At 70.1% G+C, this 54,172-nt stretch carries 62 protein-coding genes (2 of these 62 running past the window's edge); 7 read left to right on the top strand and 55 right to left on the bottom strand.

Going from position 1 to position 54,172, the window contains the following annotated elements; genetic code table 11:
* The 47 genes from RB608_RS11995 to RB608_RS11765 form a co-directional block, all read right to left on the bottom strand.
* Positions 1–2,407 carry the 5' portion of a tail fiber protein gene (locus RB608_RS11995; protein ID WP_308088148.1) on the bottom strand. It extends 758 nt beyond the left edge of the window, so only the first 2,407 of its 3,165 coding nucleotides appear in the window; its start codon is at positions 2,405–2,407; its stop codon lies off the left edge, out of view.
* The gene (locus RB608_RS11990) at positions 2,407–6,192 is read right to left on the bottom strand and encodes a phage tail tape measure protein (RefSeq protein ID WP_308088147.1); all 3,786 of its coding nucleotides are present in this window, start codon (positions 6,190–6,192) and stop codon (positions 2,407–2,409) included. The genes RB608_RS11995 and RB608_RS11990 overlap by 1 nt, the downstream gene beginning before the upstream one ends.
* Positions 6,193–6,314: 122 nt before the next feature.
* A complete protein-coding gene (locus tag RB608_RS11985; protein ID WP_308088146.1) occupies positions 6,315–6,662 on the bottom strand; it encodes a hypothetical protein in 348 nt (115 codons plus the stop codon).
* Positions 6,659–7,051 (bottom strand): hypothetical protein, encoded by a 393-nt coding sequence (locus tag RB608_RS11980; RefSeq protein WP_308088145.1) that lies wholly within the window; start codon positions 7,049–7,051, stop codon positions 6,659–6,661. The genes RB608_RS11985 and RB608_RS11980 overlap by 4 nt, the downstream gene beginning before the upstream one ends.
* Positions 7,044–7,424 carry a hypothetical protein gene (locus RB608_RS11975; RefSeq protein WP_308088144.1) on the bottom strand — a complete coding sequence of 127 codons (381 nt, stop codon included), beginning with the start codon at positions 7,422–7,424 and terminating at the stop codon, positions 7,044–7,046. Before RB608_RS11975 ends, RB608_RS11980 begins: the two co-directional genes overlap by 8 nt.
* Positions 7,421–8,200, bottom strand: a complete 780-nt coding sequence (locus RB608_RS11970; protein WP_308088143.1) for a hypothetical protein — start codon at positions 8,198–8,200, stop codon at positions 7,421–7,423. The genes RB608_RS11975 and RB608_RS11970 overlap by 4 nt, the downstream gene beginning before the upstream one ends.
* On the bottom strand, positions 8,197–8,562 hold the full coding sequence (locus tag RB608_RS11965; RefSeq protein WP_308088142.1) for a hypothetical protein: 366 nt from the start codon (positions 8,560–8,562) through the stop codon (positions 8,197–8,199). Before RB608_RS11965 ends, RB608_RS11970 begins: the two co-directional genes overlap by 4 nt.
* Entirely contained in the window at positions 8,562–8,771 is a 210-nt protein-coding gene (locus tag RB608_RS11960; protein ID WP_308088141.1) for a hypothetical protein, read from the bottom strand. The genes RB608_RS11965 and RB608_RS11960 overlap by 1 nt, the downstream gene beginning before the upstream one ends.
* Positions 8,771–9,409: a class I SAM-dependent methyltransferase gene (locus tag RB608_RS11955; RefSeq protein ID WP_308088140.1), complete on the bottom strand. Its 639-nt coding sequence runs from the start codon at positions 9,407–9,409 to the stop codon at positions 8,771–8,773. Before RB608_RS11955 ends, RB608_RS11960 begins: the two co-directional genes overlap by 1 nt.
* Positions 9,390–10,145 (bottom strand): hypothetical protein, encoded by a 756-nt coding sequence (locus tag RB608_RS11950; protein ID WP_308088139.1) that lies wholly within the window; start codon positions 10,143–10,145, stop codon positions 9,390–9,392. Before RB608_RS11950 ends, RB608_RS11955 begins: the two co-directional genes overlap by 20 nt.
* Positions 10,146–10,147: 2 nt before the next feature.
* Entirely contained in the window at positions 10,148–10,588 is a 441-nt protein-coding gene (locus RB608_RS11945) for a hypothetical protein (protein WP_308088138.1), read from the bottom strand.
* 7 nt (positions 10,589–10,595) lie between these two features.
* Complete coding sequence (locus tag RB608_RS11940) at positions 10,596–12,956, bottom strand: head maturation protease, ClpP-related (RefSeq protein WP_308088137.1); 2,361 nt, start codon at positions 12,954–12,956, stop codon at positions 10,596–10,598.
* Positions 12,949–14,307 carry a phage portal protein gene (locus RB608_RS11935; RefSeq protein WP_308088136.1) on the bottom strand — a complete coding sequence of 453 codons (1,359 nt, stop codon included), beginning with the start codon at positions 14,305–14,307 and terminating at the stop codon, positions 12,949–12,951. The genes RB608_RS11940 and RB608_RS11935 overlap by 8 nt, the downstream gene beginning before the upstream one ends.
* A gap of 2 nt (positions 14,308–14,309) precedes the next feature.
* Positions 14,310–14,507, bottom strand: a complete 198-nt coding sequence (locus RB608_RS11930) for a hypothetical protein (protein WP_308088135.1) — start codon at positions 14,505–14,507, stop codon at positions 14,310–14,312.
* 4 nt (positions 14,508–14,511) lie between these two features.
* Positions 14,512–16,113, bottom strand: coding sequence for a hypothetical protein (locus tag RB608_RS11925; RefSeq protein ID WP_308088134.1), 1,602 nt, complete (start codon positions 16,111–16,113; stop codon positions 14,512–14,514).
* The gene (locus tag RB608_RS11920) at positions 16,110–16,601 is read right to left on the bottom strand and encodes a hypothetical protein (protein ID WP_308088133.1); all 492 of its coding nucleotides are present in this window, start codon (positions 16,599–16,601) and stop codon (positions 16,110–16,112) included. Before RB608_RS11920 ends, RB608_RS11925 begins: the two co-directional genes overlap by 4 nt.
* 124 nt (positions 16,602–16,725) lie before the next feature.
* Positions 16,726–16,995, bottom strand: a complete 270-nt coding sequence (locus RB608_RS11915; RefSeq protein WP_308088132.1) for a hypothetical protein — start codon at positions 16,993–16,995, stop codon at positions 16,726–16,728.
* Positions 16,996–17,184: 189 nt separating this feature from the next.
* Positions 17,185–18,189: a hypothetical protein gene (locus RB608_RS11910; protein WP_308088131.1), complete on the bottom strand. Its 1,005-nt coding sequence runs from the start codon at positions 18,187–18,189 to the stop codon at positions 17,185–17,187.
* Positions 18,186–22,763 (bottom strand): DNA polymerase, encoded by a 4,578-nt coding sequence (locus RB608_RS11905; RefSeq protein ID WP_308088130.1) that lies wholly within the window; start codon positions 22,761–22,763, stop codon positions 18,186–18,188. The genes RB608_RS11910 and RB608_RS11905 overlap by 4 nt, the downstream gene beginning before the upstream one ends.
* Positions 22,760–23,014, bottom strand: a complete 255-nt coding sequence (locus RB608_RS11900) for a hypothetical protein (protein WP_308088129.1) — start codon at positions 23,012–23,014, stop codon at positions 22,760–22,762. The genes RB608_RS11905 and RB608_RS11900 overlap by 4 nt, the downstream gene beginning before the upstream one ends.
* A gap of 199 nt (positions 23,015–23,213) precedes the next feature.
* The gene (locus RB608_RS11895) at positions 23,214–23,414 is read right to left on the bottom strand and encodes a hypothetical protein (protein ID WP_308088128.1); all 201 of its coding nucleotides are present in this window, start codon (positions 23,412–23,414) and stop codon (positions 23,214–23,216) included.
* On the bottom strand, positions 23,411–23,731 hold the full coding sequence (locus RB608_RS11890; protein WP_308088127.1) for a hypothetical protein: 321 nt from the start codon (positions 23,729–23,731) through the stop codon (positions 23,411–23,413). Before RB608_RS11890 ends, RB608_RS11895 begins: the two co-directional genes overlap by 4 nt.
* Positions 23,724–24,845, bottom strand: a complete 1,122-nt coding sequence (locus RB608_RS11885; RefSeq protein ID WP_308088126.1) for a hypothetical protein — start codon at positions 24,843–24,845, stop codon at positions 23,724–23,726. The genes RB608_RS11890 and RB608_RS11885 overlap by 8 nt, the downstream gene beginning before the upstream one ends.
* Positions 24,842–25,120, bottom strand: coding sequence for a hypothetical protein (locus RB608_RS11880; RefSeq protein ID WP_308088125.1), 279 nt, complete (start codon positions 25,118–25,120; stop codon positions 24,842–24,844). The genes RB608_RS11885 and RB608_RS11880 overlap by 4 nt, the downstream gene beginning before the upstream one ends.
* Before the next feature lie 3 nt (positions 25,121–25,123).
* Positions 25,124–25,339 carry a hypothetical protein gene (locus RB608_RS11875; protein WP_308088124.1) on the bottom strand — a complete coding sequence of 72 codons (216 nt, stop codon included), beginning with the start codon at positions 25,337–25,339 and terminating at the stop codon, positions 25,124–25,126.
* Between the two features lie 166 nt (positions 25,340–25,505).
* Entirely contained in the window at positions 25,506–25,916 is a 411-nt protein-coding gene (locus RB608_RS11870; protein ID WP_308088123.1) for a hypothetical protein, read from the bottom strand.
* Positions 25,913–26,491, bottom strand: a complete 579-nt coding sequence (locus tag RB608_RS11865) for a hypothetical protein (protein WP_308088122.1) — start codon at positions 26,489–26,491, stop codon at positions 25,913–25,915. Before RB608_RS11865 ends, RB608_RS11870 begins: the two co-directional genes overlap by 4 nt.
* Entirely contained in the window at positions 26,488–26,874 is a 387-nt protein-coding gene (locus RB608_RS11860) for a hypothetical protein (RefSeq protein WP_308088121.1), read from the bottom strand. Before RB608_RS11860 ends, RB608_RS11865 begins: the two co-directional genes overlap by 4 nt.
* Positions 26,874–27,320, bottom strand: a complete 447-nt coding sequence (locus tag RB608_RS11855) for a hypothetical protein (RefSeq protein ID WP_308088119.1) — start codon at positions 27,318–27,320, stop codon at positions 26,874–26,876. The genes RB608_RS11860 and RB608_RS11855 overlap by 1 nt, the downstream gene beginning before the upstream one ends.
* Complete coding sequence (locus tag RB608_RS11850; RefSeq protein ID WP_308088118.1) at positions 27,317–27,970, bottom strand: hypothetical protein; 654 nt, start codon at positions 27,968–27,970, stop codon at positions 27,317–27,319. The genes RB608_RS11855 and RB608_RS11850 overlap by 4 nt, the downstream gene beginning before the upstream one ends.
* A gap of 169 nt (positions 27,971–28,139) precedes the next feature.
* A complete protein-coding gene (locus RB608_RS11845) occupies positions 28,140–28,619 on the bottom strand; it encodes a hypothetical protein (RefSeq protein WP_308088117.1) in 480 nt (159 codons plus the stop codon).
* Complete coding sequence (locus RB608_RS11840; RefSeq protein WP_308088115.1) at positions 28,616–30,478, bottom strand: DNA cytosine methyltransferase; 1,863 nt, start codon at positions 30,476–30,478, stop codon at positions 28,616–28,618. Before RB608_RS11840 ends, RB608_RS11845 begins: the two co-directional genes overlap by 4 nt.
* Complete coding sequence (locus RB608_RS11835) at positions 30,478–30,714, bottom strand: hypothetical protein (RefSeq protein WP_308088113.1); 237 nt, start codon at positions 30,712–30,714, stop codon at positions 30,478–30,480. Before RB608_RS11835 ends, RB608_RS11840 begins: the two co-directional genes overlap by 1 nt.
* Entirely contained in the window at positions 30,711–30,947 is a 237-nt protein-coding gene (locus RB608_RS11830; protein WP_308088112.1) for a hypothetical protein, read from the bottom strand. The genes RB608_RS11835 and RB608_RS11830 overlap by 4 nt, the downstream gene beginning before the upstream one ends.
* Positions 30,944–32,761 (bottom strand): DEAD/DEAH box helicase, encoded by a 1,818-nt coding sequence (locus RB608_RS11825; RefSeq protein WP_308088111.1) that lies wholly within the window; start codon positions 32,759–32,761, stop codon positions 30,944–30,946. The genes RB608_RS11830 and RB608_RS11825 overlap by 4 nt, the downstream gene beginning before the upstream one ends.
* Before the next feature lie 6 nt (positions 32,762–32,767).
* Positions 32,768–33,709 (bottom strand): hypothetical protein, encoded by a 942-nt coding sequence (locus tag RB608_RS11820; RefSeq protein ID WP_308088109.1) that lies wholly within the window; start codon positions 33,707–33,709, stop codon positions 32,768–32,770.
* Between the two features lie 90 nt (positions 33,710–33,799).
* The gene (locus RB608_RS11815) at positions 33,800–34,660 is read right to left on the bottom strand and encodes a hypothetical protein (RefSeq protein WP_308088107.1); all 861 of its coding nucleotides are present in this window, start codon (positions 34,658–34,660) and stop codon (positions 33,800–33,802) included.
* Complete coding sequence (locus RB608_RS11810; protein WP_308088106.1) at positions 34,657–34,887, bottom strand: hypothetical protein; 231 nt, start codon at positions 34,885–34,887, stop codon at positions 34,657–34,659. The genes RB608_RS11815 and RB608_RS11810 overlap by 4 nt, the downstream gene beginning before the upstream one ends.
* Positions 34,884–35,135, bottom strand: a complete 252-nt coding sequence (locus RB608_RS11805; RefSeq protein WP_308088104.1) for a hypothetical protein — start codon at positions 35,133–35,135, stop codon at positions 34,884–34,886. Before RB608_RS11805 ends, RB608_RS11810 begins: the two co-directional genes overlap by 4 nt.
* Positions 35,132–35,635: a hypothetical protein gene (locus RB608_RS11800; RefSeq protein ID WP_308088103.1), complete on the bottom strand. Its 504-nt coding sequence runs from the start codon at positions 35,633–35,635 to the stop codon at positions 35,132–35,134. Before RB608_RS11800 ends, RB608_RS11805 begins: the two co-directional genes overlap by 4 nt.
* On the bottom strand, positions 35,632–35,850 hold the full coding sequence (locus RB608_RS11795; RefSeq protein WP_308088102.1) for a hypothetical protein: 219 nt from the start codon (positions 35,848–35,850) through the stop codon (positions 35,632–35,634). Before RB608_RS11795 ends, RB608_RS11800 begins: the two co-directional genes overlap by 4 nt.
* On the bottom strand, positions 35,850–36,236 hold the full coding sequence (locus RB608_RS11790) for a hypothetical protein (RefSeq protein WP_308088101.1): 387 nt from the start codon (positions 36,234–36,236) through the stop codon (positions 35,850–35,852). The genes RB608_RS11795 and RB608_RS11790 overlap by 1 nt, the downstream gene beginning before the upstream one ends.
* A 208-nt stretch (positions 36,237–36,444) precedes the next feature.
* Entirely contained in the window at positions 36,445–36,963 is a 519-nt protein-coding gene (locus RB608_RS11785; protein ID WP_308088100.1) for a hypothetical protein, read from the bottom strand.
* Positions 36,960–37,157, bottom strand: coding sequence for a hypothetical protein (locus RB608_RS11780; RefSeq protein ID WP_308088098.1), 198 nt, complete (start codon positions 37,155–37,157; stop codon positions 36,960–36,962). Before RB608_RS11780 ends, RB608_RS11785 begins: the two co-directional genes overlap by 4 nt.
* Entirely contained in the window at positions 37,157–38,179 is a 1,023-nt protein-coding gene (locus RB608_RS11775; RefSeq protein WP_308088097.1) for a hypothetical protein, read from the bottom strand. Before RB608_RS11775 ends, RB608_RS11780 begins: the two co-directional genes overlap by 1 nt.
* Entirely contained in the window at positions 38,176–38,667 is a 492-nt protein-coding gene (locus RB608_RS11770; RefSeq protein WP_308088096.1) for a hypothetical protein, read from the bottom strand. Before RB608_RS11770 ends, RB608_RS11775 begins: the two co-directional genes overlap by 4 nt.
* Positions 38,668–38,877: 210 nt before the next feature.
* Positions 38,878–39,075, bottom strand: coding sequence for a helix-turn-helix domain-containing protein (locus RB608_RS11765; protein ID WP_308088095.1), 198 nt, complete (start codon positions 39,073–39,075; stop codon positions 38,878–38,880).
* Between the two features lie 101 nt (positions 39,076–39,176).
* On the opposite strand from RB608_RS11765, the gene RB608_RS11760 reads away from it, so the two are divergent.
* Genes RB608_RS11760 through meaB form a run of 3 tightly spaced genes read left to right on the top strand, consistent with a single transcriptional unit; the run spans position 39,177 to position 41,711 of the window.
* On the top strand, positions 39,177–39,473 hold the full coding sequence (locus RB608_RS11760) for a helix-turn-helix transcriptional regulator (RefSeq protein WP_308088094.1): 297 nt from the start codon (positions 39,177–39,179) through the stop codon (positions 39,471–39,473).
* A gap of 40 nt (positions 39,474–39,513) precedes the next feature.
* The gene (locus RB608_RS11755) at positions 39,514–40,713 is read left to right on the top strand and encodes an acetyl-CoA C-acetyltransferase (RefSeq protein WP_308088093.1); all 1,200 of its coding nucleotides are present in this window, start codon (positions 39,514–39,516) and stop codon (positions 40,711–40,713) included.
* Between the two features lie 11 nt (positions 40,714–40,724).
* Positions 40,725–41,711 (top strand): methylmalonyl Co-A mutase-associated GTPase MeaB, encoded by a 987-nt coding sequence (meaB, locus tag RB608_RS11750; RefSeq protein WP_308088092.1) that lies wholly within the window; start codon positions 40,725–40,727, stop codon positions 41,709–41,711.
* A 22-nt stretch (positions 41,712–41,733) separates the two neighbouring features.
* On the opposite strand, the gene RB608_RS11745 is transcribed toward meaB, so the two are convergent.
* Positions 41,734–42,816 (bottom strand): polysaccharide deacetylase family protein, encoded by a 1,083-nt coding sequence (locus RB608_RS11745; RefSeq protein WP_308088091.1) that lies wholly within the window; start codon positions 42,814–42,816, stop codon positions 41,734–41,736.
* Between the two features lie 121 nt (positions 42,817–42,937).
* On the opposite strand from RB608_RS11745, the gene dxr reads away from it, so the two are divergent.
* Positions 42,938–44,044 (top strand): 1-deoxy-D-xylulose-5-phosphate reductoisomerase, encoded by a 1,107-nt coding sequence (gene dxr / locus RB608_RS11740; RefSeq protein WP_308088090.1) that lies wholly within the window; start codon positions 42,938–42,940, stop codon positions 44,042–44,044.
* Here dxr and RB608_RS11735 read toward each other — a convergent pair.
* From RB608_RS11735 to RB608_RS11715, 5 genes are all read right to left on the bottom strand, one after another.
* The gene (locus RB608_RS11735) at positions 44,041–44,211 is read right to left on the bottom strand and encodes a hypothetical protein (protein WP_308088089.1); all 171 of its coding nucleotides are present in this window, start codon (positions 44,209–44,211) and stop codon (positions 44,041–44,043) included. The two genes, dxr and RB608_RS11735, sit on opposite strands and share 4 nt — an antisense overlap.
* 249 nt (positions 44,212–44,460) lie before the next feature.
* On the bottom strand, positions 44,461–46,074 hold the full coding sequence (locus RB608_RS11730) for a gamma-glutamyltransferase family protein (protein ID WP_308088088.1): 1,614 nt from the start codon (positions 46,072–46,074) through the stop codon (positions 44,461–44,463).
* A 195-nt stretch (positions 46,075–46,269) separates the two neighbouring features.
* Positions 46,270–47,703 (bottom strand): ABC transporter substrate-binding protein, encoded by a 1,434-nt coding sequence (locus RB608_RS11725; protein WP_308088087.1) that lies wholly within the window; start codon positions 47,701–47,703, stop codon positions 46,270–46,272.
* Between the two features lie 335 nt (positions 47,704–48,038).
* On the bottom strand, positions 48,039–49,361 hold the full coding sequence (locus RB608_RS11720; RefSeq protein WP_308088086.1) for an aspartate aminotransferase family protein: 1,323 nt from the start codon (positions 49,359–49,361) through the stop codon (positions 48,039–48,041).
* Positions 49,362–49,416: 55 nt separating this feature from the next.
* The gene (locus tag RB608_RS11715) at positions 49,417–50,142 is read right to left on the bottom strand and encodes a FadR/GntR family transcriptional regulator (RefSeq protein WP_308088085.1); all 726 of its coding nucleotides are present in this window, start codon (positions 50,140–50,142) and stop codon (positions 49,417–49,419) included.
* A 93-nt stretch (positions 50,143–50,235) separates the two neighbouring features.
* On the opposite strand from RB608_RS11715, the gene RB608_RS11710 reads away from it, so the two are divergent.
* Positions 50,236–50,631 carry a hypothetical protein gene (locus RB608_RS11710; protein ID WP_392390992.1) on the top strand — a complete coding sequence of 132 codons (396 nt, stop codon included), beginning with the start codon at positions 50,236–50,238 and terminating at the stop codon, positions 50,629–50,631.
* An 18-nt stretch (positions 50,632–50,649) separates the two neighbouring features.
* Positions 50,650–50,802 carry a transposase gene (locus RB608_RS28290; RefSeq protein ID WP_392390991.1) on the top strand — a complete coding sequence of 51 codons (153 nt, stop codon included), beginning with the start codon at positions 50,650–50,652 and terminating at the stop codon, positions 50,800–50,802.
* Between the two features lie 142 nt (positions 50,803–50,944).
* Here RB608_RS28290 and RB608_RS11705 read toward each other — a convergent pair whose 3' ends face one another.
* Together RB608_RS11705 and RB608_RS11700 are read right to left on the bottom strand one after the other, a co-directional pair.
* Positions 50,945–52,477 (bottom strand): AMP-binding protein, encoded by a 1,533-nt coding sequence (locus RB608_RS11705; RefSeq protein ID WP_308088084.1) that lies wholly within the window; start codon positions 52,475–52,477, stop codon positions 50,945–50,947.
* Positions 52,474–53,760 (bottom strand): alpha-hydroxy acid oxidase, encoded by a 1,287-nt coding sequence (locus tag RB608_RS11700; RefSeq protein WP_308088083.1) that lies wholly within the window; start codon positions 53,758–53,760, stop codon positions 52,474–52,476. The genes RB608_RS11705 and RB608_RS11700 overlap by 4 nt, the downstream gene beginning before the upstream one ends.
* An 80-nt stretch (positions 53,761–53,840) precedes the next feature.
* Between RB608_RS11700 and RB608_RS11695 the strand changes: the two genes are divergently transcribed.
* On the top strand, positions 53,841–54,172 hold the 5' end (the start) of the coding sequence (locus RB608_RS11695; RefSeq protein WP_308088082.1) for a family 78 glycoside hydrolase catalytic domain. Its footprint extends 2,287 nt past the window's final position; only the first 332 of its 2,619 coding nucleotides appear in the window; its start codon is at positions 53,841–53,843; its stop codon lies beyond the right edge, outside the window.

Raw genomic sequence — 54,172 nt, 5'->3', positions numbered from 1 at the left:
TCGCGTCCTCGTAGGGGCCGTAGGTCGTCTCCGAGGTGCTGCCGCCGTCGGCGCCGAGGGCCTGCACGGTGATCGACACCGCGTTGATGCAGTCGTCGGTCCCGTAGGTCACCTTGAGGTCGCTGTAGGCAGCCTCGTCGAGCACCAGAGGCGATCCGGACGGCAGCAGCGCGGCGTCCCAGGCGTTGACCACGCCCGGGCGTGAGATCCAGGCGTACCCGGCCCGGGTATCGCGGGTCAGCGCGAGCTGGGTGAGGGCGCTGGCGTTGTCGTTGAAGGTGGTCGGAGTCGCGGTGAGGACCTGGTTGCCGCTGCCGTTGACCGACCACGGCACCCCGGCGCCTTCGAGCACCCATGGCAGCTCGGCGATCGTGCTCACGCCGAGAGGGCGCTTGGCCTGCGAGAGCGGCTGGGCGGCGTCGACCAGGCTGACCTTGATCCGGGCCCGCTTCTCGTTCGGGACCGACGGATCCTTCAGCTCGTACTCGACGTTCGCGGACAGCAGCTTGCCGGTGATGATCTCCTTCCACTGGCCGGCCACGAGCGCGCGGAGGCGGGCACGGCGGCCGGGGCGGATCAGGGGCGAGTCGGCGGGGTCGAGGGAGCGGCTGATGATCGTGGCGTCGAGTTCGCCGACCTGGAGCTCCGGGCGCACGACGCGCAGCTGGTGCGATTCGCCGATGATGTTGAGGTACTGGACCGGATCGAGGTAGCCCAGGTTGCTGTTGACGGCGGTCGAGTACGGCAGCGTGAGGGTGGCTGTCTCGGTGGACGTGGATCCGTTCGTAGTGCCGGTCCAGGAGCGGTCGTAGGTGGTGAAGTTCGCGGCGCTGTCGGCGGTCGAACCGTCGAAGTAGGGGCCGGCGCTCGGCGCCTCTTCCAGCATCACCGCGCGCCACGCGGAGAAGGCCGACCCATTGGGGAACAAGTAGGCGCCTCCGTTGTAGAGCCGCACGAACGCCTCGGTGGTACCGGCGGGGAGCGTGAAGGTGAGCGACTTCCGCCCGACCCCGGGACCGGTGGAGAGGATCGTGTAGGCGCCGGCTCCGACGCGGTGGTGGACGACGACCGAGTCGATCCGGGTGGGGTCCCCGAGGGCCCCGTGGTTGGACACCACCATCTCGGCGGAGACCGTGTAGGTCTTCCCGGCCACCATGCCGAGCCGCATCGCGCCGGCGTCGCCGCCGACAGAGGCGAATGTGTCCGTGCGCGAGTCGGTAGGCCAGATCTTCAACCAGCCCGACTCGAACCCGAGCAGCACCCCGGGGCCGGGGTCATAGCCAGTCGTGGATGCCGGAGCCGGGTTCGGGACGCGATTCGTCCGCGTGGTCACCACCGGCGGCCACGCGTTCGCTGCGTAGTCCCAGCCTCCGGCATCGGGGGTGGCGGAGTCGAAGTAGCTGCCGACGGTCGACGCCTTCTCGATCATGAAGGCGTCGAGGTCGTGCACCTCCCCGGCGGGGACCGACGAGCCGGGGGAGGTCACGGTGACCTCCATCTCGGTGGCACCGGCAGGCGCCGTCGCGACGAGCGTCATCGTGGTCCAGCCGCTGGTGGTCGACCCGATCACGGACCCGAAGGACCGCGAGACCGGGACGGTGCCGCCGGGCGCCCACCAGTCCACCTCGAACCGAAAGGCCCGGATTGTCGTGGTGGAGCGGACGCGGCCTTGGAACGCGTAGGTGGCACCGGCGGTCACGGCGATCCGGTTCATCATCGGCACCGAGATGCCGACCCCGGCGACGCTCTGCGTGTAGCGCAGCGACGCCGACCCGACCGCCGCCTGGGCCGTCGAGCGGACGAGGGCCCCGCTCCCGCTGGCCCAGCCGTCCGTGTTGGTCTCGAAGCTCGGGTTCGGCGTCAGGTTGGTACGGGTCTGACCCAGCACGCCCGACGACGCGGCCTTCGCGACCGTGACCTCCCGCAGACTCCACGTGTGCGCTCCGGTGTGGAGCCCCCCCGCGTTGGTCTTGTACAGGTCGAACCGCAACCGGGCCCGCACCGTCCCGGCCGGCGCGAGCTGCGGGCCGAGGTTCCCCACCGTGCTGTTCTGCGCCAAGTAGCCGGTCTGTGCCGACATGCTGATCACCGCACCGGCCGAGTTGATCCACTCGAACCGAGCGCGGAAGAACCCGACGGTGCCGGACAGCGCGTTCCACCGCGCCGCGGCGTACTGCCCAGCCGCAACGGGCATGTCCTCGGTCGTGAAGGACGACGCGCCCATCACGTTCGACGTGTAGGTCAGGCCCAGTGCACTGCCGTCGACCTTCGTGTTCGCGGTACTGGTAATCCACCCCCACCCGCCGAGCTCCCCGCTGGGGTTCTGCACCAGATTCACCAGCCCGGTCGGGTCTGTCTCGACCTCCAGCCGCAGCACATCAACCGTGGCGAACTCCTGGCGCGCCATCAGAACGTCGCCGCCATCACGCCGTTGCTCCGTGCGTAGTCGATCTTCATCACGATCTCCCGGCCCTGCTGCAGCAGCGACGCCTCCTCCGCCGTGAACCGCCCCTCTACCTGCACGACGAGCGGGCGGGCGCCGCCCACGCCCGCGGCCCACGCCGCCCTGGCCTCCAGCGCCGGGTCGCCGAAGCCGCGGACCAGACTGGAGGCGGTCCGGGCGCCGGCTCGGCTGGCGACCGTGTCATCGATCCCGATGTCGAGGCCGCGCATCACGTCGTCGCCGATGTCGCGGAAGACCCGCGAGGGGGACTTGACCTTCAGCTTGATCTTCACCGTGTTCGTCAGCGCGGCGGCGATGGCTGCGGCTGCGGCCTGGACCGCGGCCAGTTGGGACTCCAGGCCGTTCACCAGGCCCTGCGCGGCGTCGATTCCGGCCTGCTTGTAGCGCGCAGCCATGTTGTCGCCGAGCACGCCCCCGGCGGCGACGAGGCGGTCCTGCAGCCGGTTCATCTGGTCGATGGATGCCTGGCCGCCGGCTGCGATCGCCTCAGCGGTGGCCAGCGCGGCCTCGGGCCCGGCTGTGAGCATCTGCTCGACCTGCGCCTGCGAGAGCTGGTCATCGGCCAGCTGCCGCATCAGGTCTTGGAATCGCTCGGCCCTGATGACCTTCTGCTCGAACTCGTTGATCAGCGCGGTGCCGGAGACGGTGCCGTCCTCCTGCCGGCCCAGCTGGGTGACGTCGCCGGTTGCCGTGATCGTGTTGCGGATGGCGTCGCCGTAGTCCCTGTACGCCTGCTGGGCGGCGCGCAGCTGGTCGTAGGCCGTCTGCTCCTGCTCGACCCGCTCACCGAGCAGCCCGTTGATCCGGTCATACTCGGCACCGTTCGCACGCAGCTGCGCGAACTGCCCCTTGAGCTCCTTCAGGACAGCCTTCTCGCGCTTCTCCTCACGCTGCTGTGCCTTCTTGCCCTTGCCCGGCTTGATCGACTTCTCGATCTGCTTGGTCAGCGCATCGAGAGCGGCGTCCACCGAGGACGAGTCAGTCAGGCCGGACAGGATCCCTGCGATGGCGGCCTTGCTGACCTTCCGCCCCGCCACCTCCACGGCCGGCGCCGAGGCGTTCATGCCGCCGACCATGCCCTCGCCCAGCATCCGGCCGACCCAGATCGTCTCCCGCGAGGGGGACTGCGTGGCGGCGCCGGCCTTCGCACCGTCGACGCCAGCCTTGCCCATCTCGTAGCCCTTGGCGCGGATCGGCCCGACCCACGCGCTCATCGAACCCCAGAGTCCGAACCCGAGCCCGTTGCCGACGTCGACGCCGCCCTGGGCCGCGGGGCCCTTGGCGCCGTCAGCGGTCTGCTTCACCCCGAGCTTCAGCTTGCGCTCCAGCGCAGTGGTGCTGAGCCCCTCGGTGGCGCCGTCGGTGATCGCCTTGCCGGTCTTCTTGCCGCCCTCCTTGGCCTTCCGCGGCGCCTGGTTTGCGACGCTGTCGGCAAACCGATCGACATCGCGGATCGCGTCGGTGACACCCAGCGCCTTGATGGTGGTCTTCACCTGCTCGGGGGTGAGCTCGATGCCGCGCAGGATCTTGCGTAGGGCCTCCTCCGTCTCGGGAAAGCCCTTGCGCTCGACGCGGGTGACGATGGTCCCGCGATCCTGAACGCCCTTCAGCTCCTTCTTCAGCGCACCGGAGGCGATCGACAGGTCCTGGACCTCACCGGTCGCCTTTGAGATCTCCGTGGACTGGATGCCGAGCAGACCAGCCAGCTTGGCGGCGTCGGTGTTGAGCGCGCTGGAGGTGGTGTGCCAGTTCCCGAGCTGGTCGACGTAGGTCGAGGTGGTGTACATCTCGGCCTGGAGCGCCGCCTGCACGCGAGCAGATGCCTTCTCGCGGCCGAGCGACGCCTTGACCAGGTCCTGGGTCGAGATGCCGAGAGAGCGCGCGAGGTCGAACGCCTCGGTCTTCTGGAGCCGCTGGGCTGCCTCAACCCTCGTCTGCCGGGTGATCGAGCCAGTGACCTGGTCGAGGGTGGCGGCGTAGTCCTCCCAGCCGCCAATCGCGTTCCGCGCAGCCTCGGCAGATGCCCGCACGGCGTCCGTGGCCTCGTCACTCCGACCGGCCACGGCGGCGAGCGCCCCGCCCACGCCGCCGACCACCGCGCCGACGGGCCCGCCCACCGCGAAGCCAGCCAGCGCACCGCCGGCTACCGAGTACAGGCTCTTGAGTGCGTCGTTCGACTCCTGGGCGCCTTGGGTGAGGGCGACCATGCCGCCGATGCCGGCGGCGGTCTTCATCGCACCGCCCATGGCGCTGGTGGCCGTGCTCAGCAGCCGAGCGCGGGCGGCGGTGTCCTGCATCTCGAGCTTGAGGACGCGCAGGGAGGTGATGTGGCCGCCGACCGCCGTGGTGGCGCTGGTGACGCCGGCGGTGAAGCGGGGGAGGACCAGTGCGGCGATGCCTGCCTGGAGACCGATCTCCTTGAGCGGGCCGGGGATCTCGTCGACCAGGTTGACCAGGCCGCCGACGACCTCGGCGCCGGTCTCCAGGGCGGGGAGGAAGACGTCGTCGAAGATCTTGCCGACGGACTCGCCCTCGCCGGCCAGGTTGCCGAGGGCTTCGGTGATCTCGTCGGCGGCGGGCGCGAGTGCGTTGGCGATGTCGCGGCCGGCGCCGATCGCACCCTCGATGGCGGGGACGAGCTTGTCGTCGAGCAGGTCAGCGCCCTTCACCACCGCGGGGGCGAGCTCCTGGCCGAGTCGGAGCTGGGCCGTCTCGATGGAGCCGGAGAGCCGCTCCAGCGCGCCCTCGGTGCCGTCCATGCGGGCCTTGGCCAGCTCCTGGGCGGCGTTCTGGTCCTTGGTGGCCCGGATGTACTTCCGGATCCCGCTGGCGCCCTCGTTCATCAGCACGGTGGCGGCCCGGGTGGCGTCGGAGCCGAAGATGGTCGTCAGCGCGGCGGTGCGCTCGGCCTCGGACTTGTCCTTGAGCGCGCGGTTGAGCTGCCCGGCGATGTTCGTGAGCGACTTGAAGTTGCCCTGGGCGTCGACGAAGTTGAGGCCCAGGTCCTGCATCTCCAGCGCGGCCTGCTTGGTGGAGGGGATCAGCCGGGCCAGCATGGTCTTCAGCGAGGTGCCGGCGTCCGAGCCCTTCACGCCGGCGGCGTCGAAGGCGGAGAGGGCCGCGACGGTCTCCTGCAGGGAGAGGCCGGCGTTGGTGGCGCCGGGGCCGACCTGCTGCAGCGCCATGCCGAGGGACTCGACAGAGGCGGTGGAGGCGTTGGCGCCGCCGGCCAGCGCTGCGGACACGGAGGCCATGTCCTCGCCCGCGAGGTTGAAGGTGTTCAGCGCGTTGCTGGCGATGGTGGAGGCGGTGGCCAGGTCGGTGCCGCCGGCCGCGGCGAGCTGCAGCGTGCCGGCCAGGCCGCCACCCATGATGGTCCGGGTGTCGAGGCCGGCCTTGGACAGCTCGAGCATCGCATCGGCGGCCTCGCTGGCCGAGAAGCTCGTGTCCGCGCCGAGCTTGAGCGCGAGTCGGTTGAGCTTGTCCATCTCGGCTGCGCTGGACTTCGTGTTGGCCTGGATGAGCCGCATCGAGGTGGAGAACTGCTTCTCGGCGTCGACGGCGCTCTTGGCGAACGCACCGACGCCGAGGACGAGAGCGCCGGCGCCGAGCTTGGCCGCCTTGGCCGCCGACGACTGGAACCGCGTCATCGAGCCCTCGACCTGGGCGAACTCGCGTCGGGCCTGGGAGCCGTTCGCGAGGATGGCGATGCGGATGGGCCCTGCCATGGTGGTTCACCTCCTTGCGTTGAGGACGTCGATGAATGCCTGCCGCTGGATTCGGGTGAGGCGCTTGTAGGCCTTGTCGGACTGCCCTGTCGCCAGGCACCAGGCCGCGAGGCCTTCCGCCTCTACGCGTCGGGCGAGTCGTCTTTTCCCAGCTCGGTGTCGGGCTCGTCGGGGATCGCGTCGTCGGCGTCCTCCTCGTCGCTGAGGAAGCGGTCGGCGAGCTGGGTGCGGGTCAGGCTCATCGCGGTGGCGTACGGGTCGGGGTCGCCGGCGCGGCTGGCGATGACGAAGACCATCGCCCGCATGCCGTCCAGCGACCAGTTGCCGCTGAAGCTCTTTTTGGTCAGTTCGCCGGGGGTGGCGCCGAAGGCCTTCTCGACGGCCATCTCCTCGTAGCCGGTCATCGAGTTGAAGGTGTCCCAGAAGGACACCCGCTCGGTGCTGGCGCTGTCGGTGCTCGTGCTGGTCATGCGAGTCCTCGTCTCCGGATCGATTGGTTGAGGGAGCCCTCCAAGATGCGGAGGGCGCGGGGCTGGAGTGCGCGGTCGGCCTTCTGCATGAACCCGCTGGCGGTGATGCCACGCTTGGCCCAGCCGTAGTTGATGGGGCCGGCGTAGGGCACCGAGACGCGGCCGGCGGCGATGACGGCCTTGGCCTTGGCGCGGTTGCCGCGGATGTCGCGGGACAGGCGTCCCGAGAGCTTGGGGGCGTATCGGGCGGCCATGACCGCACCGAGCCGGGCGACCTCGGACATGGCGTCCTTCGGGTCCTCGACCTCGAGCCCGATGGCGACCAGGTCCCGGATGACGGCGTTGAGGCCATCGACTCGGGTCGTGACGTGCATGCCCCGGCTAGCCACGGCGGACCTCCGTGCGGCAGCGCACCACGCCGCCAGAGAAGAGCTGCCCGTTGAGGGACACCGAGCCGGCCTCGACCGAGGTCGGGACGTAGTCGTCAGAGTCCTCGACGGCATCGACGACGGCCTCCAGGGCCTCGTTCACCGCGCTGGCGACGACGTCGTTGCTGCCCTTCGGAACCGCGACGATGACGTCGAGGTAGAGGTTGCGACCACCGAACGTGGCCCCCTCGAAGTCAACGTACGGCGGCTCAGGGAAGTCGATGACCGCGATCGGCGCCGCCGCCTTCTCGGGCACCTGGGAGGTGACCGTCCAGCCGGGCCGGGCCGCGGCGACCAGGTCACGCAGGTCGTTGCGCGCGGTGTCCCAACTCATGCCGGCACCCGCTCGCTGAGGTCCCGGGCGCCGGCCGGCCGCTCGGCGGCGGCGGGGCGCGGCGGGGAGCCGATGACGATCTGGTCCTTCTTGTGTCCGATGCGCAGGTCGAGGTCGACGGCGATGGGGAAGCCGAGGCTGCGGGCGCGCAGGCAGAAGGTGATGTCCTCGCCGACCGGATGGCCGCCGCCGAGCTCGGTCTCCTGGAACCAGGGGTATGCCTTGGAGTAGCCGCGTTCGCGCATGGCGATCAGGACGCTCTTGTGGATCATCAGGAAGGCTGCGCCGGTGCCGTCGACCTGCAGCAGGCCGGTGTCGCGGTCCAGTCGGCTCGGGCGGTGGGTCATCGGCCCGTCGGGGGTCTCGACAAGCTTGTAGACGACCGGGAAGGGCCCGGTCTGAAAGTCGAGCCCGTAGCAGAGGCCCCCGATGATCGGGCAGGTCTCGGGGTTGGCGTGCTCGAAGAGCTGCTCCAGCGCGTCGCGCTCGAAGGTCATGTCCGAATCGATGAACAGCAACCAGTCCGCCGTGCCCTCGTCGGCCGCCGCGAGGAACTGCTCGGCCACCGAGTTGCGGGCCGCGGCGAGCAGGGCGCCAGAGCGTACGCCGAAGACGCCGGCGAGGTGCCGGGACGTCATAAGGTCGTAGATCGACATCTCGAGCAGGCTCTGGCAGAACTCGTGCTCGACCTGCCCGGGGGACAGGTAGTACGCCAGCGCCCGTCGTGCACTGCCGGCAGGGCCCGAGGCGCTGGTGTTCGGGGTGCGGTTGCTCATGCGCAGAAGAACCTTCCGCTAGTCCAGGGGCCCAGCACGGGGTACGCCGGCTTCAGGGGGTCGCGGCCGATCCGCACCGGGGTGGAGGTGACCTCGCCCATGCCGACGTCGTAGACCTGGTTCAGGACGCCGTTGGGCGCGAGGCTCTGGTTGATTGCCTCGGTGGTCACCAGGAGCACGGCCTTGTCGTAGATCTCGGTCGGGACAGGCAGCGGGTCAGGCACGGCGCCGTCGTCGGGGCCGCCCAGGTACTTGTTGACCTGCTTCTCCGCAACGACGAGCTCGGCGTTGATCTTGGTGTCGGACACGGCCACGGTGGAGGCGTTGAGCTCCTCGCGGACCTGCTCCTTCGTGACGGCCATCAGAACTCCATGCGGATCGGCACGGTTCGGACCTGCGTCAGGGCCTGGCCTCCGGACGCCACAGTTGTGCGACTGACGAGAGTCGTGACCCGAAGCTCCTGGGAGTCGAGCTCGACCGACATCGTGTCGCTCAGGCCTACGCCGGCGAGGTCGACGAGCTCCTGGACGGTGGTGGTCGGTCGGATGGCGGTGCGGCGGACGGTGGCCATCAGGCGCCCAGGCGGACGAGGAGCTGCTCGGGCCCGCGGGCCAGGACGGTGAACTCCGTGCCGGTCTCGTCGATCCACTCGGCCCAGGCCTTGGCCTCATGCCGCTCGGCACCGGGGTAGCTGTGGAACTCGTCGAAGACGATGAGGCAGCCGGGCTCGAGGTGCAGGCCGACGTGCTCGAGGACGGTCTTGGTGGAGGAGTAGAGGTCGCAGTCGATGTGTACGAGCGCGATCGCTGGGTCAACCTCGTCTGGCTCCCAGGAGGGCAGGGTGTCGGCGTAGAGGCCGATGACGAGCTCGGTGCCGGGGATCTCGGGCGGGGAGGCCCGGAACATGCCGGCGGGAAAGCCCTCGCGCCAGTTCTCCGGGAGGCCCTGGAAGGAGTCGAAGCCGAGCACCCGGGAGCCGGCGGGCATGGCAGCGGCGATGGCCTGCAGCGTACGGCCGGTGCTGACGCCGAACTCCAGCGCCAGGCCGGGCTCGTCGCTCGCGCTGATCAGGTTGAGGGCCAGGTCGAGGCATCCTCCGAAGTCGTCGAACACCTGCGGCTCGGTCGGTGCGGTGTCCGGCTCGACGGTCGGCTCGGCGGTCGGCTCGGCCTGGTTGGTGCTCTGCTGGTTACGGGACTTGCTGGCCACGGGCTTCTCCTGTCAGTGCGCGGATCTGGTCGGGGGTGGTGGCGGCTTGGTAGCGCTCCCACCGGTGCTGGTTGGCCTCGGTGGCGGAGCGGTCGGCGTCCGTGAGGTGGTCTCCGGCCCAGCCAGGGAGATGGAAGAGGTGCCAGGCGGGACCGGCGATGTGGCGCCGCGGGCCGCAGCAGATCGAGAAGGCTCGCTCCATGGCGTTGTCGTCGTACCAGTTGCCCTCAAAGGCCTCGTCCCAGCGACCGATGGCAGCGAGTGAGGCCAGCGAGACGACGTTGATGGCGCCCATCGAGGTGGCGTTGCCCATCACGGACTCCGGGACTGCCGCGGCGACGTGGTGCTCGTCGGCGCGTACGCGTGCGGAGTCGGTGTCGGAGAGGTATCGGTACTCGGTGAACGGCACCACGAGGCCGGGCTCGGCGAGGGCTCGGTCGACGGCGCCGGCGACCTGGTCCCAGGGGATGAGCATGTCAGCCTCGGTGTAGACGATCGCCTCGGCGCCGGCGGCTGTCGCGAGCTCGGCGCCGCGGTTGTAGGCGGCGGAACGGTTGAACTGCGCGTCTCCGGTGCGGCCGTCGTCGATCACGTGCAGGGGCCAGGGGGCGCCATCCCACCAGCGGCGTACGGCGTCGAGGTTGGCGGCCCGGCGCGGGTCATGGCCGCGGTCCCTGAACGGGACGACCAGCACCGCGGTGGGTGTGGTCGTCCCGTTCAGGGCGTGCTCGCTCATGGTCAGGCCGTGACCTTCACGGGCTTCGCGAGCGCGGCCCAGCTGTAGTCGAACGTGTTCTTGAACGACTGCGACTTGTTGGCTTCGCCGCCGAAGAAGTCCCCGTCGAACTCGGCCACCGTGCACGTCTGGGCCCGGTGGGGCGCCGTGGTGCTCGCGGTGGTGTTGCCCTGCGGCATGAGGGTCACGTAGACGTCAGTGCCGACGTTGTTCTCCACGAAGGTGAAGAACGCGGCGTTGTCGGCGCCGTCGTCCTGCAGCGCGGAGCCCTGGAAGGACCAGTCCTTGTTGCTGCCGGAGTTGGCGTCCTGGAACGTCAGGGTGTCCGAGTCGGCGTCGGCGGCGTTCCACCGCGCGTTGGTGAGGTATCCGGCGAAGAGCAGGGACGCCGGCGTGCCGCCCGTGATCTTCACGTTGACCTTGCGGCCTCCGATGGCACTCATCGCGACCTCACTTCATCCGCAGCAGGCGCGCTGCGTTGGGGTTGATGAGCTTGGCGCCGTTGTAGCGGTAGCCCCACACGCCCCGCTTGCCGTTGGGCCGCCCGTTCGTGCCGGTGAGGATGGGGATCAGCGCGAGGTTGAACCCGATCCGATCGGCGATCACGTAGGCCCGGCGGATGTTGCCGTAGATCGCCAGGTTGGCGTTCGACGTCGTGGCGAAGTTGGGCATCCCGGAGGCCCGGTGCTTGGCGACACCGAGCAGGGTGCGCGCCTGGTCGTCGGCGAGCGGCGTGGTGTCGCCGACCGTCTCCAGGCCGCGGGTGTTCGTGAAGAACGACCGGGACCCGATCCAGGCGACGTCGTCGGTGTCGAAGCGGTTGGGGAGCGCGTCGAGCACGTTGTACAGGTCGGTGCGCACCAGGGCACCCGTGCCTGCGGTCACCACGTAGGTGGTGGTCGTAGCCGACAGGCCGGTGAGGATGCCCTGCGGCTTGGTGCCACCCGAGGTGAGGGCCGTGCCGTCGCCGGTGATGAACGACGTCGCCTCCTCCTCGTCCAGCGCGTCGGCGATGATCACCGACAGCTCGCTCGAGAGCTCCGACCAGGCGGACTCCAGGGCGATCGAGAAGTCGACGAACACGTCCACGCGGGAGGTGTCGACGACCGGCTGGGCGAACTCGGGGTTGCTGAGAGCGGCCTCGTCGGTCTCGCCCTCGCGGGTGGCGACCGAGCCGGCGGAGGTCAGGCCCTCCCACTTCTTGCCGGTGATCTCCACGACACGGGCGAGCTGGCGCATCGGGTTGGTGGAGCCGGCGGAGGTGAGGATGACCGTCGGGTCGAGCTGGAACGGCACGGCGTAGCCGCCGTCGGGGTCCGAGCCGAGGGTGAGGGCCTGGACCTCCTGCGTGGAGAGCCCGGCCATGGGGTTGGGGTTGAACCGGGCCGCGGCTGCGAAGGCCTTGCCGAAGGCCCGGTTGTAGAGCTCGGAACCCGACCGCAGGATGCGGGTGGCGAGCACGGGCTCGGCGACGTTCTCGTCGCTGCTCTCGCGCTCGAGGAGGGCGGTCACGTGCGCCTGGGCGTCGGCCCGCGTGCTGCCGAGGCCGCCGACTCCGGAGAACTTCGCGATCTCGACGGCTCGCAGCGCGTGCTCGTTGAGCTTCTTGTTCCGCTGCTCGACCGTGCTGGTCTGGTTGCGGATGGCACCGAAGTCGTAGATGTTCTCCGGCTTGATGTGGACGGCCGGGGCCAAGCCGCGGCGGCGCTCGTTGAGCAGCTCCTCGGACTCGTTGGCGGCCGGGTTGAGGGCTGCGGCCTCGAGGACCTGCTTGCGGGCGCGGGCGGCCTTGACCGCCTTGCCGTGCTCGGACTTCTCGGCGAGTAGGGTGTCCCACTCGGTCTGGTCCTCGGTGTTCAGGACGTCGCCGGTGCTGCCGGCGTCGATCTCGGCGAGTCGCGCGTCGATCTCGGTGATCCGAGCCTCGCGCTCCTCGATGCTCATGCTGGGCATGGCGGTCTCCTTCGGGGAGGGTGCGGGTGGTTGGGTCACTTCGGATCGGGGGGCGCCGGTCTCCGCCGTGCCAGACGGAGCCGTTTCCGCCTGGTGCCCTTCCTGCTCCTTGGTGGTGGCCGTGCTGGTGGTGCTGGTCGTGCTGGCGGCGGCCGGCGCGGTGATCCCCTCGGGGGTCCACTGCGCGGCGGTCTTGCCGCGGACCACATCGAGCGCGACGGCGTGCAGCTGTCGCGCGGGCGTGGAGTCGGTGGGGGAGTCGGCCGTGCCGACCCGGTCGGCGAGGCCGGCGTCGACTGCCTCCTGGGCGCCGTACCACTTCTCGCTCTTCATGACCTCGCGCCACTCGGCCAGCTCGGTGCCGGCCTTCTTGGCGTAGATCGAGGCGATGTTGTCGCTGACCCGGTCCAGGTCGGTGGCCAGTGCGCGGGCACCGTCGGCGTCGACCTGGGCGATGACGTGGGCGTCGTGGATCATCAGCTCGGTGTTCTCGCCCATGACCGTCTCGTCGGCGGCGGTGGCGATGAAGCTGGCGGCCGAGGCGGCCAGGCCGTCGACGATCGCGACCACCTTGGCGCTGTGGCCGGCGAAGAGGTTCTTGATGGCGATCGCCTCGAAGACCATCCCCCCGGGGGAGTTGATCCGCAGGTGGATCGTGTCGATGGTCGGCGGCAAGGTGGTGAGCGCCTCGGCGACCTCGGAGGCGGAGATGCCCCAGTAGCCGCCCCAGTCGTCGATGACGTCGTAGAGGTACATCTGGGCGGTGGTGTCTTCGACTGTGACCGCGAGCTCGGCGCGGGGCTGCTTGCCCTCGCCGGGGTTCGGGAGGCGGTCGCGGAAGCGGTACATCTCAGGCATCGCTGCCTCCTTCGGTGGGGGTGGTCGAGCCGGGCTTCTGGAGCTGCACGGAGATCAGCCCGGAGTGCTTGAGGAGGCCGAGGTCGCCGGCCTTGACCGCGGCCACGGCGGATTCGGCGGTGAAGCCGCCGTCGATGAGGCTCTTGATCGTCGTAGCGTCCTTCGAGCGGGCGTCCGCGGCGTCACCGAGGTCCTCGCGCAGGAACGGCACCGATCGGGGGTCGACGACCAGCCGCGCCGGCGGCTCCTTGGAGCGGGTCGCCGGTGGGTCGAGGATGGTCTCGAACGCCATGGCAGCGGCTTCCCACAGGTGCTGGGCCGTGCCGTCGGCGAACCGGCGTTGGGAAGCGCGGTAGTTGCCCTCGTTCAGCGACGATCCGGCCAGTCCCTCGGAGAACCCGACCCACGTCGGCGGTACGCCGGCGGCCGCCGCCAGCCGCGTCTCGCCCTTGGCCTGAGTCGCAGCGAACTCCATCTCTCGGAAGTTCTGCCCGACCGTGACCGGGTCCGCGCCGCCGCCCAGGAACAGCGTCTTGAAGGCGTTGTACCGGCCCTTGTGCTCGTTCTCGAAGAGCTCCTTGAACTTCATGACCTGATCGACGGTCACGGTGGGGTCGAACTTGATCGCGAAGTTCGGCGTCGCGGCGTTGTCGAACAGCTTGCTCTTGTGGACCTCGGACGCCTCGTCGGCCTTGACGCCGGTGAGCACCGGGGTCACCCAGGACATGCCGCGGTAGTTGGCCGTCGGGTCCGGGATCGGCATGTAGTGCGCGACCTCGTGCGGTTCCAGCAGCAAGGTCCGGCCCGCGTCGCCGCTGGGTCGGTAGGCATACCCGAGGACCTCGACGTCCGGGGCCTCCCACGGAGCGTCGGCCTCCTCCTCGGAGCCGAGCAGGACGGTCACCCAGGACGGGCGCAGGCGAACGAGGCGGTCGGGTTCGCCGAGGCGTCGCACACGGCGGATGAAGGCGTTCCCGGCGGAGGTATCGTCGGCCTCCATCCGCGACAGCAGCGCCGGTGTGCGGGCCCCGGGCCACGGCACCTCGAGCACCGAGAGCTCCTGGGAGCCGAACATGTCGCTCGGCGTTCCGTCCTTGGACCGGGTCCACTGGAAGTTGGCCTGGGAGAAGACCTGCATCCGCGCGAGCGACAGCGCGAACACCGGGCCGCTGCGGCGGTAGGCGTCGCCGACCGACGCGACGGCCTCCTCATTGGTGTGGTTACCCCACGACGTCGGCAGGATCTCGCGGTTGGGGTCGTTGAAGACCTCGAGCAGCTCCTCGAGCGAGACGTTCGCGGGCTGGCCGCGCGAACCATTGCGGGTCAGCACGGATTCCCAGAGGCGAGGCACGATCAGCGTCCCTTCGTCGAGCCGCCGCGGGGCCGCTCAGGCTTGTCGGCGCCGGTCGGGAGGAGCGCGATCCCGGCCGCGGCGAGCATCAGGCCCGCGGCGATCAGGCCGGCTGGGACGTTCAGGAGCAGCACACCCGCCGTCACGGCGAGGAAGGCGAGCACCATGAAGGCGACGGCGATGTCGATGTTGAAGCCCAAGACGTCACCCCCACAGCGCGAACGGTTCGACGGTCGGAACGGGCTTCACGGCGCCGTGGAGGGCGAGCGCGGCGGTCTCCAGCGCGCTGATCTCACCCTTGCGGGAGTCCAGGACCCGCCGGTTGTCGAGGACCTGCCACTGCGCGCCGGCGATAGCGGTGTCGAGCTCCTCGTAGCCGCCGTGCTCGACGGCCGCGGTCTCGATCGCGTTGGCGAGGTCGGCATGGGCCTGGGCGCGCTCGTCGGCGTCGACCAGCCGCAGTTCGACGCCAGCCTTGATCAGGTCGTCGATCAGGAAGTTCTTGCCCCGGATCAGGACCGGGCAGCGGCGCTCCTTCTGGATCCGCGCCACGTTGGCCGCGAAGCCCTGGCGGTCGGTTGCCGGCCGCCGGTCGGAGATCGCCAGGTGCGGGTGACCGGAGCCTGCGGGGGGTTCAGTGCCCTCGACGACGGAGCCCAGGGTGAGCACGGTCTGGTCGTTGTCACAGGCGATACCCAGTGCGAGCACGACGGGCGTCCGGGGGACGGGCTTCTTGAGTCCCGGCCAGCCGGGGAAGATCGACTCCTCGAGCCCGGACGCCTCGACGCCGATGCTGAGCCGCTCCTTGAAGTACTCCTCGATCGAGTCCTGTGTTGCCTCTGGGCTGCAGGCCTTGCGGTACTCGTCCTCGAGGAACGTCCACGCGATCGCGGGCGCCGTCGAGCGGCCTGCGCTGGGGTTGGCGAGCTTGATGACCTCGCGGCTGCTGGCGATGCAGCCTTTGACGTCCACGCGGTGGGTGCACTTCGGGCTCTGGCACGCAGTGGGTGCGTAGCGGTGCGTTCCGTCGGGGTTCTGGCCGGCGGGGCGGATCGGGGACCATTCGGCGTAGAGCATCCGCGGCTCGATCCGCAGTGCTCGTGCGGCGGCGCGTCCGCGGGCCATGACTGCGCGCTGCAGCGAGCTGCCGGCGTGCGGGGCTGACGACGCCTCGCCGACCTGGGCGTTCGGCCGGGTGGACAGGGTCGGGATCAGCGAGCCCTCGTGCTTGGCCTCGACGGCGAAGTACTCGTCCATGTCGACGTCGTCTGCGGACATCGACTGGCCGGCCTTGCCCGTACGCGGGCGGAAGACGATGGTGCAGTCGTTGACGAACTCGATCGACTTGGATCCCTTGCCCTCGCTGGTCTTGCGGACCCGCTTGGAGAACTCGGCCGAGCGCTCCATCATCGCCATGAACTCGCCGAATGCCTGGTCGGTGGCCGACTCCTTGTGGGCGGTCCAGATCTGCTGCCTGCGCTTGAGCAGGAGCGCCTTGCCGATCGCCCGCTGGATGAAGAACCCGGTCTTGAGGTTCTGCCGGGCGGCGAGTACGAAGACCTCGAAGGCGGTAAGCCGGCCGCGGGTGTCCATCCCGAAGTTGCCGTCGAGCAGCAGGCGCTGTTCGGGGTTCGGTGCGTAGCCGAACAGCGCGTTGAGGTCGGCCACCTCGTCACCGATCGTCACCGCGTACTCCGGGCAGTGCCAGAACGCCGGCAGCACGAGCTCGTCAGGGGCTGACAGGTCGATCGGGGCACGGTCGTCATCCGGCGAGAGCAGCCGCGGCACCCCGGGCAGGGGGGTCATTGCGCCACCAGCCGCAGCTTCTCGCTGACCCGGTCCGCGATGTCATCGGCCGCGTCCTTGATCCGCGGCGCCGCCTCGACCTTCGCCGCGTCGGCGAGCCGGGAGAGCTCCTTCGAGAGCGTGGCGACCGCGGAGCCCGAGTCACCGCCACGGTCGATCTGCCGAGCAACGCGGATCGCCTGGGCGCCGGAGATCGTGTCGAGCGCCCTGAGCTCGGTCAGCGACTTGCGGACCTGCTCAGCGAGGCTGCCGGTCATGTCCTCGGTGTTCGGGTTGGCCGGCGAGGTCTCGTCGAGCGGCCCGCCCGCGGTGGGCAGCTGGGTGACGGTGCCGCCGGCAGGATCCAACGCCTTCGACTTGGCCGCGGGCGCCTTCGAGGTCCGCCGGCTGACCCGGGTGCGGCACTTGGTGCTGCAGTACTTCGACGTGCGGCGCTGGGCCTCGTACGGCGTGCCGCACTCGTCGCAGGGTCGGGTGGTGGTCGGCATCGTGGCGTCACCTCCCGCGGGGGCAGCCCCGTAGCGCTACGACGCTGCGGCCCGGGGTGGGAAGGAAGACTGCGGCGGTCCGCCGAGGTCGAGCCGAGCCCGTCTCGATCCCCGCCCCCGGGTCTCAGAGCACGAGGCGGCGGGCCCGGCGGGCACGCATCCGGTTGCCGCGGCTCGCAGCCTCGGACAGGTTGCAGGCCAGGTGCGAGGGACCCAGGATCACGGCGCCGCTCGGGTCGTGGCTGATCGAGGCGCGCTCAGTCGGCGCGATCGCGCGGCTCGGCTTGAGACATCGAGGCTCCACGCACGAGAGCCACTGGCCTGCGGCCTGTGCTGATCGGAGCGCCTTGTAGGCGGCGCGGTACTCGGGTGTCCGGTGTTGCGGCTTGGCCATCGGCTCACCGCCTTGGAAATGCAGAACGCCCCGACCGGCGAGGATCGGGGCGCGACTGTCCGCGGCCATGGTTACACCGCAGCGCTACGGAATCAAGTAGGCGCTACCGGAAGGCCTTGATGATCAGCACCAAGACCACGATCCAGGCAACGGCGCCCAGCGCCTGCAGCACCACTACGAGCGCCCCGATCACGCGGTCATCATCCCTTCTCCGGTGTGCGTGGCCACGTCGGCCACGTCGTACAGCTGGCGTCCGAGCTGGTCGAGCCCGTGCTTGCGCACCTTGCCGCGCAGCGCCCAGGCGCGGATGGTGCCCGGCTTCACGCCGAACCGCTGTTGCAGCTGGCTGGCGGTCAGCGCAGCCGCGTGCTCCACGTAGTCGGCATCCACCTTGGATCGGTAGTCGGCCTCGGTCCAGGCGTGGGCCGGGAAGTCGGGGCAGTGCCAGGCGTCGTGCTCGCCGGCGCACGTGGCGCAATCCGGGTCGGCACAGCGCTGGCCGGGTCGGGCCCACGCGTGGCGGGCGTACCGCTTGCGCAGCCGCGGGGCCGGGTGGTCGGGCCCGTGCTCGGCCACGCAAGTCGGGCAGGGTCGGCCGAGGTCGGCCTGGCGCTCGTCGTGGTCCACGGCTTCGAGGTGGCTGAGGCACTCGGCGATCTCGCGGGCGAAGTCCTCGAACTCGTCGCCGTGCGGGAAGCGGCGGTCGAGCACACCGGTCAGACGCGCCGCGGCGCTGGTCACCGTGATCCGCAGGTCGGAGCGGGTGAGCCAACCGGCGTCCTCGAGCGCGAGCTCCCAACGGCCGAGCACCTCGAGCGGGTGGTTCGGGTCACCGGTCCGCACCCGCTGCGGGGGCCACTCACACCAGCCACGCAGCTCGTCGGCCCGGGCCGCCGCGGCGGCCTCGTCGGGGTGGATGGTCGGTCCGATGAGGTTCATCGCCTCGGACTCGATGCCGTCGCTGCGGGCGTCGTAGGGCAGCACGGCGTACCGGGTCACGATCTCCTCGAGATGGCGCCGGGTGCGTCCCACGCAGGCGGCGCACGTGACCAGGCCGGCAGCGTGCCGGACGTGGCTCGGGCACCGGCCGCGCATCGCGCAGTGGTCCTCGTTGCACGGCGCGCCGGCCGGGCTGGTCCAGGCCTCGCCGTCCCAGCTGCAGGTGGGCGTCTTGGTGCTTGCGCGAGTGCTCACGCTGCCTCCTTGGCGTAGAGGTCGCCCCACGTGCGGCCGAAGCGGACGGTGCCGTCGCGGGTCTTCTGGGGTTCGGCGATGATCGGGACGCCTCGCCACTCGAAGCTCATGGCGTTGGTAACCACGGGGGCCACGTCGCGCGCGATATCGACAGGCACGCTGAGCACGACCTCGTCGTGCACGATCGCGCGCAGCATCGGGTAGACCTCGCGGGGGAGCCGGAGCAGGCCTTCCATCATCAGGTCGCGGGCGGCGCCTTGGCCCATGAAGGCGGGGCCTTGGGTGTGGGCGCGCTCGGGGTCGGGGTTCATCTTGCGTCCGAAGCCGTTGTCGAGCAGGAGGCCGGCGGCCGCGGTCGCGCGGACCTCGTCGCGCCACTGGACCAGGCGTGGGAACTGGTAGCGCATGGCGGCGTCGAACTGCTGGGCCACGGTGATGTCGGCTTCGGCCTGGGCGGCGAGCTTGGCCAGGCCCATGCCGTAGTTCCAGCCGTGCCCGATTGCCTTGGCGTGCTCGCGGCGGCTGGGCTCGCCCCAGACTCGCTGAGCCACCTCGGCGTGCAGGTCACGGCCCGGCTCGAACATCGCGCGGTACGCCGGGTCGCCGGACAGCGCGGCCACGGCGCGGGCGTCGACCTGGGCAAGGTCCACCGAGAGCATGACCTCGCCGGGGTCGGCTACGAGGACGTCGCGCTCGTGGTAGCGCTCGCCCTTCTTGCCGATCACGGTGAGTCCCGGCTTGGTGGTCGAGGCGCGGCCGGTGGACTGCTCCATCGAGATCGTGGGGTGCACGCGCCATCCCCGGTCGGTGAGGTGCGTGTGGGTGTCGATCGTGCCGTAGATCGTCCGCGCGCCGGTCACGGTGCTGACGAGCTCGCACAGCCGGGCCGCCTGCGGGTAGCGCCGGGCGAGCGCGGCCATCTCGTCGCCGCCCGTCATCAGCGCGCCGGTCTTCGCCGTGCGCGGCAGCTCGGCGGCACCGAGGGCGAGCAGGGCGCGCTCCAGCGCCTCCTTGCCGGCGGTGGTCGCCAGCGGCGACTTGTAGGCCACGCCCTTCTCGCTGGTCATCGGGATGCCATAGGCCTGCTCAAGCTCGGCCAGCGCGGCGGCCTTGATGCCGGCCACCTCGGCGAGGCGGACGTCGAGCAGGTCGCGGTCGATCGCGAAGCCGTTGAGGGTGATCTGGCCGGCCAGCGCGGCCACGCGGTGCTCGCGGATCAGGTACGGGTCCTGGACGGCGGTCTTGGCGTAGACACCGAGCGACACCAGGACGTCGCGGTAGAGGTACTCGCGGTAGCGCGGGTCGTCGAGTGGGATGCGGTCGTAGCCGCCGAACTCCTTGGCGAGCTTCTTGAGGTCGTGCGCCTTGCCCGCCAGACCCATCCGCTCGGCCAGCCGGTCGAGGTCGTAGCGCTGGTTGCTGCGGGCCCGCGGCGGGTCGATCTGGCGGGCGGCCAAGAGCGTGTCGAAGACGGCGCCTCGCTCGACCATCGCGTGGAAGTCGAGACCGTGGTAGCGAGCCAGTGCAAGCAGGTCGAAGCCGAGGATGTTGTGGCCCGCCAAGGTCCCGCCACCCTCGGCAGCCCGCTCGAGGTACCGGGCCAGCCGGTCGGTCTCGGCGCTCAGACGGATCTCGCCGTCGTGGGTGTAGCCGCCGAGCCGGACGTACCCGCTGTCCTGGCCGGCCGGGCCGTAGGTGCACAGCTCGTCGGCCGAGCCGGTCTCGAGGTCGAAGACCGTCACGCCGGGGGCTGGGGCGTCGGGGATCGCCGGGAGGTCGGCCGTCGGGTCGGCGGACGAACCCGTCACCGGGGTGTTTTCGCAGGTCAGGCCGGGAATGGAGGGCTGAGCGGTGACGGGTTCGGGATCGCTGGGAACTGCGGCCTCATGTGCGTGTGCGGGCGTGCGCATGTACGTAAGACCCCCTGGAAACCCGACAAACCCGACACCCTGAGACGGAAAAGCGGGGCTGACCTGCGAAAACGTGGGTGTCGGGTTTGCCTCAGAACCCGACACCAACCCGACACCTTCGGACCCGAACCCGTCACCCGGCCCGTCGGCCCATGGGCCGCCCCGACGAATGCGCAGTTGGCGCTTCTTGGATCGCTTGCCCGAGATCGAGGGGTACCCGAGTCGGGTCAGCGCCCGTCCCCAGGACGTCTCGGAGGGGATGGAGTCCCGCCGCGTGTTGGCCTGCAGGCAGCTCGTCACGAAGGCGCTGTAGAGCTCGCGGCTCGGCGTGCCCGCCTCCCAAGGCTCGGTCTCGTCGTCCACCCAGGAGCGGATGGGGTCCTGCTCGGCGGCCTCGTTCTCGGCGAGGTAGCGGATCGACTCGGGGGCGCCTTCGGTGAGGCCCGTCGTGGGGTCGGCCAGCCAGGCGCCGGCCTCGATCATCATCTTGGCCAGCACGCCGGAAGCCTCGGCCCTCCACGCGCTCGAGGTGGTGTGCCCGATCGCCGCCCGGGCCACGCGCACGAGCTCGACGTCGCCCCCGCAGGGCACGAGACGGGCCCGGGTCCTGATGGCGGGGTCCGTGAGCACCGGGAGGTCGTTCGTGGTCAGGATCAGCGTGTGGGTCGGGGAGAAGGTGATCGGGTTCTGGTTCATCTGGTTGGCCGTGAGCTCGCCGCCACCGGTCAGCTGCTTGAGCCGCTCGGTGGCGAACTTGCCCTCGCGGGGGCCCTCATCGATGAACGAGAGCCGGCGGCCCTTGAGCGCGAACACGATGGACTGGTGGGCCTTGGCGCCCTCGGAGCCCAGGAGCCGGGGGTCGGCAGCGTGGGCGTACGACCCGAGCACGCTCATCAGCAGGCTGACCACCTGCGTCTTCCCGCGGTCCTTCTCGCCGACCATGATCGGCAGCGCCTTGTCGGCGTACCCGGTCAGCGCGATGGACAGCACGCGCAGCGCCCAGTCCCGGATCTCCGGGTCCGGCCACACGGCCGCCAGGAACGCGTCCCACAGCGGCGTCGGGCGCAGTTCCGGCATCACGGGCGCGGTCTGCAGGTGTGGCGTCGCCGGGTCGATCCGGGCCAGCCAGGACTCCATCGGCACGTCAGCCCGGCACGCGCGCAGGTTCCACGGCAGTCCGCCGGCCCACAGCACCTCCGGGTCGGCGTCGAGGTCGGTGATCTGGACCGTGCACGGGTGCATGCCACCCTCGACCAGCGCGGACATGGTCTTGGCGATCGCTGAGCGTCCGTTGTTCGAGTTGAACCGGGCCCGTCGGGCGGAGCGCTCGTGCTCGTCGCTGCCCTTCTCCGCCGTCGGGTCGCCCAACGGCAGCATGCCGGCCACGAGGGTCACGGCGCGGTTAGTGAGGTCGCCGTGCAGCTCCCACCGGTCCGGCACCCGCAGGAGCCAGCCGCGGGTGTCGTAGGCGTAGCGCAGCAGCGGGTAGGTCCGCTCGAGCACCGACTGCGCGAGCGGCTGGTCGAGGTTGCCCTTCGGGTCGAAGGTGTGGGTGCCGATGACCTCGCGCGGGAAGAACCATCGCGCGGGCTCGATGACCTCGATCAGCTCGCCGTTGGCGTCGTCCGTGGGGGCCGGCGCCGGAACCTCGAAGCCGTCCATGAGCAGGCACGGGTCGCGCGGCACCTGGTGCTCGCCGACCAGCGTCACGGCCTTGCGGGCCGCGGTGGTTAGCATGTCGTGGTACTCGCGGCCCCGGTCCTCGCCGGCCGTCACGCCGGCCCACGCCAGGCGCAGCTCCTCGATGGCGTACGACGCGCCGGTGTGCCCGCTCGCGGCCAGCTGGACGAGCTGGTAGACGCGCTTGGAGAGGGTGTCGTGCCGTGAGCCGGCCTCGGCTGCGGTGAGCTCGTCGAGCGCCGTGAATCGCACGCTGGTGATCTCGGCGCACTCGATGCGGTTGTCGGCGAGCAGCTGGCCTAGTAGGCCGTGCCCGGCGTGGTGGCCGGCGGCGGCCGGGCCCTGCTCGGTGGCGCCCTCGGCCAGCCCGGCCACCCACGCAGCGGGCAGCTCGGCCAGGGCGCTGGGCTGCGGGACCTCTCCAGGCGCCGCGGGGGAGCCGTCGGGGCGGTACCAGGCGTACGGCGTGCCGGCGATGGAGTGCGGCGAGGGCGCGACCACGACGTAGCGGTGGTGGCGCTGGATCACCTCGACGTCCGGCCCGACGGCGTTGAGGTTGGCGGCGTACCGGCCGGCCGGTGCCCGGAACAGCAGGATCCGGCTCGGCTGGCCCGGCCCGCGCGCGGTGCTCGACCAGGTGGGCGGCAGGTCGCCCCAGCGCTCGACGGCGGCCGCGAGGGTCTGGGCGCCATGCTTGCGGACGCCTCCCTTTTCGTACTCGTCGACGTCGATCCCGATGACACACCAGTGGTCGTAGGCAGGGAGCCGCAGCGCGATGCTGTGCGCCGGGTGGGTGCCGGCCCAGGCCACGAGCTGCGCGGCGTCGGTGTCGCGGCCCTCGGCGCCAGTGAAGCCGGTCGGCGGCGGGTGCTTCTTGTCGGCCGGCACCGGGATGACGCAGGGCCAGCCGGCCAGGGCGTACGCCGCGGCGTTGTCGGCGAACACCTGGTGAGTGGTCGGGCTGACGTGCGTGGGGGTGGTCACGCTGCTCCTTCGGGATCGTGCGTTCGGCGGTGGATCGGAGGCGCCTGCTTGCAGCGCTCACCGGCGGAGTGGTGCTTGTGGCCGACGTGCCAGTGGCGATCACCCGGTCGGCGCTCGCCGCGGCTGCAGGGGTATGCCCGCGCGTCGGTGCACTCGGGGTGCAGGAAGGTGTGCAGGGTCGCGGCGTTGCTCGCGAGGTACTCAGACAGGTAGGCGACCTTGCCGGTGTCGCAGCCCTCGCAGCTGGTCATGACGCGGCTCGTGCCCGACGTCCGGCGCAGCTGGGGCAGAGCGCGTTCCCGGCGTGCTTCTTCACGCCGGGCGGCAGCGTGAACGAAGACCAGCGTCGAGACGCCGGAGCGAGCGGGACGCCGCAGTCGTGGCACGGGTCGCCGAACCGGATGTGCGGGGTCTTGGACCAGTCGCGGCCGCAGGCTCGGGCGTTGATGCTCACGAGCACTCCCCGCACACGCCGGACGCCGGCAGCTCGAGGAAGCACGTCGGGCACGCCGGGCGCTGCCGGTCGATCGCCGACGGCGGGCACACCGCGTGCACGAAGCCGCCACCGCCGACGCCCTCGATCTCGGCGCCCGCCCCGAACCGCCCGCCGCACGACACGCAGGTGCCGGCGTACGACGCTGTGAACGTCATGACCGCGCCTCGGTGTCGCTGATGGGCAGCAGCAGGTCGTCGAGCCAGCCCGGAGTGACCGGGAACAGGCGGCCGCGGCGGGTGGCGAGGACGACGGCCCGGTCCATGTAGCCGCGCCAGTCCTCGGGATCGATGCCGAGATCGAGCGCGATCGAGAAGGGGCAGTCGCGCAGGTCGATCCCGCTGTCCTTGCATCGCTGCGAGTGGAGGACGTAGACGGTCTGCTCGGCGGAGGCGGCGCGGCCGAGGTGCTGGTGCGCGTGTCGACGTGCACCGACGATGGTCTCGATCTCAGCCGGGTCGACGAGGTCAGCCACGGCGCTCACCGCCCGCCGCGTCCTCGACCGGCACGTCGACGGTGACGCGGTAGTGCCCATCGGGGACGAGGGCCGTGACTGTGCGGACGATGGCGCCACTGATGCCGTTGATGGTCAGTGCGGCGTTGATCCGAGGGGGCCACTCGACGCGCTCGGTGCCCTCGGGCGCCGGACGGTGGCAAGCACAAGAGCAGGAGCCCTCGAACATGCAGTCGGCGTGGACTCCGCGCGCGCAGTTGCCGCCCACCGGCTCGACCCCCTCGGGGTGGGCCGTGCGGGCGGCGAGGATGCGCTCCACGGCGTACTGCCAACCTCCGCGCTCACGATCGATGAGCCACTGCGCGATCTCTTCCTCGCTCATCTCCCGGTCCCCGTCCGACGACGTGACCCCGGTGGCGGGTCGGTCGGGGCACGCGTCCGACCCGCCGTTGCACTGGGTCTTCCCCGGGCGCACAACGTGCAGGTCGCAGCCGGTGCCGCAAGTGGTCCAGTAGCCGCCGAACCCGTCCTCGATCTCCGTCGCGCCCTCGCTCGTCGTGGTGCCCGGTGCCGAGGGCGGAGGGATCTTGCTGAGGGAACGCTCTCCCTCGGCACCGGGGGTCTTGGGTGTCTCGCTCGCCGTGGCGGGATCGGTCCAGCGCGTCTCAGGCACACGGGGATCGGTCGGGAAGTCGCGGTGTTGGCCGTCGCAGCCGACACCGCGCTCGCAGCGCTGGTGAGGAGGCGCGGGGTTGCGGCTCGTGCACCACTGCGCTTCGTGCTCGCTCGCCGTGGCGGGGGCAGAGGAGGCGAGGAGGTCGCGGCCGATCGGGTGGTACCGGCCGTCCCTCGTCGGCGTGGCGTCCTGGCCGTAGGGGACGGTGTGCTGGCAGCGGTTGAGCAGGCTCCCTGGGCCCCGGTAGTGCGACCAGTCGCCGTCGCCGAAGGAGATGACGAGATCGCCGCAGCTGGCGCAGGTGTCGATGCGAGTCGCGCGCCGGTCCGCGCTGATCACCTGGTCGGACGGCGTGGGCTCGCACTCGGCCAGTAGCGCGCGGAGGTTGTCCACGGGGACGGTGCCAACGATCCTCCAACCGTCGACCAGCGCGGCGAGGGCGGCGTGCAGGCCGGTCATCGCTCGGCCCTCGCGATGGTCACGTTGACGTCGAGGTAGTCCGGCTCGGGCTGTCCGTCGAGGCATGCCACGCATTCGGGGTCGATGTTGTCGCCCTCGGGAGGAACGCAGATGCACTGGATCGGGTCTGCGTTTCGGCAGAGGGTGACGGCGACGCGACCGGGATCGAGGTAGGCGACCTGGATCGCTCGCCATTGGCCGGTCTCCATGTCGCCGAGCACCTCTACGGCGGCAGAGGTCAGGTCGGCGAGGTCGGGGCTGGTGCTCTCGGGCATGGGTCAGATCTCCTTCGTGGTGGTGACGGCCGAGCCGCCGGGGGACGTGGGGTGGTAGCAGCCGGGCCGGTGGTGCGGGCACGTCTCGCCGCAGCACTCGCCCGGTACTCGGTGGCCGACGAAGTGCCAGTGGTCCCGGGCGAGTGGCCCGAGTCCGAGGAGCCATGCGGCTCCGATGAAGCCTCCGAGCCCGAGGGCCACGGCCAGCAGGTCAGCCATCGGACTCGCTCCTCTCGGGGGACGTGGGAGCGGGCAGGACGGCTTCGATCCGCCTGACGACAGAGTGCGAGAGGCGGGCCCCGTCGTCGGCAAGGTTCGCGAGCTCGTCGTCCAGTGCACGGCGCACGGCCGCGACCACGGACTCGGCGGCCCGGCCTCGCGGGCGTCATTCCGTCGCCATGTCGTTGGCGCGCTCCCACGCACGCGCCCAGTGCTCAGCGTTGGCCCGCGCCTCGTCGCGCTCCTTCTCGGCGGCCTCAGCGCGGGCTTCGGCTTGCTCGGCTCGATCACGGAGGCCGAGCATGTAGGCGCGGTCGAACTCACGATTGGTCTTCGCCTCGTCGAGCGCCGCCCGGAGCCGTGCGTTCTCGTCCAGCGCGGCGGGCAGGTCGGTGCGGGCGTGGGCGATGAACTCGGCGTTTGCGGCGGTGTCGGCCCGAAACTCAAAGCCCGCGCGCCCGCCACTGCTACCCGTGCGGACGGCGGTGACGCGCGGCCACGACTCCCACGGGCCCTCGGTCGCGGCGTCGCAGCGGGCTCGTGCCGCCGCCTCGTCCAGCTCGCTCGCGTCGGTCATGCCACACCTCCGAACAGGTCGGGCTCTTGCCGCTGCATCACGACGCGCCCCATGACTCCGGTGCCGGGGTACAGGTCATCGATCTCGTCCTCGGGAGTGAACCCGAGCAGGTTGAGGATCCAGTCGCACACCAGCTCGGGCTTGGCTCCGGTCAGACCCTTCTTGAGCGTGATGTTGCACGCGACCACCGGTGGGTCGATGTCGCCAAGGTCCGCGATCAGGAAGTCCTTGGGCGTGATCGCCTTGCCGCCCTTCTCGGGTACTGGCGGGTTGGCGTTCCGGCCACCCCGGTAGATGACGGGCTCCCAGGCGTAGGCAGGCCGGACGCCCTTCTTGTAGGCGTGGAACGGCTTGACCCACGCGCCTACGCGAACGTCATCCGGGCAGAGCGGCAGAAGGTGTCGGAGGCTCGGGGTGTGGCAGCTGAGCGCCCATCCGTCGGGGTACTCGTCTGCCAGTCGCTCGATGAGCAGCTGGTGCGTGTCGAGGTTGTCCCAGCAGAGACCGTCGGGGTGGTGGTGCTGGTAGAGGCGGCAGCAGCCGAGGTAGGGCGGGTCTGCGTAGGCGAACTTCATCGGTCCCGCTCCTGTCGTGCGGCGCGGAGGGCGGCGTAGAGCAGGGACAGCAGGCAGTTGCACGGGTATTCGCCGTGGTGGCTGTCGCATCCGGCACTGTGATCAAGTGGCCCCGAGTTGTAGACGATCTCCTCGATCTCAGCCAGCGCGCGGTCGGTGTGCTCGCGGACAAGGTCGGCGAGGTGCAACTTGGCGTTCGCGATGCCGAGGCCGATGTACGCCGACCCCTTGCCCTCCTCGGCCACGACGTTGAAGTGCCAGCGGAGGTGGTTCTCGAAACGATCCTCCGCCTCGCTCAGCCGCCCGGTGGCCCCGGAGTCCACGGGCGCGGGGATCGGGGCCGTGGCGGGATCCTGGCGTTTCCGGGCCTCGCTGTTCATCATCACGACACCGCCGGAGCAACCAGCGGCGCCACCTCAACCGACCCGCCGCCGGTGCCGTGCCGCAGTTGCATCTGCCGGGCGTAGTCCCACGCGGCCTCGCGGCTGGGGAACGGCCCGATCGGCGTGCGCTCAGGGTGCGGTTCGACATAGGTCGGCTGGACGCCGTCGATGCTCAGCGAGGTGATGACGAACTGCTGGCCGGCTCCTCGCAGTTCGTCGATCGCGGCCGTGACCTGCCTGGCGGACGTGCCACTGACCAGCCGTCCATCGACGTGGAGACGGACTTCGCCGTCGGGGTGCCGACGCAGGTCGCGGAGCCAGAGGGGCTCGCCCTTGATCCGTCCATCCGCGCGGACGTCGGCGACCGGGGCCATCAGACCGTCGCCGGCGCGCGCCGCCCCGCGGCTGGCCAGGCTGACGACGACCGTACGCAGGCCGGCCATCACGCACCCGCCGGCTCGGCCGACCCAGCAGACGAGGGCGCGACCGGCTGCTCGATCCCCAGCATCGTGCGGATCTGCGAGCGGTTCATGGTGTCGACGTCTGCCCCGGTGTAGCCAAGCCCGCGGGCGTACGCGCGCCACTCCTCGATGGGCTGTGCAGGGCAGGGCCACTCCATCCAGTCGCCGGCCGCGTCGCTGCACTCCCGGCAGAAATCGGGGCCGCTGTCCGTGCTGGTGCGGGTGTGAGTGCCCTCCGCCGCGGGCTCGCCCTCGGGCTCCGGCTCGGCGGCCGGCGAGCGCCATGCCTCGATGGCGGCCTTCACCTCGAGCGAAACCTTGCTGCTCGACTTCTTGACGATGCCCTCGATCTGCTCGACGAGCTCGACTGCTCCGGCGTAGGCGTGCCCCATCTCGGCGTACGTCTCGCGGAGCGTCTGAGCCTCGCTGCGGAAGTCGGCGCACTCGGTGCAGGCAGCCGTCTCCAACACAGCGGGGATCGGCTGCGCGCCGCGCTCAGCCTCCAGGGCGTAGACCCTGCGCTCTAGGGCATCGAGCCGGGCGGCGTTCTGCTCGAACGGCTCGTACGCCTCCTCGTCCGGCTCGCTGCTCAGCAGAAACTCGGCGGGGGTCGGGATGGTGGTCTGCATGGTCATCGGGGTGCCTTTCGGGTCGGACCGTTGAAGAGGTCAGCGAGGACTCGCTGCTGGTGAGGTGTGGATCGATAGCGCGAGTTGATGCCCAAGCCGCGACAACGCGCACCGACGGGCGCCATGCAGTAGGGGCAGGCCACGGCGTTCACAACCGAGGCGGCGACCTCGGGGCTCACCGGGCTGCCCTCCGACTCAGCGGGTCAGGCAGAGCCCCGTCGTGCACGGCTGCGTATAGCGCCAACCTGGCCGCGTCTCTGGCGTGCCGCATCCCCTTGGTCGGCTCCAGCAGCCGGGCGCCGGCCAGCCGGTCGTCAGTGGCCCACGGCTTCACCTGGCTGGCCGAGCGCTCGACGTACCGCACGCCGTGCAGAGCAGCGACGCGCTGCAGTTGGCCGACCAGGTCGCGGGTGAGCGCACCGTCTCGGCCCGAGCGCATCGAAGCCCTGCCGACGACGAACTTCTCGACGGCCAGCACCACGCGCGCCGGGTCGCCGGCCGCCTCGATGGAGTCGCTGACGAGGTGGTCGACGACGGCTGCGGCGATGCCGGCCGAGCACTGGAGGGCATGAGCGGCGGGCGTGCCGCCGTCCACCCGCAGCACAACGATGCCGGGGACCGGGCCGGGGTCGACGCCCAGGTAGATGCGCGTCATGCGGCCAGCACCAGCTCTCCGGTGAGCGCCTCGACCATCATCCCGACGAGGTCACGAGCAGCAGGCGGGGTGACGGCGTTGCCGGCGAGCTTGACCTGGTCCCTCTTGTTGCCGAGCAGGACGTAGGACCGCGAGAAGGCCATGCCGACCTTGATCTCGTGGGGCTCGAGCATCCGGAACAAGCAGTCGTCGATGTCGGGCAGCTCACCAGCCCATTCGGTGAGGGACTGGTTCGTGCCGCCGCGTCCGCCGGCGGTGATGGTGCGGAGGACCTCGTCGACGCCGGTGGACGACCATGCGCCCTCGCCGTTGTGGCGGGTGACCATGGCGTACCGGTCGACCGTGGTCGGGGTGCCCATCGGGTCGGTGGTCGGCACGCCGGCGCGGGCCGAGCCGTAGTACGGGACCAGCAGACCGTGGTGGTTCCCGTGCGCGGCGACGGTGTCGAGCGGGTCGCCGACCGGCTTGGTGGTGTTGTTGGCCCGCATCGGGATGACCAGTGCCTCGGTCTCCCGGGTGGTGCGGGTCCGCATGACCTGGTCGACCGGTGTCGCGTCGTCGTTCCATGTCCCGCCGGCGGGCACCAACAGCCCCGGCGTGGACGAGGCGGTCAGCGTGCGGAGCTCTTCCCCGACCGGTGTGCTCATCTGGCCGGAGTCGTCGCCCCCGCGGGGCGTGTAGGGCCGCATCACGAGCGGCGGGTGGACCAGCGCCTTGCTGGTGTCGTTGGCCGTCAGGGTGGAGATCGGCTCGTCAAGGTCGCGCGTGCGGTACTCGAAGCGCCGCTCGAGCATGAAGGGCAGGTAGGCGAGGCCCTTCGAGTTCGTGGTGTGCTGGGTGGTCAGCGGGTCGCTGACCGGCCACGCGCGCCAGTACGTCCCGCCCCGGGTCGCGGCGTCGTAGGTGTTCCCGGCAGCTTCGAGGTGGATCGGGGACCAGTGCTTGCGGATCCCGGCCTCGATCCGGCGGCGGGTCTTCTCCGCCAGGGGCCGCTTCCGGTCACCGATGCGGGTGCCGGGAAGGGACCAGTCGATGGCGTACGACGCGGGCAGCCACATTGGGTCGACGACCTCGTGACCGCACTCGACGCCAGGGCAGCGGTAGACGTACTGCGCGCGGTACCGGCCCCAGGGGGTCGGCTTCTTCCAGGTCTGGTTCGCGCGGATCCGGCCGTGCATCGAGCAGACCGCGCGGGGGCTGGTCCACTTCTCGAAGTCGGGGCGGCGGTCGCCGCGGCGCCAGAACACGACGTACACCCGGTCGCGGGACTGCGGGGCCGGGAGGCCGGCCTGGTTGGCGTGCATCGAGTTGAGGTAGACGACCTTGTGGTCGTATCCGAGGTCGGTCATCGTGGTGATCCAGCCGCGGTAGCCGACCCACTTCACGACATCGACGACGTTCTCGACGATCACGAACTTGTAGGTGTGGTGCTCGGCGAACCGGACCACGTCCCACATCGTTGCCCGGGACCGCTCGGAGGCCTCGTCGTAGGTCTTGCGGCCCTTGGCCTGGGAGTGGTTGGTGCACTCCGGGGAGGCCCACAGGCCGTCGGTCTTCGGGTACCGGCGGGGGTCGACCTGCGACAGGTCGGCGCAGTCGTGGTCGGTGTCGGGGTGGTTCGTGTTGTGGGTCTCGACCGCCAGGGGCCAGTGGTTGGCTGCCATGGTGACCTTCACCCCGGGGATGGAGTGCGCCCCGGAGCTGGAGCCGCCGGCGCCGCAGAACAGGTCGAGGATCGTGACCTGGTAGCCCGGGACGGTCGGGTCGATCGGCGTGATGCCGAGGTAGTCCAGCCACAGGGCGTCCAGGGCAGACCAGTCGGCGGTCTGGAACGGGGACTGCGCGATTGCGGGGGTCATCAGATTCGCCTCTCGGGGTGGACCTGCTTGTAGTGGGCGCGCACGCCGTCGGCGAGGTCGCCGGTGGTGGTGCGCTGGATCGGGGTGCCGCAGCGCCGCTCCTTGGTCAGGTGGTGCGTGCACGCCGCGAAGCCGGGCGCCGTGACGGTGGCCAACACCCGGACGACACCGACGGGCTGCTCGACGGTGATGTGAGAGCCGACGGCCAGGCCGGCGTGGGTCTCAGCGCTCGTCATCGGTCACTCCTCGGGTCAGGCATCAGCTCGATTCGGAAGGCCGCCATCTCGAAGGCGTCCGCGACGCGCAGGGTCGAGGGGTCGGTGCTGAGCGCGCGCCGCAGCCGGGCGCTGGTCAAGAGGGCCTCGACCGCGCTCCGGCGCATCGCCGTGACGCCGCTGTGGTAGCCGTGCAGCCAGGCCCAGCACGTCGCAGCGATACCGGCCAGAAGCAGGGCAATCTCGGCGCTCATGCCGCACGCTCCTGGTCTGCCATGCGACGGCCGCCCAGCAGCTCGGCCACGATCCGCGGATCTTGCACCAGGTCAGCGAGCTGGCCGGCGCGCTCGCGGAGCACGGCACGTACCCGGGTGTCGATCGTGTTCTTGGCGACGACGTCGATGATCTCGGTGCCGCGCGTTGCGTTCATGTCGCCCTCGCCGCGGTCCTCGGCCTGCAGCGACTCCACCAGCGACCAGGGACGGGCGAGGAAGACGATCGTCCCGGCGCGCGACAGGGTGACGCCCGTGCCGCCGGCACCGGTGGTCGCGCACACCAGGTCGAGCTCGCTGGCCTGGAACGCGGCGATCGTCTTCGTGCGCTCGGCCATCGGCTGTCCGCCGACGATGTAGCCGACCCGGTAGCCGGCCTTCGTGGCCGCGGCGCCGGCGATCTTCACGAGCTGGCTCGACGGCGCGAAGCACACGACGGCGTCACGGCTCTCGGCCGGCACGTCCTCGCCGCACCGCTCGCTGAGGATCTCCAGCAGCGCGTCGACCTTCCAGCTCGGCGCCTTGAGGTGCAGGTGCATGTGCCGCTTCGGCTCGCCGGTCTGCTTGTCGACGTCGGGGCCGTGAGTGATCTCGACGTCGGCCGCCGCGCTGGCCAGCCGGGTGAGGTGGTTGTACTGGGTCTGCACGTCCATGACGGAGATCTCTGACCCGTCGGGCAGCTCGGCGAGCATCTGGCTCTCGAAGTCGTCGTAGACCTTGCGCCAGGCGGCCGGCAGCTCGACTGTGCGGACGCTGTAGACCTTCGGCGGCAGGTCGGCCATGACGTCGGCGCGTGCGACCCGGCGGTGCTGGCCGAGGATCGTGAGCCGGAACTCCGGCTCGGCGGCCGGGTGCAGGCCGAGGATGTCGCCGGAGTAGTCGCCGGGCAGCATCAGGCAGTAGCGGTTCACCCAGCGCTCCTTCGACGGGTAGGCGCCCGGGTCGAGGCACGACAGCACCGGGAAGAGATCGCCGGGGTGATGCGTGATCGGCGTGCCGGACAGCCCGACGAACGCGCCGCCCAGCTCGGCCGTGATCTCGGCCAGGCGGCGCACCGCCTTCGACCGGGCCGCGGTCGGGTTCTTGATGTAGTGGCACTCGTCGACCACCAGCGCCGCGGCGCGCAGGTCCACCAGCGGGCGCAGCGACTTCCGACCGTTGCCGGTGACGACCCCAGCGTCCATACGGGCGGTGTCGTACGACGTCACGTAGACGTCCGCGCTCCCGAGCAGGTCACGCCTCTTCGGGCCGCGCCAGGCCACGGTTGTCAGGTGTGGGGCCCAGGTCTGCCAGGCCTCGACCCAGGGGTCGACGACCGACGCCGGCGAGACGACGAGCACGGGGCCGTCAGCGTGCCGAGAGGCGGCCCACTCGATCAGGCCGAGGATCGTCGTCATCGTCTTGCCGGTGCGCGGCTCGTCGAAGATCAGCGCCCGGCCGGTGCGGGCGATCTCCAGCGCGCCGGCGACCTGGTAGGGCCGTGGCGTCAGGCCCTCGGGCGGGACGTACGCCAGCCGGTCGCCGAGTGCGCCGGCCCGGGCGACCTGCTGCTCGCGGATCCACGCCGTGAGCCGCGGTCCCGGCGCCCAGGCGGAGCCGAACGTCGCGGCGAGCTGGACGACGGCGCTCCAGCTGACGGGCGCGACGAGGCCTCCCGGCGGCTGGGACTTGGAGAAGAGCGGAGTGAGGAGCTCGAGGTGCTTGGCCGCCACAGCCACCTCGTGGTCGGGACCGGCAGCGATCAGGAACATCTCCCGATCGCTGCCGGCGACCAGCTCAGCGTGGATGCCGAGCAAGGTGGATCAGCCCTGTGCGGCCGGCTGAGCAGCCTGCTGCTGACCCGCGGCGAGCTGCGCGAACAGCTGCTGCTGCGCCGGGCTCAGGGTCTCCGGGGCCGGGAGCGCGCCGGGCTGAGCGGGGACCTGGGCGTACTGCTGCGGCTGACCCTGCGGGACGGCCGGCTGCTGCACGTACTGCTGGGGCTGAACCGGCTGCGCCTGTGCCACGGGCTGGGCCTGCGGCACGAACTGCTGCTGGACGGGCTGCTGCGGAACCGGCTGGTCCTGCGGGGCCACCTGCTGCACCGGAGTGGGCTGGGCGGCCGCGTTGGTCTGCGGAGCCGCACCACCCTGCGCCGGCTGGTAGGTGACCTGCACGATGTTGGCCGGGTTCATGCCCGGACCCGACGGACGCCGCTGGACGAGCGTGATCGTGATGACCGCGCCCTCCTTCGGCGCGCCCTCGGCGCCGGCCGCGGACATCGCTCGCTGGAGCTCGTCCTTGGCCTGGCCCTTGACGTACCAGGCGGCCTCGCCCTCCGGGAACTCCGGACTGGGCTGGACCTTCAGCGGGACCTTCATCGAGAACATCGGGCGGCCGTCGCGGTAGAACTTCGGCTGCTGCGTCCGGAAGTCGGTCTGCTGCTGGATGTCGGAGCTGGTGACGTCGCGAGCGACCACGCCGACGTACTGCGTGCCGATCGGCTTCTGGGCCTGGGTGTTCTTGTCCGTCCAGCTGATCGAGGGACCACCCCCGGTGCTCGGCTGGTTGTAGAAGTCGGACAGAGACCCCTGGGCCAAGGGCACGGTCGGCTGGGCCGGCGGAACCTGGGGCGGGTAGCCCTGCTGCACCTGGGGGTACGGCTGCGTCTGCTGAGCGGGGTAGGCCTGCGGGTAGGCGGGCTGAGCGGGCGGCTGCTGGTAGGGCTGGCCGGGATACTGCGGAGCGAACTGCTGCTGGGACATAGTGACTGCTCTCTCGAAAGGGTTGCTGTGATGGAGCCGGCCCCGCGCTCACGCGGTAGAGGCCGGCGGACCGGTGCGGCGTCGCCGGGATCAGCTGGGCGCACCGGAGTTCGTGGTGCCGGGGCAGCCCGGCCCGCCGTCCTTGGCCGCCTGGGGGCGGTAGAACGGGCAGAAGTAGCAGGTGTCGCTCTCCGGCGTGGCCGGGATGTCCTCCAGCCGGAGGCGCCCCGCGCGGATCTGCTCGGCCTGCTGCTTGCGGCGCTCGGTGTCGGCGAACACGCTCTGCAGCAGGGCGATGACCTCGGGCAGCGGGTTGCCGTCCTCGCCGGCGAACATCTCGTCGCGGACGTACAGGCCCTCCAGGCTGGCGGCCGTCGCCGGGTAGGCGATCAGCGCGACCCGCCGTACGGGCAGGCCCATGAGGAAGTAGCCGAGGCCGTAGAGCAGCAGCTGCACCCGGTAGTGGCGCGGCCAGCCCTTGCGGATCTTCGCCATGGTCGTGGCGCCGACGAACTTGTGGTCGCCCACGCACTGCTCCACGGCGTCGTACAGGTCGGCGGTGCCGGGGTGCTCGGGGTGCGGCGTGACGCGCTGCTCGACGACCCAGCGCGCGAGGCCGCGGCGCAGGTTGTCGGCCGTGAACACGTCCTCGGCCATGGCGTGCAGCGCGCGCCCCCGGATCGAGGCCCACGGGTCCACGACGTGGTTCGTCGCGGGCAGCTCGGCCATCTTCCCGGCCACCTGGCGGTCGCACTCGACGCCGAGCTCGGATGGGCCGAGATGGCGCTGGACCGTGCGGGCGTCCTCCGAGGCGTGCTCCATCCAGGCGCGCCGGATGTCCCCGGCGTACATCGCCGCCCAGGCGCTCGACCCCGACGGCGAGGTCTTGGCGGCCGTCGACATGAACTCGTCGGGCGAGATCGGGTCAGCGAAGGTTGCGGGCTGGGTCACGGCTGCACCTCGACGAGCTCGAAGCGGTACTGCCCCAGCTGGAGCGACGACTTGCCGTCCCAGAGCTCGGCGGCAGCGGACGCCTCCGCTCGCGTCATGCCCAGGTTGTCGGTGCACGTCCAGGCGATGCGCTGGCGCTGCAGCTTGATGCTGGCCACGTTGCCGTCCTCGAACACGGCACTGGTCTCGGTGTTGGTGCGACGGAGCACTTTGCGCGCGGTACTCACGGCTGGCCGCCCTTGCGCATCTCGTCCGCCACCTGCTGATAGGCGTCGCGCTCGGCCCGGAGCATGGAGGCGACGTCGGTCATCGAGATCCGGAGGTCGGGGTAGATGCGCGAGGCCTGTTCGGCGCCCTCAGCCACGCCTTCGAACGCGGCCGCCACCAGCTCGACCAGAGCGGGCGTTGCCCCTGCCTCTCGTACAGCGGCAGCCGCCTGGTCGACCTGGTGCTGCGGCATCTGGAACCTGCTCACGCCGACCACGCCTTCGCCGCATCGAGCCGCAGCTTCAGCTCGCCGACAGCCTCAAGCCACGAGCCGCAGACCTGCACCCACGAGCAGCCGGTGGCGCCGTCAGGCCCGGCGTGGTCGAGGCGGTGGAAGACGTTCTCCGGCTCGCCCACGACGATGACCGGGATGCCCTTGGCCAGTGCGTAGCCGGTCTCGACGTGACGCCCCCCAGACGCCACCTCCGCCGGGTCGAAGCCCAGGACCCCGGCGGTGAAGAGCACCAGGACGTCGCAGCGTGCGATGTCGTCGAGGTCCGTGGCCGCATGGCGCGCGACCTCCGCCGAGTCCAGGGCCAGCGCCGCGCCGGTCGTGCCGGGGCTGATCTCGTGCTCCTCGTCGAGCCACGACGCGGTGACGTCCAGGCCGATCCGCACGAGATCCTCGGCGTACTCCCGCATCCGGTCCCGGGCGGCGTACGGCGCGGCCAGGTAGGCGCGCAGTGTCGTGGTGCCAGCGGCGGTCACTGGTCACCGCCGATGAGCCGCGCGATCTCAGCGACCTTCTCAGTGGGGATGCGCCGACGGCCCTCGTAGACCAGCTTGGCGCCGCCCGTCGGCTCGATCACGATGGCGAGGCTCGTCGTCTCCTTGGGGTCGAGTCCGAGCATCGTGCACGCCGCGTACGAGGCCTCGCGGTATCTCACCGAGGTGAGCGCGGCCTCCAACGGTGTGCGCGCCATCAGCCCTCACCGCCCGGGACCATGCGCAGCGACCAGGAGTCGCCCTGGACGGCGTACGCCGCGTAGATGTAGGGCTGCTCGGCCTTGAGGCGCTTGGAGTCGACGCGCCAGGGCCGACTGTTCGTGAGCCGCAGCACGGGCCCGTAGGCGCTGCGCAGCTCGACGCGGTTGTTGCCGGGGTCGGCGGCCGCCGCGGCGGTCAGCAGATCGGTCTTGATCGCGTCGGTGATCGCCTTGTAGTGCTCGTCGGCGGCGTCCTTCTCGGCCTTGGCGTCGGCGTACTGCGCGTGCAGCGCGGCCAGGCGGTCCTCGGGACCGGGCACGACCGCGAACGGCGGTGGGTCGCACTCGTTTACGGCCGGCTGGGGGACGGGCTGGGCGGTCATGAAGGGGTCCTCTCGGAGGTCGAGTCAGGGGAGTGGGGCGCCAGAGACTTCGGCACGGGCTGCGGGCCCTCACGCTCAGCAGGCCGAGAAATTGGCACCTGGAAAGTGCCGCGGTGCGGGCCGAGCACGTAGGCGTACAGGCCGTAGAGCGCCAGCAGCATCGAGCTGAGGAGAGCGAGAGAGCCGAGGCCGGCCCAGTGGTCGGGGTTCACTGGGTCACCTCGACCCAGTCCTGTCGGATGCCCTCGTCTTCGCCGCTCGTGGCAACGGCATAGGCCGTCTCGACTGTCGCGGCGGCCAGCGCGAGGGTGGCGTGTGCCTGCGCCGCGAGGAGCGTCGCGGTCAAGTCGACCGAAGCACCCACCACGACCACGGGCGTCTTGCCGGTTGCGGCCTCGAACTGATCCTTGAGCTCTTTCGCCTGCGCCGCAGTGACGGCCTTGTCGTGAACGAGCACGATGGGCGGCGTCGCAGCCGCGTCCAGCAGCCGCTCCGCCTCGGCGAAGTCGCCGCCCTGATCGGCGTCAGCGAGACGCCACACCGTGACCTTGCCCTCGCGGTTCTCCGCGACGGTGGTCAGCCAGTGCTGCGACGTGAAGACCACGGGGCGGTGGTCGACGACCTGGTCGAAGTTGTCGGCCTCAGCCGGGAAGTCCTCGCACTTCACGCGATAGACGAGGCGGCCCCTGCACTGGTCGCAGGCCACGGTCGGTGTCGTCGCGGTCATCGCACACCGCCAGCGTTCGCGGCTTTGCGGGCTCGACGGCGGGCCTTGCCCGGCAGGGACCGGTCGCGGGACGGACCGACGAGGGTCCGTGCGATGGTCTGGGCCAGCCAGCCCTCGCCCTCGACGTAGGCGCTGAGCGACATCGGCGGCGCGGGCTGGATCGCCCGCATCTTGAGGCTGATTCCGTGTGCCATCAGTAGTTCTCGCTTTCATGGATGCGGCGGGCCTCGATCCAGAGGTCGCGCAGGATGGTCTTTCCGAGCACGCGGAGCGCGTCGGCGTGGCGGTGGGCGTCGGACCACGGAGTCCCGACCAGGGCGGGCTTTCCGGACGGCCCGCAGCGCACGCAGTCGGCGGCGTGTGCGCGGCCGACGGTGGCGGCCTTGCGGCGGTAGTAGACGGCGGCGAGAGAAGGCGCAAGTACTGTGGAGACCGGAACCGCTGTGGCCTTCTGCTCGCCGCCGCCGGACTTGAGGACCGCGCACGAGATCAGCCAGACCCGGGACTTGGCGACGGGATTGCCGAGCGCGAACAGGTCGTCTTGGGTCATGCCCTTCCGGCGCTTCCGGCTCGGGTCGCCATGGCCGCAGTAGGACCAGAGCTGGCTGACGGTGCGGGGCTGTCCGTCGGGGCCGAGGTACGGGTCACCGATCACGGCCAGGAGCCGTGCGGCCTGCTTGTCCCCGACGCCCTTCTGCGCCTTGACCCACGGCCCGAGCGCGTGCGCCCTGAGCATCCGCTGCAGATTCAGTGACGCCTGGTGCTCGACCTTCTCAAGCATGCCGACAATGGCCGCCAGACGCGCGACGTCAGGGTGCGTCTCGTCGAGCCCGAATCCGCGCTCCTCGCCGTCCGAGTCCGTCTCGGACCGGGTCAGTTGGCGCAGGCGATTCTCGTTGGCGATCCGGTTGCGCTCGGCGTCGTCGAGGACGTCAGCGGCCAGGGCGAGGAACGGGTCAGCAAGCGACAGTTGAGCTTTGGGTATCGAGCAATCGATGGTCGCTGCCGACCCGTTCCATGTTGGGTTTCCACCCGCGAGCCGGTCGTGGGCATCGTGGCTTCCCTGGCGGGTGGGGAGGTCTGGTCCGGCAGCGGCGGAGCTGATTTGGACGCCGCGAGAAGTATGGCCGCTGCCGGAAGTTGAGCCCGCGACGACGGGAGGACCATGGGAGTCGCTGGGGACTTGGTCGTCGCGGGTGATCGTGAGAGCGGTCATGACGCACCGCCCAGGAGTGCGGCCTGCTGCTCGACCGGCAGGTCGCTGAAGGTCTCCGCGCCGGCGTCGAGCACGGCGCTGGCCATCGCGCGGTACTCCCGCGCCCATGCAGAGTTCCGGGCCGCCAGTTCCTCGCGTTCGTTGGCCGCGGCGCACAGGTCCTCGTAGGTACAGTCCGCGAGGATCTTCCACTGCGAGTCAGCGCCGTGGACGCGGTCGTGCAGTCTGCGCTGCCAGTTGTCGCGGATCGCAGCGACCTTGACTGACTGGCCGCTGCGGTGCACGGGCGCCGATGAGCCGCGGTGATGGGCCGTGCGGTTCTCGCTGATGATCTGGCGGACGAACAGCCGCATGGCTTGTGCCAGGGCGACCTCTCGTGCGTCGGCCGGAATCTCGTCCAGGACCAGGCCTGCGAGCACACCCGGGTCGGCCTCGGACGTACGCGACAGGACGTCCCGCACGCAATGGCGAAGCTGGAACTCACTCACGTGAGACACTTCCTCTCGTTGGTGGCGGTGCCCTGGTTGTCGAGGCGAGGGCCCGCCGCTGGCGTTTCTGGGGATGGGCGTGTGGTCAGACGGCGCGGCAGGGAGTCGGCGTCCCTGCCGCGCCGCTACCTTCGGGAGCACCCGCTGTGCCGGCGGGGCTCGTGGCCAACGCGGCTGAAGACGTCGGCGCGACCGAAGAACAGGGCGCGGTCATGACGCGGCCTTGGCGTCGGAGCCCTTGACGCGCTCGACCTCGGTTCGGGCGAAGAGGAACGCGCCGCGCAAACCCGGCAACTTCGTGGCCGGTTCAATGCGGCCGGCCGCCACCCAGCGAGAGAGCGTTGATCGGTCGATGTTGAGTTCGGCACACACCTCGACGGAGGCGAGAAGGTCGGGGCTTGTGCTCATGCCCTGAGAATATGCAAAGCACAACGAATGGTGTCAAGCGTATGGGCGGGTTGGATCACAACGTCTTGCGAAGTTGCACAACGATGTGCGAGAGTTGTCTCATGAGTCAGGCACCTTCTCTCGCTCCCAGCCTGGAGTTCGACCTTCTCGACCGGCTGGCGAAGTCGCTACGCGTCTCCGGAATGAAGCCCGGCGATATGGCCGTCGCCATCGACGTGCACCGCAACACGATCGGCAACTACCTGCACGGCAAGACCCCGATGGACCGTCGCACCTTGATCGCCTGGGCATTCGCGTGTGCGCCTGAGGTGACCGTCGAGTGGCTCGAGACCGGGGCTGCTCCGGCGGGCAGCCCGGATGGTGGAGGCGACGGCCCTAGCGGCTCTACCCACGAGTAGAGTCGAAAGCAGTCCGACCACACGTCTGTACGGAGGAAACATGTCCGACAACCCCAGCGTCATCGTCGCCGGCGCGCGTACGCCGATCGGTCGCCTGCTCGGTGGCCTGAAGACCCTCTCGGCCGCCGACCTCGCCGGCGTCGCCATCAAGGGTGCGCTGGAGAAGGCGGGCGTGGCTCCCGACCAGGTCGACTACCTCATCGTCGGCCAGGTGCTCCAGGCCGGCGCCGGCCAGAACCCCGCGCGCACCGCGGGCATCAAGGCGGGTCTGCCGCTGAGCGTCCCGTCGATCACCATCAACAAGGTGTGCCTCTCGGGCATCAACGCGATCGCCCAGGCCGACCAGCTGATCCGCGCCGGCGAGGCCGAGATCGTGGTCGCCGGCGGCACCGAGTCGATGACCAACGCCCCGCACCTGCTGCCCAAGAGCCGCGAGGGCTTCAAGTACGGCGACACCGCGCTCGTCGACTCGATGGCCTACGACGCGCTCTACGACCAGGCGACCCAGCAGGCGATGGGCAACCTGACCGAGGCCGTCAACGCCGACCGCGAGAACCCGCTGAGCCGCGAGGAGCAGGACGAGTTCTCGGCCCGCTCCCACCAGCTCGCCGCCGCCGCGCAGAAGAACGGCGTCTTCGACGACGAGATCGTCCCGGTGAGCATCCCGCAGCGCAAGGGTGACCCGATCGTCGTCAGCGCCGACGAGGGCGTGCGTGGCGACACCACCGCCGAGTCGCTGGGCAAGCTCCGCCCGGCGTTCTCCAAGGACGGCACGATCACCGCCGGCTCGGCCTCGCAGATCTCCGACGGTGCCGCCGCGGTCGTCGTGACGAGCAAGAAGAAGGCGGAGGAGCTCGGCCTGCCGATCCTCGCCGAGATCGTCAGCCACGGTCAGGTCGCCGGGCCCGACTCGACGCTCCAGATGCAGCCGGCCAACGCCACCCAGAAGGCCCTCGACAAGGCCGGGCTCAGCGTCGCGGACCTCGACCTGGTCGAGTTCAACGAGGCCTTCGCCGCGGTCGGCATCGAGTCCGCGCGGGCCCTCGGCCTCGACGAGGACAAGGTCAACGTCAACGGCGGCGCGATCGCCATCGGCCACCCGCTGGGCGCCTCCGGCACGCGGATCACGCTGCACCTCGCGCTTGAGCTCAAGCGCCGCGGTGGCGGCGTCGGTGCGGCCGCCCTGTGCGGCGGCGGCGGCCAGGGCGACGCCCTGGTCATCCGGGTCCCCGCCAGCTGACGAGGGCCGGCTTGACCGAAGCAGCACAGGCACCACAGGGCGGCCGCCGCGGGATCACCGCGGCGGCCGTTCCCGACCTGGTGGCCCGGGCCCGTGCGGGCGACCCCCGGTCCGTGGGCCGGCTGGTGTCGCTCGTCGAGGACGAGTCGCCGCTCCTGCCCGACCTGATGCGGGCCCTGGCGCCCTACGCCGGGCAGGCGCAGGTCGTCGGGCTCACCGGCTCCCCGGGCGTCGGCAAGTCGACGTCGACCAGCGCACTGATCGGCGAGCTGCGCCGTCGTGGCCGCCGGGTCGCCGTCCTCGCCGTCGACCCGTCCTCGCCCTTCTCCGGCGGCGCCCTCCTCGGCGACCGGATCCGGATGGGCGACCACGTACTCGACCCCGGCGTGTTCATCCGGTCGATGGCGGCCCGCGGGCACCTCGGCGGCCTCGCCTGGACCACGCCGCAGGCCCTGCGCGTCCTCGACGCGGCCGGCTTCGACGTGGTGCTGGTCGAGACCGTCGGCGTCGGGCAGAGCGAGGTCGAGATCGCCGGCCAGGCCGACACCACGATCGTGCTGCTCGCGCCCGGCATGGGCGACGGGATCCAGGCCGCGAAGGCCGGCATCCTCGAGATCGGCGACCTCTACGTGGTCAACAAGTCCGACCGCGACGGCGCCGACAAGGTACGCCGCGACCTGCGCTCGATGCTCGGCCTGGCCGAGCGCCGTGAGGGTGCCTGGCGCCCACCGGTCCTCAAGACCGTCGCGTCGACCGGCGAGGGCGTGGCCGACGTGGCCGACGCGCTCGACGAGCACGCCGCCTGGCTGCGGGAGAGCGGCGAGCTCCAGCGCCGCCGGGTACGCCGCGCGCGCGACGAGATCGAGACGCTCGCGCTCACCGCGCTGCGCCGTCGCTGGGGGAGTGTCGGCGAGGGCGACCGCCTCGACGAGCTCGCCGCGGCGGTGGTCGCGGGCGAGGTCGACCCGCACACCGCGGCGGCCGAGCTCGCCGGCTGACGTCGGCTGACGCCGGGCGTGCTCAGCGTCGGGCGGGTAGGAGGAAGGGCGGCCCCGGCAGGTCGGTCCGGGCCGCGGCCGCGGCGTCGACGATGCCGACCTGGACCGTGTCCTGCCCGAGTGCCAGTCCCTCGGGATGGCGCAGCCGGAGGGTGAGGTGCTCGGTCGGCTCGGCCACCGCGTCGGTGCCGATCGGGATCCGGACCTTCGCCGTCAGCCGGCCCGCCGGGAACTCCACCCGGGCCGTGAAGGGCGGCAGGTCGGCGCCGACGCTCGCCGTACCGGACCCGGCCTCGACGGTCAGGGCGGTGTCGCGACCGGGGACCCGGTCGAGCGTGAGTCGGACGACGGCCTCACCGCCCTCGACGCCGTCCGCGGCGACGGCGGTGACCGTGGGCGTCGGGAAGCCGGGGCGGCCCTTCTCGTTCAGCGCGGTGAAGCAGTAGCCGCGCCGCTTCGCCACGCGGACCACCTGGCTCACCGCGGCCACCGAGATCGGCGAGCGGTTGACGCCGTCGTGCTGGAGCACGATGTTGCGCCCGGGGTGCAGCTCGGAGAGGATCCGGCGCGCGATCTGCTGCGCATCGCCGGACTTCCAGTCGAGTGAGTCGGCACTCCACATGACCGGCACGTAGCCGGCTTCGCGGATGGCCCGCCGGGCCGGCGGTGCGAGCGCGCCGTACGGCGGGCGCATGAGGTCGGTCGGGTGCAGGCCGGCCCGCTTCATCGCGCGTCGCGTCGCGCGCAGTGACTGCCGGACCTCGCGGTAGGACTGGGTGCGCATGTCACGGTGCGCCCAGCTGTGGTTGGCGGTGAGGAACCCGGCCCGCTCGACCTCGCGTGCGGCGCGGGGGTCCGCGGCGACCCGCTGGCCCACCATGAAGAAGGTCGCGGGGACCTCGGCACGGTGCAGGACGCGGAGCAGCCGGCGGGTCGTCGCGCGTGACGGGCCGTCGTCGAAGGTCAGCGCCACCGCGCCGGTGCAGTCCGCACGGGCCGCGCGTTCGGGCGTCGTCGCGCCTGCTGGGGACGCGATCGACAGGCCCAGAAGGGCGACGAGGACGAGCGCGAGAGGGCGCAGGAGCGGGGCAGCCGGACGGAGCACGGGCACAGCATGGTCGTTGAAGGGTCTCCAGTCCGGCATTTCGGGCGTTTCTCACCCTGTGAGGAAACTCGCCCGCCCCGGCCGGTCCCGGCGTCGGCACCGCCCCTGACAGGATGACCGCGTGAAGGACGTCGTCATCCTCGGCTCCACTGGCTCCATCGGCACCCAGGCGCTCGACCTGGTACGGGCGAACCCCGACCGCTTCCGCGTCGTCGGTCTGACCGCCGGCGGCGGCAACCCCGGCCTGTTCGCGAAGCAGGTCGTGGAGTTCGAGCCGTCCTACCACGGGCTGGGGGAGGAGGCGAGCGTCGAGGCGGCCCAGCGGCCCTGCGACGTCGTCCTCAACGGGATCACCGGTGCGGTCGGGCTGCGGCCCACGCTCGCGGCGCTGGAGGCGGGTACGACGCTCGCGCTCGCCAACAAGGAGTCGCTCGTGATGGGCGGCCCGCTGGTGCTGGACAAGGCGGAGCCGGGGCAGATCGTGCCTGTCGACTCCGAGCACAGCGCGCTGGCGCAGTGCCTGCGCGGCGGCACGCCCGACGAGGTACGCCGGCTGGTGCTGACCGCCAGCGGGGGCCCGTTCCGCGGGCGCTCCCGCGCGGACCTCGCCGGGGTGACGCCGGCCCAGGCGATGGCCCACCCCACCTGGGACATGGGGCCGGTCATCACCATCAACTCCGCGACCCTGGTCAACAAGGGCCTGGAGGTGATCGAGGCGCACCTGCTCTTCGGCATCCCCTACGACCGGATCGAGGTCGTGGTGCACCCGACGAGCGTCGTGCACTCGATGGTGGAGTTCGTCGACGGCTCGACGCTGGTCCAGGCGAGCCCGCCGACCATGCTGATCCCGATCGCGCTCGGGCTGTCGTGGCCCGACCGGGTGCCCGACGCGGCGCCGGCGGTCGACTGGACCCGGCCGGAGACCTGGGAGTTCCACCCGCTCGACGACGAGGCGTTCCCCGCGGTGGCGCTGGCACGGCAGGCGGGGGAGCGCGGTGGGGTGGCCCCGGCGATCTACAACGCCGCCAACGAGGTCGCGGTCGACGCCTTCCGGACCGGCCGGCTGGCGTTCACCGGCATCGTCGACCTGGTGGCGGACGTCCTCGCCGCCCACGACGGGGCGGCGGCAGCGCCCTCGTTCGACGACGTGCTCGACGCCGACCGGTGGGCGCGGGAGACCGCCGCCGCCGCGATCTCGGCCCAGCCCGGCCCAGGTCGGCCTAGCTAGCCCCGGTCCTTCATGACGGCGCCGGTGATGGCCGGACCGAGCACGCCGGACTGGTGACGCAGCACGTCGATGTCGGCGATCGCCTCACCACCGTCGGCGAGCATCACTGCCACATCGACGAGCACCCGCCCGCGGGCGTGGCCCGGGACGAAGTGGCGGCGAGCCATCGCTGCCGAAAGCTGTCCGGTAAGACCAGTACGGTCAGCCACGAGTCGGGTCGCGACACTGCCCGCGTGGGCCACCACGCCGACACCGCCACCGGACACAGACAAGCCAACAGGCCACGACATGCGCTTCACCTACCGAGTGCCTTCCGGTTCGAGCATCTTGAGACGTCGCAATCCCAAGTTTCGCCTGCTGCGCAGGCACGTCCGTGCTTCTACGCTCCGATCAGGCCGCGTCGTGAACGATCCGGGCTAGCCCGACATCGGAGCGCCGCCATCCTTGCGCGGGTCGGAAGCGCCGCGGGCGACTCCACCTTCGAGTTCGATGAGTTGAACCCGACCGAACAGGGAGTCGTAATTCTGAGCCCGGTGCTCCACCGGAAATCCCCGCCTTTTGAGTTCCTCGATCGTGCGGAGGGGGAACCTTCCTTCAGCGAAGAGGATCGTGCCTTCACTGTGTAGCCGAGGGACAGAAACCGCCTCCAGCGGGGACATCCCGAAGTCGATCATGTTGACCAATGCTTGCGTCACCGCGCTGGACACCGAGTATCCTCCCGGCGCGCCAAGGATGAGACGCGGCTCGCCATCCTTGAACAAGATCGTCGGCGAGGCAGCGTTGGCGCGAGATCGACCCGGCACGAGAGAGTTCGGTCGGCCCGGCTCAGGGTCCATCAGGCTGGCGCATCCATTCCACGGGAAGCCAGTCCCGGGGATGATGACACCTGAGGACAAGGTCAGCGTCTGCGTCATCGAGACGCAGTTGCCCACGCGATCGCTGACGACAAGGTGGGTCGTGCCACGCGGTTCATCCAGAACGTCGACATCGGGGAGCTGACCTCGACGAATATTGTCAGCCACCTCGTCGCAGTATTCGTCGGAGAGGACATGCTCGACAGGAACGTCGGCGTACTTGGGGTCGCCGAGGTACCGGAAGCGAACGACACCTGCCCACGCCATGGCCGCACCCATGATGAACGCATGTTCTGGACCGTTGTGTTCCAGGCGACCAAGATCGAACCGCTCCAGTACCCGAAGGATGTGGAGCGTCAGCAGGCCGCCGTTCGGGGGAGGAGATGACTCCGCTCGAAAGCCTCGGTAACTGGTCGACAGCGGGGCGCCGATTTCCGGCTTGTACTCGCTCAAGTCCTCCGCTGTGACGAACGCACCGTTGCGTTCGAAGTCCTCGACAATGACCCCGGCCAGGTCACCTGTGTAGAAGTCCTCCGGGCCACGATCGGCAATCTGCTGCAGCGACCGAGCCTGGTCCGAATTCCGGTAATGCTCGCCAGTTCTCTTCAACCGGCCGTCCGGTCCGATAAACAATTCCTTCGCGTCGGGCGACCAACAGTAGTGCTCCTCGATCGAAGGCATTCCCGGGAGCACGAAACTTCGAGTGACCAGCGCTACTTCCTCCGGAAACGGGAATCCCTCTTCGCTGGCTGCCACACTGGGAGCGATCAGTTCGCTCCAGGGCAGTGAGCCGTGCCTGCGATGAATCTCGCCCAGGCCGGCCACCACGCCCGGCGTCATGATGGCGGTGTAGCCCATCAGATTGACGTGATCCCGCACAATCCCGACATGCCACATGTCGGTGTACCCCATGATGTCGTCTGCCCACATCTCTGGGTGCATCTTCGAGCCGACCTTCGCTGGGAAGCCAACGTGCTCGGTGGTCTGGCTCCCCGCATCGTAGAGAGTCGCCATTCCCCATCCACCAAGGCCGCACATGAACGGGCTGTACACCATCTGCGCGAAGCCTGCCGCCACCGCCGCGTCGAAGGCGTTGCCGCCCGCCCGCAGGATGTCGGCCCCGATCTCAGCCGCCCTGGGCTCAGGGCAGACCACCATGCCGTTGACGTTGTTCATCTTCTCTCTCCAATCTCACTACTGATGGTTCGGTCGGGTAGGGATGCGTCGCCGCCGAGGCGTGACGACGGGGGTACCCCACCGACGGCGTTCGTTGCTTCGATCACGAGACGACAGAGTCCTGATCTCATCGAGGTGAACAGGGCGATGCGCCACAACGGCACGTCCCTTGATCGCGCGACGTCGCCTCTGCCGTCACCTCGGTGACCACTCCGAAGCCCAGCTGAACTCCGGACGCTGCTCTGTGAGGGCGACGCCCTCGACTCCATCAGAGACGTAATACAGCCGGGGTACAGTCAACGTCGGCACGAAGTAGGCCTCCTCGACCGAACGGCGACTCATCTGCGCCCAGATGTCCGGGTCGTCGGTGCGTGCTCCCTCGTCGAACAGAGAGTTCATGACCGGATCCGAGGCGCCGAACGGGTTCTGCCCGCCCGTGGGAGCCATCGCGATCTGGTAGGAGAGATACATCGGCCAGTTGATCACCGAATAGTGGAGCACCGCATACCGATTCGACGCTCGCTTTTCAACGTACTCCGCCGCCGTTGGCGCCGTCGTGATCTTCACGTCGATGCCCAGCTCCGACCAGTACGATGCGATCGCCTGAGCCAGGGGCGTGCCCAGGTCGCCGCCTGGGCCGAACGCAAGAACCTCGAGCGTCAAGTCGTCGCCGTAACCTGCCTCCTCAAGCAGCTCTCGGGCGCGATCGACGTCGTACGGGTAGAACTCCCGGTAGTCCTGATCGAAGCCATCTCGCGATTGCATCTGAGACGTGGTGACGCCGTGCTCTCCGACCAGACCGTCCGCGACTGCCTCCCGGTCCACCGCATAGTTCAGCGCCCGGCGAACTCGTACATCCCCGAGCGGCCCGTCGCTGCTCCGATCACCAAGGATCAAGCCACCAGTGACTGTTGGTACACCCAGTACTTCCAGCCCAGCGTCTTGAGCGGCGTCTGCCGTGCGAAGATCGCCCCAGGCTACGTCGATCTGGCCCGTCTGCTGGGCCTGAAGACGGGCGTTGGCGTCCGGAATGATGTCAACGACGACTTCCTTCCACGGTGCGGCTTCGGGCCGGTCATAATGCGGGTTCGGCACGAGAACATACTTGTTGTCGCTGATCGTTCTGCCCGCGTCGAGCATGTAGGGCCCGGCTCCACTGGTCGACGTCTCGAGGGTCCCCGGGTCCTCGATCGACGCTGTGGACGAAACTGCACCCCAGTTCCCGTTCTCGGAGAGGAGATATGGAATCCTCGGGTTGGATCTCTCCAGGGTCAATCTCACGGTGTGCTGATCCACGGCTTCGATGGACGCGATCGGCCCCATGGCAGATACGAAGATGCCCGAGCCCTGGCTGAAGTACCGCAACCATGCAACCGTTGCCTTCGCGTCAACTGGGGTTCCATCAGAGAACATCGCCGTCTCACGCAGCGTGAACTCGAACACTTTGTATTCGTCGTCGGTGTACTTCCACGACGTCGCCAAGGCGGGCTCGATCGAGCCGTCGGGAGCTTCATGCGTGAGTGGCTCGTTGGTCAGCGGACGCACGATGCCAAAGGTCTGACTGTCTTTTGACGGATCGAGGCTGGCGGGCCCACCAGGAAGACCGATCGTGAGCACACGGTCCTCCATGTCGCCTTCTGGGTTCGAGGTACTGCATGCAGTAGCGAGCACCAAGACGAGACTCGCCACGAAGGCGGTCCATCTCCATGCGAAGACGCTTGCCGACGGTTTCATCAGTTCATGAGCAGAATTCAGGGACATTCTCAACCTCCAACCTCTGCGACCACCTCGCGTGGACTATATGAAAAGATAACCTCCGAGGTTGTGGGTAGTCAATCCCATCCGCCAGATACTCACGAAACAATGCCCGATGAGGTGCCACGCAGAAACGTCGGCTCCTCGCCTGGAGACCGATCGGCAACGGTGATGCCCGTTTCGCGAACGGGCCTGAATGGCAAGTCCTGTCACACCCGCCGCGCAACGACGGTTCTCACAGCGCGCTCCGTCGCGTCCAAAAGACGATGGACATCCTCTTCTTGATGCGCGTAGGAAACGTGGCTCCGTTTCAGATTCAGCGGCAGTTCGAAGACTCCGTGATTGAGTAGTTCGCGACGATATCCCGTAAAGAGTTCCTCGTCATTGGCGAGCAGGTGCTCGTAACAGTGGACGGGCGGCCGCAGGAAGTAGGTGATGAAGACTGAGCCGAAGCCCGAAACTACTGCATCGATCTCAAGGGTGCGGTACAGCTCCTCGAGGCCCAGTCTGATCTGCGCACCCAATCGGAATATGTGGTCGTAAACTGGTTCGTTGCATAGTTTGTCGATGGTGGCGAGTGCGGCGGAGACGGTCGCTGGATGCCCGTTGTAGGTGCCCGCAAAGAATACAGGTTTACCGGGAGAGGAGCTGAACATATCCATCAGGTCTGCCCGCCCGCCCAGGGCCGCAATCGGGTATCCGTTACCCATCGACTTGCCGAAGGTGGTTAAGTCCGGGCGAATCGAAACGACACCCTGGTACCCGTCTAACCCGTGACGAAATCCCGTGATGACCTCATCGAAGATCAGCACGGTGGAGAATCGGTCACACAACTCTCTCAAGCGTTGGAGGAATTCCAGCTTCGGAAGAACGGCTCCGATGTTGTGTTGTATCGGTTCAAGTATGACAGCGGCGACCTCGTCGCCTCGCGCTGTGAACTCCTGCTCCAAAGCGTCCAGGTCGTTGAAGGGAAGGACGGTGGTCAACTCCACCGCTTCGTCCAACATCCCGGAGGACAGCCGGTGCTTGCTGCCGATCGAGTCGCTGGGAGTGGCGACGTTCATTGCCACCGAGTCGTGCCAGCCATGGAAGCAACCTTGAAACTTGACGATTCTCTTGCGCCCCGTCGCTGCCCGGGCAAGACGTAGTGCATGGAAAGTGGCTTCACTTCCCGTCGTCGTCAGCAGGACCTTCTCCACGGACGGGACGAGTTCAACGATCCGCTCCGCGAGCTCAACCTCCAGGGCGTTGATGCCAACGCCGGTGTGACCCATGACCTTCAGCGATCTGGCCACCGCCGCGTTGACATCCGGATCGTTCAGCCCCAACAGCGGCGGACCGAAGGCCGCATGGAAGTCGACATATTCTCTGCCGTCGGCATCAGTGAACCGGGCGCCGGAAGTCCCGACGACGACGAGGTCTTCAAGGCCGGGTATCTGGCGCTGGCCGCTGTTAACGCCTCCAGGCACAACGCGACGAGCCCGCTCGGCGAGGCCTCGCCCCGTTGCCCGAGCTGTCTGGAGTTCACTCATCTATTTCTCGCTCTTCTATCAGTGAGGAATCTCTTGTTCACGCTGTCGACGGCCATCACGATCCATCGCAACAACCCTGAGCATCCCGGCCGGCCTCGATCGCTACCGCGGTCGAAATGTGCCGTTCCACTGCTTCGCCAGCGCTACCCGGTTCGCGCGCCTTGATTGCCTGAGCGATCTTGGCGTGTTGCTCGGCCAGGACCTCAAGGTCGCCGACAGCAGCCTGCGATCTGGTCCACTCGTTCTTATTGGCCGCATAAAGCATCCGGATGAGTTGTGCCAATGTGGCGTTGTTGGTTGCCGACGAAACTGCCTCGTGGAACTGCCTGTCGTGCTCGAGAAAGGTCGCTACGTCCCGGGATCCGATAGCTACTTCGTTCATTCGGTCAGATAGGTCGCATATCAACTGGACCTGGTCCTGCGAAGCCTGCTCGATTGCGACGTGCACTGCGCCGACTTCCAGGATCCGTCGAACCTCGTAGAAGTCCCTGACAAGCTCGCTACCGCGACCCTCGGCATGGAATGCGTGCTGGACCAACGGGGAGAGGACGTTCCAGTCGGCGGCCGGCCGTACGAGGGTTCGTTTCCCGTGCGACACCGAAATCACCCCCGCAGCGACGAGCGTTTGCATGCACTCACGCACGATCGGCTGACTCACCTGATGGGTTGCCGCGATCTCGGCTACCGAGGGCAACGCTTCGCCGGGAAGAACCTTGCGGCCCACAATCTCCCGCAAGAGGCGAATCTCCAACGCCTCGCTCAACCGGGTGCTCGGTCGCACTGGGCTCGCCTCACTTCCGTTCGATCTACTCATCTGGTCATCAGATGAGTAAACCTACCAGGTTTGCTCGGCGCTTGTCACTCCCGTCTGCTGGTGCTGGATCTGCGACCGGGGAAGGCGTCGCCGTGGAACAAGACCGACCACGTCACCACGGTGGACGCCGCGCTCGACCGACTGCCTGCTGGTGCGCGTGACCGGATGCTGGTCCGGGCCGACACCGGCGCGTGCTCGAAGCTGTTCCTCCACCACATCACCGAGCTGGGCCTGGAGTACTCCATCGGTTCCTGGGACCAGGACAGGGGCAAAGCAGCCGTCGAGGCCATCCCCGAACAAGCGTGGCGAGCCGCGGTCGACAGCGATGGAGAAGCGCGTGAGGGTGCTCAGGTCGCCGAGCTGACCGCGTGGATGCCGGCCCGAACACGCAGAACCGGTGGTCGCGTCCGGGACTCAGGACTGGCCGAGCGGGATGCGGGTCATCGCGCGACGTGAACGGCCCCCGGCGCACAGTTGCGGTGGGAGCCGAAACGGCTCCGGTTCCGGCTCCTCTCGGTCGCCGGACGCGTCATCCGCACCGGACGTCGAAGACGCCTACGGCTCCCGAGGGACTGGCCCTGGAACCAGCTCATCGACACCGGCTGGCACACGCTCCGCACCGCCTGACGGCACCCCTCCCGAATCACACGACCCCAGAACAGGGGAACCGGCGACACGGCGCCGGCGACCTGCCACGCCCGACCACACCAGCAACGTCGTCATACCTTGCCGCCGTTCCGCAAGCGGCCCGATGAAACATCGAGGCTAGCTAGGCCGGATCCACGCGGAGCTCGCGGCGCTGGATCTTTCCCGTCGCGGTCTTCGGGAGCTGCTCCACGACCGTGATCTCGCGCGGCACCTTGTAGGCGGCCAGGCGGCGGCGCGCGTGCTCGACCAGCTCCGCGGGCCCCACCGTCTCGCCGGAGGCGAGGGCGACGAAGGCGACCACGGTCTCGCCGCGGTACTCGTCCGGCCGGCCGACCACCGCGGCCTCGAGGACCGCCGGGTGCTCGCAGAGGACGTCCTCGACCTCGCGTGGCCAGACCTTGAAGCCGGACGCGTTGATCTGGTCCTTGAGGCGGTCGGCCAGGTAGATCCAGCCGTCGGCGTCGATCGAGCCGCCGTCGCCGGTGCGCAGCCAGCCCTCGCGCAGCGTCTCCGCCGTCTCCGCGGGGCGGTCGTGGTAGCCGAGCATCATGGAGGGGCCGCGCAGCTCCAGCTCGCCGATCTCGCCGGGTCCCAGCTCGCGCCCCTCCGGGTCCACGACCCGGGCACCGACCCCCGGCAGGCAGACGCCGACGGAGAGACTGCCGGTGACCGGGTCGACCGGCGCCCGCCGACCGGTCGGCACCGCCACCACCGCCGAGGTGGTCTCGGTCATGCCGTAGACGTTGTGGATGTAGCAGCCGAGCCGCTCCTCCAGCTGCGCCACGGTCGCCGGGGCGATCGGCGCGCCGCCGGACGCGACCACGCGCAGCGAGGCACAGGTCTCGGGGGACGCGTCCGGGTGCTGCCCGAGCGCCGAGAAGGCCGTGATCGCGCCGACGGTGAAGGTCACCTGGTGCTCCCGGATCGCGGCCAGCGCGGCGCCGGGTTCGAAGCGGCCGATCAGCACCAGGTCGAGCCCGCGGACCAGCGCGAGCGCCGCGCCGGCCACCGCCCCGGTGGTGTGGAAGAGCGGAGCGATCGCGAGCGAGACGTCGCCCTCGACCAGGCCCAGCCAGTCGGCGTACGTCTCCACGGTGGCCAGGACGTTGGCGTGCGAGGAGAGCGCGCCCTTGGGCGGCCCGGTGGTGCCGGACGTGTAGATCATCAGGGCCGGGTCGCCCGGGTCCGCGCCGGCCGGCGGCAGCACCCGGTCGGCCTCGCCCGCCGCGGTCAGGTCGTCACCGAGCTCCTCGGCGGTGAGCGTCCACCGCAGGGCACTGCCGTCACCCGCCTCGACGACCCGCGCGCGATCGCCGGCGGCGCAGAGCACGCCGACGGCGCCCGAGTCCGCGAGGAGCACGTGCAGCTCGCGGGCGGTGTACATCGGGTTCAGTACCAGGGCCACCGCGCCCAGCTTCCAGGACGCCAGCAGTGCCACGGGGAAGGCGGGCACGTTCTGCAGCCGGATGCCGACCCGGTCACCCTCGCGCACTCCGCGGTCGGCGAGGCTGCCGGCCAGCGCGGTCGCGGCACGGTCGAGCTCGGCCCGGGTCCAGCGCCGCTCGCCGTAGCTCAACGCGACCGCGTCCGGGGCGCCGGCGAGGCGCTCGGCCCAGGCTGCGGCCAGGGTGCGGCTCCTCGCGGGCCGGCTCATCGCCGGTCCCGCGGCAGCGGGGCCAGCCGCTGCAGCTGGGTGACGTGCTCGGGGGTCAGCTCGGCGATGCTGCGTACGCCGAGCAGCTGCAGGGTGCGCCGGATCTGGCCCTGGAGGATCTCGATGGTGCGGGCGACACCGGCCTCGCCTCCGGCCATCAGCCCGTACAGGTAGGCCCGGCCGATCAGGGTGAAGTCGGCGCCGGCGGCCAGCCCGGCGACGATGTCCTGGCCGGACATGATCCCGGTGTCGAGGTGGATCTCGGCGTCGGGGCCGAGGGCGGCGCGTACCTCGGGCAGCAGGTGGAAGGGCACCGGCGCCCGGTCGAGCTGGCGGCCCCCGTGGTTGGAGAGCAGCACAGCGTCGGCGCCCAGGTCGCGGACCCGGCGCGCGTCGTCGACGGTCTGGATGCCCTTGACCACGAGCTTGCCGGGCCACTGCTCCTTGATCCAGGTCAGGTCCTCGTCGGTGACCGTCGGGTCGAACATCGCGTCCAGGAGGTCGGCGATGGTGCCCGGCCAGGCGCCGAGTGAGGCGAAGGCGAGTGGCTCGGTCGTGAGCAGGTCGATCCACCACGACGGCCGTGGCAGGGCGTCGACGACGGTGCGCGCCGTGAGGGTCGGCGGGATGGTCATCCCGTTGCGGACGTCACGCAGCCGCGCGCCGGCGACGGGAACGTCCACGGTGACCAGCAGCGTGTCGAACCCGGCGGCGGCAGCGCGCTCGACCAGCTCCATCGACCGGTCCCGGTCCTTCCAGACGTAGAGCTGGAACCAGTGGCGTCCGCCGGGCGCGGCGGCGGCGACGTCCTCGATCGAGGTGGTGCCCATCGTGGACAGCGCGAAGGGGATCCCCGCGGCCGCTGCCGCCCGGGCACCGGCCCGCTCGCCCTCGGTGTGCATCATCCGGGTGAAGCCGGTGGGCGCGATGGCGAAGGGCAGGGCGGCCGGCGAGCCGAGGACGGTGGTGCTCAGATCGGTCTCGGCGACGTCGCGGAGCACGCCCGGGTGGAAGGTGACGTCGAGGAACGCCTGCCGGGCGCGCGCCAGCGAGATCTCGTCGTCGGCGGCGCCGTCCACGTAGTCGAAGGCCGCCCGCGGCGTACGGCGCCGGGCGGCGATCCGGAGGTCGTCGATGGTGAGCGCGCGCTCCAGCCGGCGGCGCCGGGGGCTCCATACCGGACGGCGGAAGCGGAGCAGCGCCGCGAGCTCGCGGACGGCCGGGAGCCGGCGTCTGGTTCGCCCGAGGTCAGATACGTGAACCTGAGTTCGTCTCCTTGACATGCGGCAGAGCGTAGTCCACGATCGGGGTCGTGCGAAAGCGCCCGGATCAGGGCTGGATCAGGACAGGGAGAGATGAATCGATGACGTCCGCAGACGCCCCTCACACCCGGCTGCTGGCCGGCTACCGCGATGACCCGCGGGGGATCCCGGCGCGCGACACGATGCTCTCCTGGACGCCGGCCGGACCCGGTCCCTACCGGGTCACGGTGACCGACCGCGACGACCGCGCCGCGACCTGGACCGCCGAGTCCGAGCGCCCGTTCGTCCTGCTCCCGGGGTCCGCGCTCCGGGCCGCCGCCCGCTACACGTGGTCCGTCGACGCCAGCGCCTCGGCCTCCTTCGAGACCGGCCTCGACGAGGCCGGCTGGCAGGCCGCGTGGATCGCCGCGCCGCCCACGCCGTTCGCGCGGGA

It is taken from the genome of Nocardioides sp. LHD-245 (genome assembly GCF_030929495.1).
Taxonomy (GTDB): domain Bacteria; phylum Actinomycetota; class Actinomycetes; order Propionibacteriales; family Nocardioidaceae; genus Nocardioides.
This window is presented reverse-complemented; position numbering and strand designations above follow the sequence as displayed.

Excerpts from the sequence above, each read along its gene's own strand:
- RB608_RS11870 (WP_308088123.1), bottom strand. The coding sequence starts at position 25,916 with ATGACCGACGCGAGCGAGCTGGACGAGGCGGCGGCACGAGCCCGCTGC.
- RB608_RS11790 (WP_308088101.1), bottom strand. The coding sequence starts at position 36,236 with ATGACCGCCCAGCCCGTCCCCCAGCCGGCCGTAAACGAGTGCGACCCA.
- RB608_RS11940 (WP_308088137.1), bottom strand. The coding sequence starts at position 12,956 with ATGCCTGAGATGTACCGCTTCCGCGACCGCCTCCCGAACCCCGGCGAG.
- RB608_RS11850 (WP_308088118.1), bottom strand. The coding sequence starts at position 27,970 with ATGACCATGCAGACCACCATCCCGACCCCCGCCGAGTTTCTGCTGAGC.
- RB608_RS11975 (WP_308088144.1), bottom strand. The coding sequence starts at position 7,424 with ATGAGTTGGGACACCGCGCGCAACGACCTGCGTGACCTGGTCGCCGCG.
- RB608_RS11775 (WP_308088097.1), bottom strand. The coding sequence starts at position 38,179 with ATGACCGCTCTCACGATCACCCGCGACGACCAAGTCCCCAGCGACTCC.
- RB608_RS11915 (WP_308088132.1), bottom strand. The coding sequence starts at position 16,995 with ATGGCCAAGCCGCAACACCGGACACCCGAGTACCGCGCCGCCTACAAG.
- RB608_RS11875 (WP_308088124.1), bottom strand. The coding sequence starts at position 25,339 with ATGGCTGACCTGCTGGCCGTGGCCCTCGGGCTCGGAGGCTTCATCGGA.
- RB608_RS11765 (WP_308088095.1), bottom strand. The coding sequence starts at position 39,075 with ATGAGCACAAGCCCCGACCTTCTCGCCTCCGTCGAGGTGTGTGCCGAA.
- RB608_RS11865 (WP_308088122.1), bottom strand. The coding sequence starts at position 26,491 with ATGAAGTTCGCCTACGCAGACCCGCCCTACCTCGGCTGCTGCCGCCTC.
- RB608_RS11885 (WP_308088126.1), bottom strand. The coding sequence starts at position 24,845 with ATGACCGGCCTGCACGCCGCCCTCGCCGCGCTGGTCGACGGTTGGAGG.
- RB608_RS11920 (WP_308088133.1), bottom strand. The coding sequence starts at position 16,601 with ATGCCGACCACCACCCGACCCTGCGACGAGTGCGGCACGCCGTACGAG.
- RB608_RS11795 (WP_308088102.1), bottom strand. The coding sequence starts at position 35,850 with ATGGCGCGCACACCGTTGGAGGCCGCGCTCACCTCGGTGAGATACCGC.
- RB608_RS11880 (WP_308088125.1), bottom strand. The coding sequence starts at position 25,120 with ATGCCCGAGAGCACCAGCCCCGACCTCGCCGACCTGACCTCTGCCGCC.
- RB608_RS11700 (WP_308088083.1), bottom strand. The coding sequence starts at position 53,760 with ATGTCAAGGAGACGAACTCAGGTTCACGTATCTGACCTCGGGCGAACC.
- RB608_RS11755 (WP_308088093.1), top strand. The coding sequence starts at position 39,514 with ATGTCCGACAACCCCAGCGTCATCGTCGCCGGCGCGCGTACGCCGATC.
- RB608_RS11705 (WP_308088084.1), bottom strand. The coding sequence starts at position 52,477 with ATGAGCCGGCCCGCGAGGAGCCGCACCCTGGCCGCAGCCTGGGCCGAG.
- RB608_RS11830 (WP_308088112.1), bottom strand. The coding sequence starts at position 30,947 with ATGAGCGCCGAGATTGCCCTGCTTCTGGCCGGTATCGCTGCGACGTGC.
- RB608_RS11990 (WP_308088147.1), bottom strand. The coding sequence starts at position 6,192 with ATGGCAGGGCCCATCCGCATCGCCATCCTCGCGAACGGCTCCCAGGCC.
- RB608_RS11945 (WP_308088138.1), bottom strand. The coding sequence starts at position 10,588 with ATGAGTGCCATCGGAGGCCGCAAGGTCAACGTGAAGATCACGGGCGGC.
- RB608_RS11860 (WP_308088121.1), bottom strand. The coding sequence starts at position 26,874 with ATGATGAACAGCGAGGCCCGGAAACGCCAGGATCCCGCCACGGCCCCG.
- RB608_RS11895 (WP_308088128.1), bottom strand. The coding sequence starts at position 23,414 with ATGACGTTCACAGCGTCGTACGCCGGCACCTGCGTGTCGTGCGGCGGG.
- RB608_RS11840 (WP_308088115.1), bottom strand. The coding sequence starts at position 30,478 with ATGACCCCCGCAATCGCGCAGTCCCCGTTCCAGACCGCCGACTGGTCT.
- RB608_RS11925 (WP_308088134.1), bottom strand. The coding sequence starts at position 16,113 with ATGACCCCCCTGCCCGGGGTGCCGCGGCTGCTCTCGCCGGATGACGAC.
- RB608_RS11760 (WP_308088094.1), top strand. The coding sequence starts at position 39,177 with ATGAGTCAGGCACCTTCTCTCGCTCCCAGCCTGGAGTTCGACCTTCTC.
- RB608_RS11735 (WP_308088089.1), bottom strand. The coding sequence starts at position 44,211 with ATGGCTCGCCGCCACTTCGTCCCGGGCCACGCCCGCGGGCGGGTGCTC.
- RB608_RS11820 (WP_308088109.1), bottom strand. The coding sequence starts at position 33,709 with ATGTCCCAGCAGCAGTTCGCTCCGCAGTATCCCGGCCAGCCCTACCAG.
- RB608_RS11725 (WP_308088087.1), bottom strand. The coding sequence starts at position 47,703 with ATGGAGGACCGTGTGCTCACGATCGGTCTTCCTGGTGGGCCCGCCAGC.
- RB608_RS11900 (WP_308088129.1), bottom strand. The coding sequence starts at position 23,014 with ATGACCAGCTGCGAGGGCTGCGACACCGGCAAGGTCGCCTACCTGTCT.
- RB608_RS11965 (WP_308088142.1), bottom strand. The coding sequence starts at position 8,562 with ATGGCCGTCACGAAGGAGCAGGTCCGCGAGGAGCTCAACGCCTCCACC.
- RB608_RS11985 (WP_308088146.1), bottom strand. The coding sequence starts at position 6,662 with ATGACCAGCACGAGCACCGACAGCGCCAGCACCGAGCGGGTGTCCTTC.
- RB608_RS11960 (WP_308088141.1), bottom strand. The coding sequence starts at position 8,771 with ATGGCCACCGTCCGCCGCACCGCCATCCGACCGACCACCACCGTCCAG.
- RB608_RS11970 (WP_308088143.1), bottom strand. The coding sequence starts at position 8,200 with ATGAGCAACCGCACCCCGAACACCAGCGCCTCGGGCCCTGCCGGCAGT.
- RB608_RS11950 (WP_308088139.1), bottom strand. The coding sequence starts at position 10,145 with ATGAGCGAGCACGCCCTGAACGGGACGACCACACCCACCGCGGTGCTG.
- RB608_RS11780 (WP_308088098.1), bottom strand. The coding sequence starts at position 37,157 with ATGGCACACGGAATCAGCCTCAAGATGCGGGCGATCCAGCCCGCGCCG.
- RB608_RS11835 (WP_308088113.1), bottom strand. The coding sequence starts at position 30,714 with ATGACGAGCGCTGAGACCCACGCCGGCCTGGCCGTCGGCTCTCACATC.
- RB608_RS11785 (WP_308088100.1), bottom strand. The coding sequence starts at position 36,963 with ATGACCGCGACGACACCGACCGTGGCCTGCGACCAGTGCAGGGGCCGC.
- RB608_RS11720 (WP_308088086.1), bottom strand. The coding sequence starts at position 49,361 with ATGAGTGAACTCCAGACAGCTCGGGCAACGGGGCGAGGCCTCGCCGAG.
- RB608_RS11730 (WP_308088088.1), bottom strand. The coding sequence starts at position 46,074 with ATGAACAACGTCAACGGCATGGTGGTCTGCCCTGAGCCCAGGGCGGCT.
- RB608_RS11845 (WP_308088117.1), bottom strand. The coding sequence starts at position 28,619 with ATGACGCGCATCTACCTGGGCGTCGACCCCGGCCCGGTCCCCGGCATC.